This window comes from Pseudomonas sp. ML96 (assembly GCF_000761545.1).
GTDB lineage: Bacteria > Pseudomonadota > Gammaproteobacteria > Pseudomonadales > Pseudomonadaceae > Aquipseudomonas.
Genome location: NZ_JPMY01000001.1, coordinates 1 through 57,363, shown reverse-complemented (window position 1 = coordinate 57,363; position 57,363 = coordinate 1). Strand labels below are relative to the sequence as shown.

Sequence of the window (57,363 nt, the reverse complement as noted above, 5' to 3'; positions counted from 1 at the left end):
CCATGCCGGCGTAGCGCGCCCCACCCTCGCGGGCGACCGAGGGCAGCGCCTCGCTCAGCGGCACGTTGGCGTCGTACAAGCGCTTGAACTCCAGTAGTTCGGTGAGCAGCGTGCTCCACTTGCCCTTGGTGATACCCATGGAGAACAGCACTAGGAACGAATACAGGCCGGTCTTCTCCACCACCAGGCCGCGCTCCCAGAGGAACTTGCTGACCACAGCAGCCGGAATGCCTGCCTCGGCCAGCTTGCCGTCGGCGGTCAGGCCCGGCATCACCAGGGTGACCTTGATCGGGTCGAGCAGCACGTAGTCCTCGGCCACTTCGCCGAAACCATGCCAGTCGGCGTTGGGCGCCAGCAGCCAGTCGGCAGTGGTGACGCTGTCGGCGCCATCGGCCTGCTCTGGCTGCCAGATGCTGAACCACCAGTCGTCCGCCGCCAGGTTCTGCCGCAGGTTGGCCAGGGCGCGACGGAAGCTCAGCGCCTCGTCGAAGGTTTCCTGGATCAGCGAGCGCCCGGCCGGGCCCTCCATCATCGCCGAGGCCACGTCCAGCGAGGCGATGATGCCGTACTGCGGCGAGGTGGAGATGTGCATCATGAAGGCTTCGTTGAAGCGGTCACGGTCCAGTTGGCGTGCACCGCCGTCCTGTACGTGGATCATCGAGGCCTGGCTGAAGGCCGCCAGCAGCTTGTGGGTGGAATGGGTGGTGAACACCAGCGGCGAATGCTCATCGCACTGGGTGCCCATGCCGTAGCGCCCGGCGTAGAACTCATGGAACGCCGCATAGGCGTACCAGGCCTCGTCGAAGTGCAGCACTTCCACCGAATCGCCCAGGGCCTGCTTGACCATCTCGGCGTTGTAGCAGAGGCCGTCGTAGGTGGAGTTGGTCACCACCGCCAGCTTGACCTTGGGTGCGCGATCGCGGGCCAGCGGACTGGCATCGATCTTGGCCTGGATCGATTCCCGGCTGAACTCGGAGAGCGGAATCGGCCCGATGATGCCCAGTTCGTTGCGTTCCGGGCACAGGTACAGCGGGATGGCGCCGGTCATGATGATCGAATGGAGGATCGACTTGTGGCAGTTGCGGTCCACCAGCACCAGGTCGTCGCGGCCGACCATGGAGTGCCAGACGATCTTGTTCGCCGTCGAGGTGCCGTTGATCACGAAGAAGGTGTGGTCGGCGCCGAAGTTGCGCGCGGCACGGGCCTCGGCCTCGGCCAGCGGGCCGGTGTGATCGAGCAGCGAGCCCAGTTCGGGCACCGATACCGAGAGGTCGGAACGCAGGGTGTTCTCGCCGAAGAACTGGTGGAAAGCCTGTCCCACCGGGCTCTTGCGATAGGCCACACCACCACCGTGGCCAGGCGTGTGCCAGGAATAGTTGGACTGCGCGGTGTGCTGCACCAGCGCCTTGAAGAACGGCGGCAGCAGGCCGTCGAGGTAGTTGTGCGCGGCGCGCGCTACCTGACGGGCGAGGAAGGACACGGTGTCTTCGTACAGATAGAGGATGCCGCGCAGGTGGTTGAGGTCGGCCATGGCCTCGGCCGGCGCGTTCTCGATGGTGACCTGCTCGCCGAGGGCGAAGATCGGCAGTTGCGGTGCGCGGACGCGGGCGATGCGGATCAGCTCGACCATGTCCTGCAGCAGACGCTGGTTCTCCCCCGCCCCCTCGGCCGCCACCAGGATGCAGGCCAGACCGTGGTGGGTGGAGGCAACGATGCGGCCCTCGGCGGAGCTGGCGGTGGGGAGGATGGTGAAACCGTCCTTGCTCAGCTCTGCGGCAATGGCGCGGACGCGCTCGCCAGCGACGGTATCGGCCTTGATGTCGCGGTGAACGATGAGAATGGGGAAGTTCAGGTCTTTATACATTGTGCCTTCCTGAGGGTAGGCGCTCTGCGGCGCCTGATTCCCTCAGGGTAGAAGTTCACCGATGGCGGCGGAACCCCCAGTGCGGAAGGCTGTAAGAAAAGGTCGCATTGGCCATACGACCACTTCCACTCAGCTTGCTGGCTCTTCCGCCGGCGCGTCCATCTTGGCCCACAGCGACGGGCCGCCGGCGGACTTTTCGATGATCGCCAGGCGTGCAGCATGCTCGGCCAACTCGGCGTCGCTGGCACGCAGCACGCGAGTCAGGTTGCGGCCCGGATCGAGACGACGGATCGGGCTGGGCAGCACGCGACCGGAGCCGTCGCCACCTTCACCGGCCAGCGACAGGTGGGTCTGGCCACCGGTCATGGTCAGGTAGACGTCGGCGAGGATCTCGGCGTCAAGCAGTGCGCCGTGCAGGTCACGACCGGAGTTGTCGACGCCATAGCGTTTGCACAGGGCGTCGAGGTTGTTGCGCTGGCCCGGGTGGCGCTCACGCGCCATCAACAGGGTGTCGAGGATCGAGCAGTAGTCGCTGACGTCGCTACGCTCGGTCTGCCCAAGCAGGGCGAACTCGTTGTTGATGAAGCCAACGTCGAACGCCGCGTTGTGGATGATCAGCTGTGCGCCGGTGATGAACTCGAAGAACTCGTCGGCCACGTCCTTGAAGCGCTGCTTGTCGGCAACGAATTCGTTGGTGATACCGTGAACCGCGATGGCGCCCTCGTCGATCTCGCGATCGGGGTTGAGGTAGACGTGGAAGTGGCGGCCGGTCAGGCGGCGGCCCTCCAGCTCGACGCAGCCGATCTCGATGATGCGGTGACCATCGGTCACCGGCATGCCGGTTGTTTCGGTATCCAGTACAACACTACGCATGCTTCTTCGCCCTCACTTCTTCTACACCGCGGTTGGCCAACTGATCGGCCTTTTCGTTGCCGGGGTGGCCGGTATGCCCGCGCACCCATTGCCACTCGACCTTGTGGCGGTTGACCTGCTCGTCCAGCGCCTGCCACAGGTCGGCATTCTTCACCGGCTCCTTGGTCGAGGTCTTCCAGCCGCGCTTCTTCCAGTTCGGCATCCATTCCTGGATACCCTTCATCACGTATTGCGAGTCGGTCACCAGACGCACCGAGCAGGGCCGGGTCAGAGCGATCAGCGCGCAGATCGCCGCCATCAGCTCCATGCGGTTGTTGGTGGTGTTGGGCTCGCCGCCCCACAACTCCTTCTCCGCGCCCTTGTAGATCATCAGCGCCCCCCAGCCACCCGGGCCGGGATTGCCCTTGCAGGCGCCATCGGTATAGATCTCGACTACTTCTTCGCTCATTGAGTGCTCTGATTCTCGGATTCGCGCCGACTGACCTTGGCCACCGGCATCGGCAGCAGCTTGCCCATGCTGGCGCGCTGTGGCGGGCGCAACGGTCGCAGACCGACCACCAGCTTGCGCGCCACCAGCAGGTAGAAACCTCCGCCGGGCGCCTGCAAACGGTCGCCCCAGCGCTCCAACCCAGCCAGGCGCGCCTGCCAGGCCGGCGCAGAAAGCGGCGGACGATAGCACCCGAAGCGACGTTTCTCCAGCGCGAAGCCGAGCAGGCTGAGCCAGTCCGCCAGGCGGCTGGGCGAGATGCAGCGGGCCTGGCGGAAGCCGTCGCGCGCGAAGTAATGGCGCAGGCCCCAGGTGCTCCAGGGGTTGATCCCGGTGACCAGCAGGTAGCCGCCGGGGCGCACACTGCGCGCCGCTTCGCGCAGCAAACCATGCGGCGACAGGCAGAAATCCAGACCATGCTGCAGCACCACCACATCGGCCGCGTGCTCGCCCAACGGCCAAGCTTGCTCCTCGCAGGCAATGTGCACACCGGCCAGCGGCGCACCGAGGCGCACGTTGCTGCGAATCTGCGGCGCCTTGGGCGGCTCGCTCTCGGCCGGGCCGTAGTGCACCAGATAACCACCGAAGTAGCGCGCCAGCTCCTCGTCCAGGGCCCGGCGCTGTTCGGCCAGGAGCAACTCGCCGAGCGGCGAGGCCAGCCACTCGCGGGCGGCGCAGGTCAGCTGCAGCCATTCGGCATCGGCCTGGGCGAAGGGTTGTTCGCTCATCGGGACCTCCATGACACAAGCTCGGTGATGCCGATTAAGATGCGCCATTGTCTTCCGCTTGGCGACCCCGAACATGTTCCATATCGATGCACTCCCCGCCTTCAGCGACAACTACATCTGGCTGCTGCAGGATGCCGACACCCGCCGCTGCGCCGTGGTCGACCCCGGTGACGCCCAACCGGTGCTGGACTGGCTGGCCGCGCACCCTGACTGGCAACTCAGCGACATCCTCATCACCCACCATCATCCCGACCATGTCGGCGGTGTGGCCAAACTGAAGGATGTGACCGGCGCGCGGGTCAGCGGGCCTGCGCAGGAAAAGATTCCCGCGCGTGACCTGGCTCTGGATGACGGCGAGCGCATCGACGTGCTTGGCCGCAGCTTCCTTATATATGCGGTGCCCGGCCACACCCTCGGCCACATCGCCTACTACCAGGCCGAGGAAGGCTGGCTGTTCTGTGGCGACACGCTGTTCGCCGCCGGCTGCGGCCGCCTGTTCGAGGGCACGCCGCAGCAGATGAACCAGTCCCTGCAACGCCTGGCGGCGCTGCCAGACGCCACCGCCGTGTACTGCACCCACGAATACACGCTGAGCAACCTGCACTTCGCTCGCGCTGTGGAGCCCGGGAACCAGGCCATCGCCGCACGTTTCGCCGAAGTCAGCGCCTGGCGTGCCAGCGGCCGTATCAGCCTGCCGTCGAACATCGCGCTGGAGAAGGCGACCAACCCCTTCCTGCGCTGCGACGAAACATCCATTAAAGAAAAAATCGACGAGCGGGACGGTGCCCGGCAACGCACCAAGGACGAGGTCTTCACCTACCTGCGTAGCTGGAAAGACCAGTTCAAGGTGGCCTGACAACGGACCGGCGGACTGGTGAAAACTTGACCACCCCAGGGGCCATTTCTAGAATCCCCGGAATTTTTGCGCCGGCAGATACTAGAAACCAATGTTCTTATTACCTTTCGGAACCCTTGATTCAGACGCGTTGGCACGGAGAGCAAGGGCTCTGGCGGTGGTGTTGTGCATTGGCCTGAGCGGCTGCCAGAGCATGCACTCGGGTGACAGTGTCGATAGCGATCCCACCGCCAACCTGCCCCAGGAGCCGCAGTGGCTCAGCCAAGCCGCCGAGCCGGAAGTGCCCAAGGACATCTGGGAACGCATGCGCGACGGCTTCAAGCTGCAGGACGAGATCGGCGTCAACCCGCGCATCGAGAACCAGCGCCTGTGGTTCGTCAGCAACCCCTCGTTCCTGGAAAGCGCCAGCGACCGCGGCAGCCTGTACATCCACTACGTGGTCGAGCGTCTGGAAGAGCGCAACATGCCGATGGAACTGGCCCTGCTGCCGGTGATCGAGAGCGCCTACAACCCCTACGCCTACTCGCGCAGCCATGCGGTCGGCCTGTGGCAGTTCATCCCCTCCACGGGGCGCCACTTCAACCTGCGCCAGACCAACTGGTACGACGGCCGCCGCGACATCACCGCCTCGACCAACGCCGCGCTGAGCTACCTGACTCGCCTGCACGACATGTTCAACGGCGACTGGCTGCTGGCGATGGCCGCCTACAACGCCGGTGAAGGCACGGTCAGCCGCGCCATTGAGCGCAACCAGAAGCTCGGCCTACCCACCGACTACTGGAACCTGCCGCTGCCGCAGGAAACCCAGAACTACGTGCCCAAGCTGCTGGCCCTGTCGCAGATCGTGCAGTCGCCGGAAGCCTACGGCGTGCGCCTCAACCCGATCGCCAACGAGCCCTACTTCGAGCAGGTGGCCAGCAAGCCGGGCCTGGACCTGGCGCGCCTGGCGGCCATGGTCGACATGGAAGAGGACGAGCTGGAAAGCCTCAACCCGGCGTTCAAGAAAGGCATCACCATGGACGGCCCGCAGCACCTGCTGGTGCCCATCGCCAAGGCCGAGCAGTTCAATGCCAGCCTGGCGATGATGAAGCCGCAGGCCCTGGCCCAGTGGCAGGACTACCGGGTGCGCTCGGGCGACAGCCTGCACAGCATTGCCAGCCGCCACGATGTGTCGGTCAACGCCCTGAAGGACGCCAACAAGCTGCGCAGCAACAACCTGCGCGTCGGCCAGGTACTGAGCATTCCCGCCCAGGGCGGGCGCAAGCCGATCGACACGCCTGCGCAGCAGGTGGCCAAGGCGCCGGCGAGCCACCCGCAGCGTTACAAGGTGAAGAGCGGCGACAACCTCTGGCAGATCGCCAATGCCCACGGCGTATCGCTGCAGGACCTGCAGCGCTGGAACGGTCTCAACGCGCGCAGCAAGCTGAGCCTCGGCCAGGTCCTGGAACTGCGTGGCGGCAGCGGCGGCACCGGCAACTCGATGGCAGCGAGCAAGCCGCGCGATGACCGGCAGAGCATCACCTACTACCGGGTCAAGAGTGGCGACTCGATGTACCTGATTGCCCAGCGCTTCAAGGTCGATGTCAAGAATCTGCAGAGCTGGAACCCACGCAGCGATAGCCGTGCGCTGAAGCCGGGACAGACCCTGACGCTGTATCTCGACTGATGCCAGAAATGAAAAGGCCGCCTCCGGGCGGCCTTTTCGTTAGCGCTTGCCGAGCGCCTCCAGACAACGCCCGGTCAGTTGGGTAAAGCGCTGGAAGGCGACGAACTGCTCGTGCTTGAGCGCCCTTCCGGACAGCCTGCTGTCGGCATAGAGCACGCCGATCTCGCGCGTGCCGGCCAGCAGGGGAGCGATGAAGAACATGCCCTGGCCGAGCAGCTGGCGCATCGGCAGGGTCACCAGTTCGGCCAGGTTGTAGCTGGCCGGCACTCCCATCCACAGCGCCTCGCGGTTGCGCAGCGCATAACTGAAGATGTGCGGCTGCTCGGCCTGCTTAGCCGGCAACTGGAAGTCCGTCAGCCACTTCTCGGTACCCTCGCCCACTGCACGCTTGGCGCGGAAACTGGTCTGTCCGTCGGCCAGCACAGCGAGCATCACCCGTTCCAGCCCTGCACCCTGATGCAGGCCCTTGAGCAGGGTTTCCAGCACCAGACTCACGTCGCCCTTCTGGTTGACCATCATGCCCAGGTCCTGCAGCGCCTGTTGCAGTACCAGCAGGTTCGGTTGTAGCAGGCGCGCCTTGCGCTCCTGCTGCTGCAGCTTGATCTGCTCGGGGTCGGTGTTGGGGATCAGCTTGCACAGCTGACCGGCACCAAAGGTGGCGGCCACCTCGACGGCCTCTTCCGCGCTCTCCAGCACCTGCTTGAGCGCTTCTTCGGCGCTGATGCCGGTGAAGTCGGCCAGCTGCTGCACCAACTTCTCCATCTCCGGCGAGTCCCAACCGTCCAGCGCTGCCTCGCTGATCTTCACGCCCAGGCTGACGGCACGTACCGCCGGATCGTGCTGGTTGCCGCTGCCATGGGCGAAGCTGGCCAGCTCGCCGAGGTTCCAGCTCTTCACCAGGCCCTGCGTGAGCTGGCGGAAGCTGGTGCCGAGTACCTGGCGCACCGCCTCATCGACGTCCACGCCCGACTGTTCCAGGGCGTCGGCCAGTTCGTCGGCCTGCTCGCCGCCACAGGCCCAGAAGGCCAGCTCGCCCACCGTGTGCAGCAAGGCGGCGATGAACACCTCTTCCTGATTCTTGGTCAGCACGTAGCCGGCGATGTTGCGCGCCTGCACGGCGGCGTGGAAGGAGCGCGCCAGGAGCATCTGCAGCTGCTCGCGCGGCACCTTGGTCAGCAGGCTGTCGATCAGACTGACCGACATGCCGATCAGGCGCACATTGTCGAAACCGATCAGCACGATCGCCCGCGAGATGGTGCGGATGCTTTCCTGGGAGGGGTTGTAGTAGACGCTGTTACCGACCCGCAGCACCTTGGAGGTCAACGACGCATCGCGCAGCAGCAGGTCGGCCAGTTGCTGTACCGAGGCCTTGTCCGCCTGCGACAGGCGATGCAGGTCCTGCACCACGGTGGCGAGGGCAGGCAATTCGGCCTGATTCAAGCGCTCTATCCATGCCTGTAACCCGATACTGCGTTCAGCCAAGGCGGCGACCTCATTGCAATTTGTTTCAGTGTAATCAAATTGATGGCACTCGCTGCCCAAAAGGCACTCTTTTTCCTGCCTATACAAGCTGTTACTGTACGGATCAAACAGCGGCCGGCCTGCAGGCAGACCTGCGCAGCGCGAATGGGTGGCCAAAAGCCACTAACGGCGACGAAACAGGCGCCCGCGCACTCATTCCTGCCTTCACAAATGCCCTCAGAAGCCCCATGGACCGGACCCCGCACCCGATGCGCTCCCTGATCTCACTGATCCTCGGCCTGGCCATGAGTTTCCCCGCCTTCGCGACCCTCAGCGAAAGCCATGGTTATGCCCAGTTCGGCGCGCTCAAGTATCCAGCCAGCTTCACCCACTTCGACTGGGTCAACCCCGACGCGCCCAAGGGCGGCACCCTGCGGGTGATGGCCTACGGCACCTTCGACACGCTCAACCCCTACAGTTTCAAGGGCAGCAGCCCCGCCGCCGCGCCCAATTTCCTGCAATACGGGGTCAGCGAGTTCAACGAGCCACTGATGGTCGGCACCGGCGCCTACGACCCCTCTGGCGACGAGCCCGCCTCCAGCTACGGCCTGATCGCCAAGAGCGTTGAGTACAGCGAGGACCGCAGCTGGGTGGTGTTCAACCTGCGCGAAGAAGCCCGCTTCCACGATGGCAAGCCGATCACCGCCTATGACGTGGCCTTCTCCTACCGCACCCTGATCAAGGATGGCCATCCGCAGTACCGCACCAACCTGCAGGAGGTCAAAAGGGTCGACATCCTCAATCGCCACCGCATCCGTTTCGTGTTCAAGCGTGCCGGCAACCCCCTGCTGATCCTGCGCCTCGGCGAGCTGCCGGTGCTGGCCCAGCACTACTGGAAGAATCGCGACTTCCGCGCCACCAGCTTCGACGTGCCGCTGGGCAGCGGCCCCTACCGCATCACCCAGGTCGAGCCGGGCCGGCGCCTGGTGTTCGAGCGGGTCAAGGACTGGTGGGGCGAGAAGCTGGCGGTCAACCGCGGCAAGTACAACTTCGACCGCGTCGAGGTGGAGTTCTACCGCGACAGCAGTGTCGCCTTCGAGGCGTTCAAGGCTGGCGAATTCGACTTCTACATCGAGCATCAGGCGAAGAACTGGGCCAACGCCTATCGCTTCCCGGCCATCGCCCGTGGCGATGTGATTCGCGCAGAGATCCCGCACCAGATTCCGACCCAGACCCAGGCGCTGTTCATGAACACCCGCCGCGACACCTTCGCCCAGCGCAAGGTACGCGAGGCCCTGGGCCTGATGTTCGACTTCGAGTGGACCAACCGCGCCCTGTTCAACAGCGCCTACAAGCGCAGCAACAGCTACTACCCCAACAGCGAGTTCAGCGCCGCCGGCATCCCGGAAGGCAATGAATGGCTGCTGCTGTCGCCCTATCGCAAGCAACTGCCGGCCAAGCTGTTCACCGAGCCCTTCACCCTGCCCGCCACCGACGGTCGCGGCATCCCGCGCGAGACATTGCGCAAGGCGCTCGGCCTGCTCGCCGAGGCCGGCTGGAAACCTTCCGGGCAGAGCCTGGTCAACGCCAAGGGCGAAGCACTGCGTTTCGAGATTCTGCTGGTCAATCCCAACCTGGAACGCATTCTCCAGCCCTACACCGAGAATCTCGCCAGCATCGGTATCCGCGCCAACCTGCGCACGGTGGACCGCGCCCAGTACAAGCAACGCCTCGACCAGTTCGACTACGACATGATCCTCATGACCCTGCCGCAGAGCCTCAGCCCCGGACTGGAACAGTGGTTGTATTTCCACTCCAGCCAGGCCGGCGTGAAGGGCAGCAAGAACTACTCAGGCGTGCGCCACCCGGTGGTCGACGAATTGCTCGACAAGCTGCTGGCCGCACAGACCCGCGAGGAGCAGGTCTCGGCCGGCAAGGCCCTGGACCGGGTGCTGCTCTGGCAGCACTACAGCATCCCCAACTGGTACATCAATCACCATCGTCTGGCGTACCGCAATCGGTTCGCCTTCGTCACCACCCCGCCCTATACCCTGGGGCTGCGGGCCTGGTGGCTGAAGCCCACGGAGACCGTTCGATGAGCCCTTCCCTGCGTACCCTCGGCGCCGCCCTGTTGATGCTGAGCGGCCTGGCCCAGGCCGAACCCAAGCATGCCGTCACCCTGTACGGCGAGGCGCCCAAGTACCCGGCCAACTTCCAGCACTTCGACTACGTCAATCCGGATGCACCCAAGGGCGGCCTGCTGCGCCAGCGCGACATCGGCGGCTTCGACAGCCTTAACCCCTTCATCCCCAAGGGCAACCCGGTGGGTGTCGGCCTGATCTACGACAGCCTGACCTACCACGCGCCCGACGAGCCGTTCACCGAATACGGCCTGCTCGCCGAGAAGATCGACAAGGCACCCGACAACAGTTACGTACGTTTCATCCTCAACCCCAAGGCGCGCTTCCACGACGGCACCCCGGTCACCGCGGACGACGTGATCTTCACCTTCAACATCCTGCTGGAAAAAGGCGATCCCATGTACCAGCACTACTACGCCGACGTGGCGCAGGTAGTGGCCGAGGACAAGCTGCGGGTGCGCTTCGACTTCAAGCACAAGGACAACCGTGAGCTGCCGCTGATCCTCGGGCAGATCCAGGTGCTGCCCAAGCACTGGTGGGCTACTCGCGACTTCGGCAGGGGCGGCCTGGAGCCTCCGCTGGGCAGCGGCCCCTACAAGATCGGCAAGGTATCGCCGGGCAGCAGCGTAGAGTTCGAGCGGGTCAAGGACTGGTGGGGCAAGGACCTGCCGGTCGCCCGCGGCATGTACAACTTCGACCGCATCCGCGTCGACTACTACCGCGATACCCAGGTCGCCCTGGAGGCCTTCAAGGCCGGCCAGTTCGACGTCAATCTCGAGTACTCGGCCAAGGACTGGAATACCGGCTACGACAGCCCGGCTCTGCGAGCCGGCAAGTTCGCCATGCAGGCCATTCCCAACCACAATCCGGCCGGCATGCAGGGCTATGTGTTCAACCTGCGCCGCCCGATGTTCCAGGATCGCCGCGTACGCGAGGCCATCTCCGAACTGTTCGACTTCGAGTGGGCCAGCAAGCAGCTGTTCTATGGCGCCTACAAGCGCACCCACAGCTACTTCGAAAACTCCGAGATGGCTGCCACCGGCCTGCCCTCCGAGGCCGAGTTGAAGCTGCTCGAGCCGCTGCGCGACAAGCTACCGCCGGAAGTCTTCACCCAGGAGTTCAAGCCGCCAGTCAGCGACGGCAGCGGCATCATCCGCGAACAGAGCCGCAAGGCCTTCCAGCTGCTGACCGAGGCCGGCTACCGCATCCAGGACGACAAGATGATCGGCCCGGACGGCAAGCAGCTAGCCTTCGAGTTCCTCAACTTCCAGCCCAACCTGGAGCGGGTGATCCTGCCGTTCAAACGCAACCTGGCCGAGCTGGGCATCGACCTGCAGATCCGCCGCGTCGACACCTCGCAGTACATCAACCGCCTGCGTTCGCGCGACTTCGACATGACCTCGGCGATCTGGCCGCAGTCCACCTCGCCGGGTAACGAGCAGCGCGAATTCTGGCACTCCGCCAGCGCCGACAACCCGGGCAGCCGCAACCTGATGGGCCTGCGCGATCCGGCCATCGACCAACTGGTGGACGGGCTGATCCGCTCCGACTCGCGCAAATCGCTGATCACCCACGCCCGCGCCCTGGACCGCGCCCTGCTCTGGGGCCACTACGTGGTGCCGAACTATTACGTGGACACCTGGCGTGTGGCCTACTGGAAGCGCTTCGGCCGCCCCGAAGTCACGCCGCTGTATGACTACGGCCTGATGACCTGGTGGGAGGAAACCCCGCTGAATCCGCCGAAGGCCAAGCCCGCCACCGCAACCGAACCCAAGCAGGAAGCCCAGTAATGCTGGCCTATATCGTCCGCCGCCTGCTGCTGATCATCCCTACCCTGCTGGGCATCCTGCTGATCAACTTCATCATCGTCCAGGCCGCACCGGGCGGCCCGGTGGAGCAGATGATCGCCAAGCTGGAAGGCTTCGATGCCGCTGCCGGCGGCGCCACCGGGCGGATCTCCGGCGGTGGTGGTGAGGTGGCTACAGCCGGCTCCAACTACCGCGGATCACAGGGTCTGGACCCCAAACTGGTCGAAGAAATCGAGAAGATGTACGGCTTCGACAAGTCCGCCCCGGAGCGTTTCTGGCTGATGCTCAGCAGCTACGCGCAACTGGACTTCGGTGAGAGCTTCTTCCGTGACGCCAGCGTGGTCGACCTGATTCTGGAGAAGATGCCGGTCTCCATATCGCTCGGGTTATGGAGCACCCTGATCACCTACCTGATCTCGATCCCCTTGGGCATCGCCAAGGCCACACGCCACGGCAGCGCCTTCGACGTCTGGACTAGCTCGGCGATCATCGTCGGCTACGCCATCCCTGCATTCCTCTTCGCCATTCTGCTGATCGTGCTGTTCGCCGGCGGCAGCTACTGGGACTGGTTCCCCTTGCGCGGGCTGACCTCAGGCAACTTCGACGAGCTCAGCCTGGGCGGCAAGATTCTCGACTACTTCTGGCACCTGGCCCTGCCGGTGACGGCGCTGGTGATCGGCAACTTCGCCACCCTCACCCTGCTAACCAAGAACAGCTTCCTCGACGAGATCGGCAAGCAATACGTGGTCACCGCCCGCGCCAAGGGCCTGACCGACAACCGCGTGCTCTACGGCCATGTGTTCCGCAACGCCATGCTCATCGTGGTCGCCGGCTTCCCATCTGCCGTGCTGGGCATCTTCTTCGCCGGCTCGATGCTGATCGAGGTGATCTTCTCCCTCGACGGCCTCGGCCTGCTGGGCTTCGAGTCGATCGTCAACCGCGACTACCCGGTGGTGTTCGGCACCCTGTTCATCTTTTCTCTGTTCGGCCTGCTGGCCAAGCTGGTGAGCGACCTGATGTACACCCTGATCGATCCGCGCATCGACTTCGACAGCCGGGAGAACTGAGAATGACGCTCTCCCCGCTCAACCAGCGCCGCTTCGCCCTGTTCAAGGCCCACCGCCGTGGCTGGTGGTCGCTGTGGCTGTTCCTCATCCTGTTCGTCCTCAGCCTGGGTGCCGAACTGATCGCCAACGACAAGCCGCTGGCCGTGCACTACGACGGCGAATGGTACTTCCCGGTGCTCAAGCGCTACCCGGAGACCACCTTCGGTGGCGAATTCCCGCTGCAGGCCAACTACAAGAGCCCTTACATCCAGGAGCTGATCGCAGAGAAGGATGGCTGGATGGTCTGGCCGCCCATTCCCTTCGACTACGCCAGCATCAACTACGAACTGCAGGTACCCGCCCCCGCTCCGCCCTCGGCGCAGAACTGGCTGGGCACCGACGACCAGGGCCGCGATGTGCTGGCGCGGGTGATCTACGGCTTCCGCGTATCGGTGTTGTTCGCTCTGGCGCTGACCATCGCCAGCTCGATCATCGGCGTGTTCGCAGGCGCCCTGCAGGGCTACTATGGCGGCTGGGTCGACCTGGCTGGCCAGCGCTTCCTCGAGGTCTGGTCGGGACTGCCGGTGCTCTATCTGCTGATCATCCTGGCCAGCTTCGTGCAGCCCAACTTCTGGTGGCTGCTGGGCATCATGCTGCTGTTCTCCTGGATGAGCCTGGTCGACGTGGTGCGCGCCGAGTTCCTCCGCGGCCGCAACCTGGAGTACGTGCGTGCGGCCCGCGCGCTGGGCATGGGCAACGGCGGCATCATGTTCCACCACATCCTGCCCAACGCCATGGTCTCGACCATGACCTTCATGCCCTTCATCCTCACCGGGGCAATCGGCACCCTGACCTCGCTGGACTTCCTCGGCTTCGGCCTGCCCGCCGGCGAGCCCTCGCTGGGTGAGCTGGTGGCCCAGGGCAAGGCCAACCTGCAGGCGCCCTGGCTGGGTATCAGCGCCTTCGCCGTGCTGGCTCTGATGCTCAGCCTGCTGGTGTTCATCGGCGAAGCCGCCCGTGATGCCTTCGACCCGAGGAAATGAGATGACCGAGCAGAACAACCTCATCGAAGTGCGCGACCTGGCCGTCGAGTTCGTCGTCGGCAACAAGGCCCAGCGCGTGATCGAAGGCGTCAGCTTCGATATCCGCAAGGGCGAGACCCTGGCCCTGGTCGGCGAGAGCGGCTCGGGTAAGTCGGTCACCGCCCACTCCATCCTGCGCCTGCTGCCCTACCCGCTGGCCCGCCACCCGGCCGGCAGCATCCAGTACGGCGGCCAGGACCTGCTCAAGCTAGCCCCGGACAAGCTGCGCGGCATTCGTGGCAACCGCATCGCCATGGTGTTCCAGGAGCCGATGACCTCGCTCAACCCGCTGCACAGCATCGGCAAGCAGATCGGCGAGGTACTGGCCTGGCACAAGGGCCTGACCGGCAACGCCGCCCAGGCACGGATCATCGAACTGCTGGAGCTGGTCGGCATTCCCGAGCCGGCCAAGCGCCTCAAGGCCTATCCGCACGAGCTGTCCGGCGGCCAGCGTCAGCGCGTGATGATCGCCATGGCCCTGGCCAACGAGCCGGAACTGCTGATCGCCGACGAGCCGACCACCGCGCTGGACGTCACCGTGCAGTTGAAAATCCTCGATCTGCTCAAGGAATTACAGGCCCGCCTGGGCATGGCCCTGCTGCTGATCACCCACGATCTCAACCTGGTGCGACGAATCGCCCATCGCGTATGTGTCATGCAGCGCGGTTGCATCGTCGAACAGGCGTCGTGTGATGAATTGTTCCGCGCTCCGCAGCATCCGTATACCCGGGAACTGCTTGGCGCCGAGCCCAGCGGCATGCCTGCGGACAACCCCGCCGGCGCGCCGCTACTGGAAGTGGACGACCTGCGCGTGTGGTTCCCGATCAAGAAGGGAGTGTTGCGGCGCACGGTCGATCACGTGAAGGCGGTGGACGGAATCGGTTTCAGCCTGCCCCAGGGCCAGACCCTGGGCATCGTGGGTGAAAGCGGCTCCGGCAAGTCCACCCTCGGCATGGCGATTCTGCGGCTGCTGAGCAGCCAGGGCGCCATCCGCTTCCAGGGCCAGGCGCTGGATGGGCTGTCGCAACAGGCCGTAAGGCCGCTGCGGCGGCAGATGCAGGTGGTCTTCCAAGACCCCTTCGGCAGTCTCAGCCCACGCATGTGCGTGAGCCAGATCGTCGGCGAGGGCCTGCGTATCCACGGGATCGGCAGCGAAGAGGAGCAGGAGCAAGCCGTCATCGACGCACTCAAGGAGGTAGGCCTGGATCCGGAAACCCGGCACCGCTATCCCCATGAGTTTTCCGGCGGGCAACGGCAGCGGATTGCCATTGCCCGGGCACTGGTGCTGAAACCGGCGCTGATACTGCTGGACGAGCCCACTTCGGCGCTCGACCGCACGGTACAGCGCCAGGTGGTGGAACTCCTGCGCTCGTTGCAGGCCAAGTACAACCTGACGTACCTGTTCATCAGCCATGACCTGGCGGTGGTCAGGGCCCTGAGCCACCAGCTGATGGTGGTAAAACAGGGCAAGGTGGTTGAACAGGGGCCGGCCGAGCAGGTATTCGCCACGCCTCAGCACCCTTATACCCAGCAGTTGCTGGAAGCCGCATTCATGGCTCCGGCGACCGCCGATTAACTGAAAGAGGAATGACGCACATGGGTTTTCTCGCCGGTAAGCGCGTACTGATCGTTGGCGTGGCCAGCAAACTGTCGATCGCCTCGGGCATCGCCGCCGCCATGCACCGCGAGGGCGCCGAGCTCGCCTTCACCTACCAGAACGACAAGCTCAAGGGCCGCGTCGAAGAATTCGCCGCTGGCTGGGGCTCCAACCCCGAGCTGTGCTTCCCTTGCGACGTGGCCAATGACGAGGAGATCGCCAAGGTCTTCGAGGAGCTGAGCAAGAAGTGGGACGGCCTGGACTGCATCGTTCACTCCGTCGGCTTCGCCCCTGGCGACCAGCTGGATGGCGACTTCACCGCCGTCACCACCCGCGAAGGCTTCAAGATCGCCCACGACATCAGCGCTTACAGCCTGGTGGCCCTGGCCAAGGCCGGTCGCGAGCTGATGCAGAACCGCAACGGCAGCATCCTCACCCTCTCCTACCTGGGTGCCGAGCGCACCATGCCCAACTACAACGTGATGGGTATGGCCAAGGCCAGCCTGGAGGCCGGCGTACGCTACCTGGCCGGCAGCCTCGGCCCGGAAGGCACCCGCGTCAACGCCATCTCCGCTGGCCCGATCCGCACCCTGGCCGCTTCCGGCATCAAGAGCTTCCGCAAGATGCTCGCCGCCAACGAGAAGCAGACCCCGCTGCGCCGCAACGTGACCATCGAAGAAGTCGGCAATGCCGGCGCCTTCCTCTGCTCCGACCTGGCTTCGGGCATCAGCGGCGAGATCCTCTACGTCGACGGCGGCTTCAACACCACCGCCATGGGCGCCATCGAGGACTGATCCTCGCCGCCCAGCAAAAAAGCCCGGCTAGATGCCGGGCTTTTTTATGCACTCAACTTTATCTGGCCCAAATAAAAAGGCCGCTGATCACTCAGCGGCCTTTAGCATTCAGAGCCGACGCGGCGCTTAGAAGCGCTCGATATCGGCCTCTTCCTGCAGATGCTTGCGATAGGCAGCGAAGTCCTGCTGACCGGCGCGCGAGGCCAGGAAGCGGCGATAGCTGGTCTTCTCTTCTTCGCTCAACTCGGCCTTGGCCTGGCCGACGCCATCCAGACGCAGCACCACGTAGTCTCCGTTGTTCAGCGTGACGCCGGCGAAGGTCGGCTTACCATCTTCACCCGGCTTGCTCATACGGAACAGCGCCTGCAGCACCACCGGCTCGATACCGTCCTGACTGCGACCAGCGGCCTGTACCACTTTCCAGTCCTTGGTCTCGCCCTCACCCTTGCGCAGGGAGGCGATCAGCGCCTCGCCGTCAGCCTTGGCGACTTCGCCGGCCTTCTTCTGCGCCAGGGTATTGCGGATGCTGGCGGTCACTTCTTCCAGAGGCAGCAGTGCCGGCTTCTTGTGCTCTTTAACGCGCAGCACCAGGGTGGTGTCCGGGTCCAGTTCGATGGCACCGCTGTTGGCGCCATCTTCCAGGACTTCGGAGCTGAAGGCGGCCTGCACCACCTGACGATTGGCGGCAACGCCCTCACCGCCTTCACGACCGAAGGCACCACTGGTCTGCACCTTCAGGCCCAACTCCTGAGCCGGCTGGGACAGGTCGGAAGCCTCGAAGCTGGCTTCTTCCAGCTGCTTGGCAGCCTCGACGAAGCGCTGTTCTACCTGTTGCGCCTTGACGTCGCGCTCCAGCTTGTCTTTCAGGCTGGCAAAGCTCGGCACTTCTGCCGCCTGCACATCCAGCAGCTTGATCAGGTGCCAGCCGAAGGCGGTGCGCACCGGTGCGGAAACCTCGTCCTTCTTCAGCGCATACAGCGCGGCTTCGAACTCGGGGTCGTATACGCCCGGGCCGGCGAAGCCCAGATCACCACCACTGCTGGCGGAACCCGGGTCCTGAGAAACTTCCTTGGCCAGCTTGGCGAAGTCCTCACCCTGCTTCAGGCGGGCAGCCACTTCCTCGAGCTTGGCCTTGGCCTGCGCGTCGCTGAGCTTGTCGTTCACCTCCAGCAGGATGTGCGCGCCACGGCGCTGCTCGGACAGATTGGCGACTTCCTTCTGGTACAGCGCCTGCAGCTCGTCATCGCTGGCCTTGGCCTGGGCGAAGAAACTGTCCTTGGTCAGTTCGACATACTCGATCACGACCTGCTCAGGGCTCATGAACTGGTCCTGGTGACCATCGTAGTAAGCCTTGATCTCGTCATCCTTCAGCTCGACCGCCTTGGCGTCCGCCGCCACGGTGTGGCTGGCGAAGTCGCGGGTCTGCCGATCCAGCTGAACGAAGGTCTGCAGCTCGGCGTCGGTGACGAAGTTGCTACCGGCCAGGGTGGCCTGCAGCTGGCTGACCAGCACGTCCTGGCGCAGACGCTCGCGGAACTGCATGCGGGTCATGCCCTGCTGCTGCAGGATCTGGTCGAAGCGTGCGGAGTTGAACTTGCCATCGATCTGGAAGGCCGGAGTCTGCAGGATCAGTTGATCCAGCGAGGCATCGGAGAAGTCCATGCCCGACTCTTTGGCGCCTTGCAGCAGCAGGGTGCGCTCGACCAGGCTGTCGAGAGCGGCATTGCGCAGCAGCTTGTCGTCCAGCAGGGAGGCATCGAAGTCCTTGCCGAACTGCTGGATCAGCTGACGGCGCTGCATATCAACCGCAGCGTTGAGGCTGTCCAGGCTGATGTCTTCGCCATTGACCTCGGCGGCGTTACGGCTATTGCTGGTGGACTGGATAATGGCATCGAAACCGGTAAGGGCCATCAGCACGACGATCACGCCAATGATTGCCTTGGCGATCCAGCCTTGGGAGTTGTCCCTGATGTTCTGCAGCATGCTTCCCCCGAAACGCCAGCACTGAAGCAGCCATGCAGCGTGGGTATGAAATCCGGATAAAAGAAAGGCGCATCCGAGGATGCGCCTTCTCATAACTGTTGGAGCGCTTTCGCTGCTCCGTGCCGGATCGGGTCACCCCAGCCCGGCGAGGGCCAAGCCCGAGAGACGCTTAGTTGACGGCGTCTTTCAGAGCCTTGCCAGCTTTGAAGCCTGGGATCTTGGCAGCAGCGATCTTGATCGGCTTGCCAGTCTGCGGGTTGCGGCCGGTACGAGCAGCACGCTCTTTAACAGCGAAAGTACCGAAGCCAACCAGCACCACGGAATCACCAGCCTTCAGAGCGCCAGTGACGGATTCAATCACTGCGTCCAGCGCGCGGCCAGCAACAGCTTTCGGGATATCAGCGGATGCGGCGATGGCATCAATCAGTTCCGACTTGTTCACTCTTAAGTCCCCTTATTTCTGTTGAGTTGTTTCTTAGTTGTTTGGTGTAAGCAAAGCGGGTGCTGAAAGGGCCTGCCGACACATAGGAGCCGCTTTATAACAAGGGCTCGAAAATAGTGTCAAGGAAGCCCTCCGGCTAATGCGTGCTGATTCGCTCCTTGGAATCAGACTCGCGCGAGTCATCCTTTGCAACCATCTCGGGAGCCGCATCGGGCAAGGGCTCCGGGGCGTATTGCAGCGCAATTTGCAGGACCTCGTCAATCCATTTAACCGGCTTAATGGTCAGGTCCTGCTTAATATTTTCCGGAATTTCCTTGAGATCACGGACATTCTCTTCCGGGATGATCACGGTCTTGATTCCACCGCGGTGAGCGGCCAGGAGTTTTTCTTTCAGGCCACCGATGGCCAGCACCTGACCACGCAGGGTGATCTCGCCGGTCATGGCTACATCGGCACGCACCGGGATCTGCGTCAGCGCCGAGACCAGAGCGGTGCACAAGCCGATACCGGCGCTCGGACCGTCCTTCGGCGTAGCACCTTCGGGCATATGGATGTGCACGTCGCGCTTCTCGTGGAAGTCCTGCGGGATACCCAGGCTCTTCGAGCGGCTACGCACCACGGTCAGCGCGGCGGTCATGGACTCGGCCATCACATCACCGAGCGAACCGGTCTTGATCAGCTGCCCCTTGCCCGGCACCACGGCGGTCTCGATGGTCAGCAACTCGCCACCGACCTGCGTCCACGCCAGGCCGGTAACCTGACCGATCTGATCCTGCTGCTCGGCCAGACCATGACGATAGCGGCGCACGCCCAGGTAGTGCTCAAGCGAATCCGAAGTGACCTGCACCTTGATGCGCTTCTCCTTGGCATGCTCCTTCACCGCCTTGCGGCAGACCTTGGAAATCTGCCGCTCCAGGCTACGCACGCCGGCCTCACGGGTGTAGTAACGAATTATGTCGCGGATCGCCGCTTCTTCGAATTCCAGCTCGCCCTTCTTCAGACCGTTGGCCTGCACCTGCTTGGGCGTGAGGTACTTGATGGCGATGTTGACCTTCTCGTCCTCGGTGTAGCCCGGTAGACGGATGACTTCCATACGGTCCAGCAGCGGGCCGGGAATATTCATCGAGTTGGCGGTGCAGATGAACATCACGTCCGAGAGGTCGTAATCGACCTCCAGGTAGTGGTCGTTGAAGTTGTGGTTCTGTTCCGGGTCCAGCACCTCGAGTAGCGCCGAGGCAGGGTCGCCACGCATGTCGCTGCCCATCTTGTCGATCTCGTCGAGCAGGAACAGCGGGTTGCGCACGCCGACTTTGGTCAGCTTCTGGATCAGGCGACCCGGCATGGAACCGATATAGGTACGACGGTGACCACGGATCTCAGCCTCGTCACGCACGCCGCCCAGGGCCATGCGCACGAATTTGCGGTTGGTGGCACGAGCGATGGACTCGGCCAGGGAGGTCTTGCCCACGCCGGGCGGACCGACCAGGCAAAGTACCGGTCCCTTGAGTTTCTTCACCCGCTTCTGCACGGCGAGGTACTCGAGAATGCGCTCCTTGACCTCTTCCAGGCCGAAGTGATCGGCCTCGAGGATGTCCTCGGCCTTGGCCAGATCCAGGCGCACCTTGCTCTCGGCCTTCCACGGCACATTGGTCAGCCAATCGATGTAGGAGCGCACCACGGTGGCCTCGGCAGACATCGGCGACATCTGCTTGAGCTTGTTCAGCTCGGCATTGGCCTTGGCGTGAGCCTCCTTGGTCAGGCCGGCGTTCTCGATGCGCTTCTTCAGCTCGTCGATCTCGTTGTGGCCTTCGTCGATGTCGCCCAGTTCCTTCTGAATAGCCTTCATCTGCTCATTCAGGTAGTACTCGCGCTGGCTTTTCTCCATCTGCTTCTTGACCCGGCCACGAATGCGCTTCTCGACCTGCAGCAGGTCGATTTCCGCATCCAGCAGCGCCAGTACGTGCTCGACACGTTCGGCCAGGCTGGTGATCTCGAGGATTTCCTGCTTCTGCTCGATCTTCAACACCATATGCGCGGCCATGGTGTCGACCAGGCGTGCCGGCTCATCAATGCTGTTTAGCGAGGACAACACCTCGGCCGGCACCTTCTTGCCCAGCTGCACATACTGCTCGAACTGACTGAGCAGGCTGCGAGTAAAGACCTCGGACTCGCGCTCGGCAACTTCACTCTCGTCGAGCAGCTGCACCTCGGCACGGCAATGGCCGTCAACCTCGATGAACTTCTGCACCGCGCCGCGCTGCTCGCCTTCCACCAGCACCTTCACGGTGCCATCGGGTAGCTTGAGTAGCTGCAGTACGGTGGCCACGGTGCCCATGCGGTACAACGCGTCTTCGCCCGGATCATCGTCTGCCGGGTTGCGCTGCGCCAGCAGGAGAATCTGCTTGTCGCCGCCCATTGCGGCCTCCAGGGCCTCGATGGACTTCTCGCGACCGACGAACAGCGGGATGACCATGTGTGGATAGACCACGACATCACGCAGCGGCAAGAGAGGCAATTCGATGGTTGTCTTCATGATTTCAGCTCTACGGCGGCCATTAGGCCGTAATCGGACGGGGGTACCCTTGACCCTAAGATGGGGCCACCCCTAGGAAAAAACAAGCGAGAAAGGCGGAAAAGCAAAGGGCCCCGCAGGGCCCTTTGTTTCAGCGTTAGACGTCAGGCGTCTGGTGCAGCCTTGGCTGGCGGCTCGCTGTTTTCGTAGATCAGCAGCGGCTTGGAAGAGCCCTCGATCACGCTTTCGTCGATCACCACCTTGCTGACATCGCTCTGCGAGGGGATCTCGTACATGGTGTCGAGCAGCACGCCTTCGAGGATAGAACGCAGGCCACGAGCACCGGTCTTGCGCTCCAGAGCGCGATGAGCCACGGCCTTCAGCGCGTCGGCACGGAACTCCAAGTCAACGCCTTCCATCTCGAACAGCTTGGCGTATTGCTTGGTCAGGGCGTTCTTCGGCTCGGTGAGGATCTGCATCAGTGCAGCCTCGTCCAACTCGTCGAGCGTGGCGATGACCGGCAGACGACCGACGAATTCCGGAATAAGACCGAACTTCACCAGATCATCCGGCTCGACCTCACGCAGCGCCTCGCCAACCTTCTTGCCCAGGTCCGGGCTGCGCACTTCGGCGTTGAAGCCGATACCGCCCTTGGTGGAACGGGCCTGAATGACCTTCTCCAGACCGGCGAATGCGCCACCGCAGATGAACAGGATGTTGCGGGTATCGACCTGCAGGAACTCCTGCTGCGGGTGCTTGCGGCCACCCTGCGGCGGAACCGAGGCGACAGTGCCCTCGATCAGCTTCAGCAGAGCTTGCTGCACGCCTTCGCCCGAGACGTCGCGGGTGATGGACGGGTTGTCCGACTTGCGCGAGATCTTGTCGATCTCGTCGATGTAGACGATGCCCATCTGGGCCTTCTCTACGTCGTAGTCGCACTTCTGCAGCAGCTTCTGAATGATGTTCTCGACGTCCTCACCCACGTAACCGGCTTCGGTCAGGGTGGTGGCATCGGCGATAGTGAACGGTACATTCAGCAGGCGAGCCAGGGTCTCGGCCAGCAGAGTCTTGCCCGAACCGGTAGGACCGATCAGCAGGATGTTGCTCTTACCCAGTTCGACATCATCTTTCTTGTCGCGCTGATTCAGACGCTTGTAGTGGTTGTATACGGCGACGGAGAGCACCTTCTTGGCACGCTCTTGACCGATCACATACTGATCCAGAATGCCGCTGATTTCTTTGGGCGCAGGCAACTTGTGCGCGCTGCTCTCGGCCTGGGCTTCCTGCACCTCCTCGCGGATGATGTCATTGCACAGGTCGACGCACTCGTCGCAGATAAAGACCGAGGGACCGGCGATCAGCTTGCGCACTTCGTGCTGGCTTTTGCCGCAGAAGGAGCAATAAAGAAGCTTGCCGTTATCCTCGCCGTTGCGGGTGTCAGTCATTAGATCGATCCAATACGGTAGGCATGAAACACAAGATGAAGGCAATTGCGGGCATTTTCAACCCTGCGGGACGGCCGGATTGCCCCGGCCGTTACGCAGCAGCGCGGATCAGACTGCCAGCTGACGCTTACTCAGAACCTGATCGATGAGGCCATATTTGACCGCCTCGTCGCCGCTCATGAAGTTGTCGCGATCGGTGTCCTTGGCGATCACGTCGATCGGCTGCTTGCAATGGTCAGCCAGGATCTTGTTCAGGCGCTCGCGGATCGTGAGGATTTCACGGGCATGGATCTCAATATCCGAAGCCTGGCCCTGGAAGCCACCCAGCGGTTGGTGAATCATCATGCGCGAATGCGGCAGGCAGTAACGCTTGCCAGCAGCGCCGCCAGCCAACAGCAGCGCACCCATGCTGCAGGCCTGGCCGATGCAGATGGTGGACACGTCAGGCTTGATGAACTGCATGGTGTCGTAGATCGACATGCCGGCAGTCACCGAACCGCCCGGCGAGTTGATGTACAGGTGGATGTCCTTGTCCGGGTTCTCGGCTTCGAGGAACAACAACTGAGCCACGACCAGGTTGGCCATGTAGTCCTCAACCTGGCCGACCAGGAAGATCACGCGCTCCTTCAACAGGCGCGAGTAGATGTCGTAGGCGCGCTCGCCACGGGCGGACTGCTCGATCACCATCGGCACGAGGCCACCGGCGGCTTGGATGTCAGGCATGGTGTTCATGAAAGAGTTGTGCGACATGTCTAGCGATCTCTCCCTAATAGTCATGTCTCTAAAGACGCATAAGCCAGCACGAAGGCTGGCTTATGGTTGTGCTCGAACGAGGCGAGGGATCAGGCTGCTTGCGGGGCTTCCGCCGGCTTGACCGCTTCTTCGTAGGAGACCGCTTTATCGGTCACTTTGGCCTTCTGCAGAACAGTATCTACAACTTGTTCTTCCAGTACAACCGAACGCACTTCGTTCAGTTGCTGGTCGTTCTTGTAGTACCAGGCCACAACCTGCTGCGGCTCTTGATAAGCAGAAGCCATTTCCTCGATCAGCTCGCGAACGCGGGCTTCGTCAGCCTTCAGCTCGCTCTGCTTGACCACTTCAGCAACGATCAGACCCAGCACTACGCGGCGCTTAGCTTGTTCTTCGAACAGCTCAGCCGGCAGCTGGTCAGGCTTGATGTTGCCGCCGAACTGCTGAACGGCCTGTACGCGCAGACGGTTCACTTCGTTACCGATCAGGGCCTTCGGCACTTCGACCGGGTTGGCGGCCAGCAGGCCTTCCATTACTTGGTTCTTGACCTTGGACTTGATGGCCTGACGCAGCTCGCGCTCCATGTTCTTGCGAACTTCGGTGCGGAAGCCTTCCAGACCGCCTTCCTTAATACCGAACAGGGCGAAGAAATCGTCGTTCAGCTCCGGCAGTTGCGGCGCGGAAACGCTGTTGACGGTCACGGTGAACTCGGCGGTCTTACCGGCCAGGTCCAGGTTCTGGTAATCAGCCGGGAAAGTCGGGTTGATCACTCGCTCTTCGCCAGCCTTGACGCCAACCAGAGCATCTTCGAAGCCCGGGATCATGCGGCCGGAGCCCAGTACCAGCGGGGTGCCTTTGGCGGTGCCGCCAGCGAAGGCTTCGCCGTCGATCTTGCCGACGAAGTCGATGTTCAGCTGGTCGCCGTTTTCGGCGGCACGCTCTACGGCCTCGAAGCGGGTGTTCTGCTTACGCAGGATGTCCAGCATGTTGTCGACGTCGGCGTCGTTCACGTCAGCCTGCAGGCGCTCGATGGCAATGCCATCGAAACCAGCCAGCTGGATTTCCGGGAACACTTCGAAAGTAGCGACGTACTCGAGGTCCTTGCCTTTCTCGAAGGCTTTAGGCTCGACGGACGGAGCGCCAGCCGGGTTCAGTTTCTGCTCGACGATGGCCTCGTAGAAGGTGGCCTGGATCAGGTCGCCCAGGGCTTCCTGACGGGCAGTGTCTTCGTAACGCTGACGAATGACGTTCATCGGCACCTTGCCGGGACGGAAGCCCGGTACCTTGGCGCGGCGGGCAGTCTGCTGCAGGCGCTTGGTCACTTCGGTCTCGATGCGCTCGGCCGGCACGCCGATGGTCATGCGGCGCTCGAGAGCGGAGGTGCTTTCAACAGAAACTTGCATGGATATTCCTCGTTGCACAGACATAAGCCGGGCGTTCCGGCCCCAGAATCAAAGGCGAGCATTCTAGTGGCTCGAATAGCAGAAGTCACCTGCACAAAACGAGCAAGAAACGGCGGGATATATAAGGAGGGATTACAAAGAAAGATGGTGCGGACGGAGAGACTCGAACTCTCACACCTTGCGGCGCCAGAACCTAAATCTGGTGTGTCTACCAATTTCACCACGTCCGCGTGGTAACGCTTGAAACGAAAACGCCAGGCTTTGGGCCTGGCGTTTTCTCGAATATGGGGTGGACGATGGGAATCGAACCCACGACACCAGGAGCCACAATCCTGTGCTCTACCAACTGAGCTACGCCCACCATATTGCATTGCTTGTGCCTGATCCGCCAATGGCGCACCCGGCAGGACTCGAACCTGCGACCATCCGCTTAGAAGGCGGATGCTCTATCCAGCTGAGCTACGGGCGCTTAATCATCTGCAGAACAGACTCTAAAGCTACAGCTCCAACCGCTACCGGTCGTTGCCATCTTACCCAGCGGCTGGCTGTGCTCGACAAGCGGGGCGAATCTTATAGAGGGGATTCGCAAGCGTCAACACGAAAATGAAAAAAATCCTGTTGGATAAAGGAGTTACAGGAAAGCGCTGCGCTTGCGCCTTTGCCCCACCGGCCACCCATGCGAGAATGCGCGATCTTTTTTCCACCCTTCCTCATGGTTAAGCACGCGTCATGACCGCAAAACTGATCGACGGTAAATCCATCGCCGCCAACCTCCGCCAGGATATCGCCAAACGTGTCGCCGAGCGCCGCCAGCAGGGCCTGCGTGCTCCCGGCCTGGCCGTGATCCTGGTCGGCAGCGACCCGGCGTCCCAGGTATACGTCTCGCACAAGCGCAAGGACTGCGAGGAAGTCGGCTTCGTTTCCGTCGCCCATGACCTGCCCGCTACTACTACCCAGGGCGAGCTGCTGGGACTGATCGACCAGCTCAACCGCGACAACGCCATCGACGGCATCCTGGTGCAACTGCCCCTGCCCGCCCACCTGGACGCCTCGCAGCTGCTCGAACGCATCAGCCCGGACAAGGACGTCGACGGTTTCCACCCGTTCAACGTCGGCCGCCTGTCCCAGCGCATGCCGCTGCTGCGCTCCTGCACACCGAAAGGCATCATGACCCTGCTGGAAAGCACTGGGGTCGACCTGCACGGTCAGCACGCCGTGATCGTCGGCGCCTCCAATATCGTCGGCCGGCCGATGGCACTGGAGCTGCTGCTAGCCGGCTGCACCGTGACCGTGACCCACCGCTTCACCAAGGACCTGGCAGGCCACGTGGCACAGGCCGACATCGTGGTCGCGGCCGCGGGCAAGACTGGCCTGGTCAAGGGTGAATGGATCAAGCCGGGCGCCATCGTCATCGACGTGGGCATCAACCGTCAGGCCGACGGCCGACTGGTTGGCGACGTCGAGTACGACGCAGCCGCCGAGCGCGCCGGCTGGATTACCCCGGTACCGGGCGGCGTCGGCCCGATGACCCGCGCCTGCCTGCTGGAGAACACCCTCTACGCGGCCGAGCACCTGCACGCCTGAGCCTGCGCGGAAGCATGAAAAACGGCGCCCATAGGCGCCGTTTTTGTTTGTCGGCCTAGGCCGGCGCGCGCTGGCGCAACACGAATGCCTCCAGATCGGCCGCCGGCATGGGCCTGGCAAACCAGTAGCCCTGGCCCTGATCGCAGCCCAGCTCGATCAGTCGGCGGCAGGTGGCGTCATCCTCGATACCCTCGGCCACCGTGTGCAGCCCCAGGGCGCGTGCCATCTGCACGATGGCGGCGACTATCGCCTGATTCTGCGGATTGCCGGCCAGATCACGCACGAATGACTGGTCGATCTTCAGCTTGTCCACCTGAAAGCGCTGCAGGTAGGAAAGGCTGGAGTAGCCGGTGCCGAAGTCGTCGATGGCCAGGCGTACACCCAGGGCCTTGAGGCTCTCCAGATGCCGGCAGTCCTCGAGCAGCGTCGACTCGGTCAGCTCCAGCTCCAGGCACGAAGGGGGCAAGGCATAGCGGCGCAGCGCCTCGCGCACCAGCGCTTCCGGCTCGCCACGGCGGAACTGCACGGCCGACAGGTTCACCGCCACCGCAAAGCGCGGCAGACCTGCCGCCTGCCACAGGCTGGCCTGCCGGCACGCCTCGTCCAGCACCCAGGCGCCGAGCTCGACAATCAGCCCCGACTGCTCGGCCAGTGGAATGAAGCGATCCGGCCCGAGCAGGCCCTGCTCAGGATGGCGCCAGCGCAGCAGCGCCTCCACCGCGAGCAGACGCGCGCTCTGCAGATCGATCACCGGCTGGTAGTGCAGCTCGAATTCCCGGCACAGCAAAGCCCGGCGCAGATCCTGCTCCAGCTCCAGGCTGGCCCGCGCATCGGCGTTCATCCGCGCATCGAAGAAACGACAAACGCTGCGCCCGGCCGCCTTGGCCTGATACATGGCCGTCTCGGCATGCTTGAGCAGGGTCGCGAAATCGTCGCCGTCCTGAGGAAACACCGAGACACCCACCGACAACGAGGACACGATGCGCATGCCACGCAGCTCGAAGGGCTCGACCATGCGCTGCTGCAGCCTGGCAACCAGGTGGGAAACCGTCGCCAGCTCGGCGACATCGGTCAGCACCAGAAGGAATTCGTCGCCGCCCTGGCGGCTCAGCGTATCGACGTCGCGCAACGCGCCCCGCAGGCGCAGCGCCACTTCCTGCAGCAACTCGTCGCCCGCCGCATGACCCAGGGACTCGTTGATGGTCTTGAAGTTGTCCAGGTCGAGAAACACCAGCGCCACCTGCCGGCCGTCGCTTCGCGCCCAGGCCATGGCCTGTTCGGCGCGGTCACGGGCCAGCAGGCGATTGGGCAGGTTGGTCAGAGGATCGTGCTGAGCCAGATGACTGAGACTGGCCTGCGACTCGCGTACGCGGAGGATCTCGTGCTGCAGGCGCAGCAGAGTCCTGCGCAGATCACTGGCCAGCAACCACACCGCGGCGGCGCTGGTCAGCAGAATGCAGCTGATGTTGACCATACGCCCGATGCCCAGCGGCAACGGCTCGAATTGCTGCAGTCCACTGAGAGAGGCGTAGGTGAGGAAGGCCACCACGCCGAGGATGCTCAGCAGCAGGCCGACGAACAGGGCCCGCGAGGCGACCATCCCGGCCACGATCAATATCGCCGGGAAACACAGCACCGCGCCGCTGTAGAGCCCCTGGCTGAACCACAGTGAAGTGCTCACCAGAGCCGTCAGCACGCAGAGCACCAGCGCCACCGACAGCCCCACCCTGCCCCGCAGGTTCAGCTGCCGTCCGGCCAGCACCAGCAGCAATGCAGCCAGCACCAGGCCCGCGTTCAGCCAGTCAGCCGCCAGCACCGTCTGCGCACCGATGACCAGCAGCATTACGGCCAGCACATTGGCGATCTGCATCAGGCGTTGCGACTGCAGGCGCCGCTCCAGCGGATCGCCGTGGGCATCGAGCATCGAAGGGGTTTGCGCACGCGTCATAACCAACTGCCATCCATGAGCGACTGCTGCGGTAGGGCATGCACCCTAGCCAATAACCGGGTGATCGTACAAGTGGACCAATGGGCGCAGGCTGGCACAACGAAACAGCCGCGCGGGGGCGCGGCTGCTCTGCCTCGGGCGACTCAGGCCGGGAAGTCGGTGGACATGGCCAGTGCACGCCAGGCCTGCAGTTCAACCTCGACCTGCGCATGCTTCTGCTCGATGCGCGCCAGCGCATCGCTGCCCAGCGGCAAGCGCAGCGGCGGTTGCTCGGCGTTGGCCAGCGCCAGCAGGGCCTCGGCGAACTTGGCCGGGTCACCTGGTTGGGCATGGTTGGCCGCGTGGGCGAACTTGCGCATGGCGCCGACCGTCTCGTCGTAGTCGGCCAACTCCAGCGCGGTCTTCACCAGCGACTGCTCGTCGAGGAAGTCGGTGCGGAAGAAACCTGGCTCGACCACGGTGACGTGGATGCCGAGCGGCGCTACTTCCTGCTGCAGCGCCTCGCTGATGCCTTCCACGGCGAACTTGGTGGAGCCGTACACGCCCCAGCCCATGTAGGCCTGGTAGCCACCGAGCGATGAGATGTTGATGACATGCCCGGAGCGCTGGCGGCGCATGTGCGGCAGCACGGCGCGAGTGACGTTGAGCACGCCGAACACGTTGGTGGCGAACAGGCGCTCGGTCTCCGCCGCGCTGGTTTCCTCCACCGCGCCGAGCACACCGAAGCCGGCGTTGTTGACCAGCACGTCGATGCGGCCGAAGCGGGCGATGCCCGCGGCGACGGCCTCGTGGGCCTCCTCCTCGCGGGTCACGTCCAGGCGCACGACCAGCAGGTTGGGATGCTCGCCCAGGCGGGCGGTGACGTCGGCGGGCTTGCGGGCGGTGGCGATGACGGCATCGCCGGCGTTGAGGGCCTGTTCGGCGATCAGTGCGCCGAAACCACGGGAAGCTCCAGTAATCAGCCAGGTACGCATATCGAATTCCTCGGATGTCGTCCCGCACCACGCGGGCCGTTGACGACACTCTAGGGCTGGGGTACTGATGTGATAATCCCAATAAAATTGCATGACTTACTGAGCAATTCTCATCAATGAAAAACGTCTCGCCCACCGACCTGGCGATCTTCCTGGCCATCGCCCAGCACCTCAGCTTCGCCCGCGCCGCGGTCGATCTGGGCCTCACGCCCTCGGCGCTGAGCCATGCCCTGCGCGGCCTGGAGGAGCGCCTGGGCGTGCGCCTGTTCAACCGCACCACGCGCAGCGTGGCACTCACCGAAGCCGGCGAGCGCCTGCAGGCACGAGTACGGCCGGCCTTCCGCGATATCGCCGACGCCCTGGAAGACCTCAACAATTTCCGCGACAAACCCTCCGGCAGCCTGCGCATCAATGCCGGGCGCGCCGCTATCCAGTTGGTGCTACTGCCGCTGGTGGGGCGCTTCCTCGCCGCCTACCCCGACGTGCGCCTGGAACTGGTGGCCGACGACGGCCTGGTCGACGTCGTTTCCGCCGGCTTCGACGCCGGCGTGCGCTTCGGCGAGCGCCTGGAGGCGGACATGGTCTCGCTGCCCATCGGCCCGCGCATGCGCTCGGTGGTGGTCGGCGCCCCTGCGCTGTTCGAGCGCCATCCCGCCCCGCAGAAGCCCGAGGACCTGCACGGCCTGCCCTGCATCCGCCACCGTTTCCCCGGCGGCAACTTCTATCGCTGGGAGTTCGAGCGCGGCGGCATCGCCCTGGAGATAGAGGTCGACGGTCCGCTGACCCTGGACGACGTGGCGCTGATGGTCGAGCCGGCGCAGCAGGGCGTCGGCCTCGCCTATGTATTCGAGGAGATGGTCCGCGAGCAGATCGCCGACGGCCGCCTGGTGCAGGTGCTCGGCGACTGGTGCCCATACTACGCCGGCCTGCACCTCTACTACCCGAGCCGCCGCCACGTGCCCGCAGCGCTACGTGCCTTCATCGACTTCGCGCGCGGCGCACTTGCCAACGGCGGCAATCCCTGACAAAACGCCGCCAGCCAAACCATTCGCGAGCAGAACAATGAGCGACGAACTGAAAATCGAAGACCTGGAGATCGGCAGCGGCAAGGCCGCCGTCAAAGGTGCGCTGATCACCACCCAGTACCGCGGCTGGCTGGAGGACGGCAGCGAGTTCGACTCCTCCTATGCGCGCGGCAAGCCGTTCCAGTGCGTGATCGGCACGCGCCGGGTGATCCAGGGCTGGGACCAGGGCCTGATGGGCATGCAGGTCGGCGGCAAGCGCAAGCTATGGGTGCCGGCGCACTTGGGCTATGGCGAGCGCCAGGTCGGGGCGATTCCGCCGAATTCCAACCTGGTGTTCGAGATTGAGTTGCTGGAAGTGCTGACCCGCGACAACTGAGTTTTCCCTCCCAAACGACAACGCCCGTCGCGCAGGCGACAGGCGTTGTTGTATCGGCTGCGGCTACCTCAGGCGGAGAAGCCACCATCGATGGTCAGGTTGGCGCCGGTGATGTAGGCCGCTTCCGGGCCGGCCAGGTAGGCCACGAAGCTGGCGATCTCCTCCGCCTTGCCGTAGCGCGGCAGCGCCATGGTCTGCTTCAGCGCTTCGGCGAAGTCGCTGTTGTCCGGGTTCATGTCGGTATCCACCGGGCCCGGCTGCACGTTGTTGACGGTGATGCCGCGCGGCCCCAGGTCACGCGCCAGGCCCTTGGTGAAACCAGCCACCGCAGCCTTGCTCAGGGCGTAGACCGAGCCGCCACCAAAGGGCATGCGCTCGGCGTTGGTACTGCCGATGGTGATGATGCGCCCGCCCTCGCCCATCACACGGGCGGCTTCCTGGCTGGCGATCACCACGCTGCGCACGTTCACATCCAGGGTGCGGTCCAGGTCGTCGATGCTGAATTCCTCGATCGGCGCGATGGCCAGCACGCCGGCGTTGTTCACCAGGATGTCGAGGCGACCGAAGCTTTCTACGGTGTGGCGGATGGCGGCGCGGATGGCCTGCTCGTCGCGGCTGTCGGCCTGGATGGCGATGGCGCGACCACCGGCGGCTTCGATGGCCTGCACCACGTCGAGAGCGCCGGCGGCGGAGGACACGTAGGTCAGGGCGACGGCTGCGCCCTCCTTCGCCAGGCGCTGGGCGATGGCGGCGCCGATGCCGCGGGAACCACCTTGGATGAATGCGACTTTGCCTTCGAGGGTTTTGTTGGTGCTCATTTTTGAATCTCCTGAAACTGGGGTTGGTGTGTAAGACGGCCCCAGTATTCACCCGCCACTCACAACCGATAAGCTGGCAATCGCTATATTCAGTCGATACCAATGGTTTATGGAGAGCCTATGGAAACCCTCAGCAGCATCGAGTGCTTCGTCCGCGCGGCGGAGGCCAGCAGCTTCGCCGAGGCCGCACGGCGCCTGGGCCTGACACCCGCGGCGGTGGGCAAGAATGTGGCCCGTCTGGAGAGCAACCTCGGTGTGCGTCTGTTTCTGCGCAGCACCCGGCGCCTGACCCTGACCGAGGCCGGCGAGCGTTTTCTGGCGGAAGTGAGTGGCGGGCTGGCCAGCATCCAGGGCGCAGTGGCCAACCTGGCCAGCAGCCAGGGCCAGCCGGCGGGCACGCTCAAGGTGAGCATGGGCGTGGCCTTCGGCCGCGACTACATCATGCCGCACCTCTCCGATTTCCTGGCTCGCTATCCGGCGATAGTGCCCGACTGGCACTTCGATAACCGCGCCGTGGACCTGATCGGCGAAGGCTTCGACGCCGCCCTCGGCGGTGGCTTCGAGCTGCCGCCCGGGGCAATTGCCCGGCAACTGGCGCCAGCCCACCGGGTGCTGCTGGCCTCGCCGGAGTATCTCTCCCGCCACGCGCCCATCGAGCAGCCGGAAGACCTGACCCCGCACGCCGGCATCCTCCTGCGCTCGCCGCAGACAGGCCGCGTGCGCAGCTGGCCGCTACGTACCCGCGACGACCGCCAGGCCACCTTCGAAATGACCCGGCGGGTGACCATGAACGACCCTGAGGCGGCCTGCCACGCGGCCCTGCAGGGCCTGGGCGTGACCCTGGTCAGCACCGTGCACGCGTTGCCCTATCTGCAGAACGGCAGCCTGCAGCGGGTACTGCCGGACTGGTATGTGGACACCGGCAGCCTGAGCCTCTACTTCAGCGCGCAGAAGCTGCTGCCGGCCAAGACGCGGGTGTTCATCGACTTCATCGTCGAGCGCTTCCGCGAACACAAGTGGGCGGAACGCTTCGACGCCCGCCGCCGCGCCTAGCCAGCCGCCCTACTTCGCCTCGGCTACCGGCAGGCGCCGGCGCAGGCTCCAGCCCTGCTGCATGCCGGCCGCCGCCAGCAGGATGGCCGCCACACCCAGCCACTGCAGCGGGCTGAGGCGATGACCGAAAGCCAGCCAGTCGACGAAGATCGCCGCGATCGGATAGATGAACGACAACGCCCCGGTCAGCGCCGTCGGCAGCTTCTGGATGGCGCTGTACAGCAGCATGTACATCACCCCGGTATGCAGGATGCCCAGCGCCGCCAGGCTGGCCCAGGCTTCTGGTTGCTCGGGCAGCTGGTAACTGGCCAGCGGCGCCAGCATCAGGATGCCGGTGAGCAGCTGGACCAGCGCGATCAGGTGCGGCGGCGTGCCGGAGAGGCGTTTGACGATCAGCGCCGCCACTGCATAGAGCAGCGCCGCCCCCAGGGCCAGGGCGATACCCAGCAGGTAGTTCTCGCCCATGGTACCGGTGTCGCCATGGGCGCTGACAATGGCCAGCATGCCGAGGAAGGCCACGCCCAGCCACGCCAGCTTGGCCAGGCTGATACGCTCGCCGAGGAACAGCGCGGCCAGGCCCACCAGCATGAACGGCTGGACGTTGTACACCGCCGTGCTGATGGCGATCGACGCCTTGGAATAGGAGGCGAACAGCAGCAACCAGTTGCCGACTATGGCCACCCCGCTGACCAGCGCCAGAACCAGCACGCGACGATTCAGCAGCTCGCGACGCAGCAGGCCAAGCGCGGCACACACCAGCAGCAACATGGCGCCGCCGATCAGGCAGCGCCAGAACACTACGTCGACCACGGACTGGCCGGACACCAGGACGAACCAGCCGATGGTGCCGGAAATCAGCATCGCCGCGATCATTTCCAGCGAGCCGCGCTTGAGGGTCTTGTCCATGGTCGGAGTCTCCGGTTGGGGTGCGCTCATTATTCGGCTACCCAGCCCGGCCACTCCATGGCTAATCTAAGGTGAAATCACACAGCAGCCTTTATTGCGAAGGCTTTTCCCTGAAATAACCTAACGTGATCACCATGACCGACGATATCGACCAGCTTCTGCTCACCGCCCTGATGGAAGACTCGCGCCGCTCGCTCAAGGCCCTGGCGCAGATCAGCGGCCTGTCCTCGCCCAGCGTGGCCGAGCGCCTGCGCCGCCTGGAGGAGCGCGGCGTGATCAAGGGCTACACGGTGGAGGTGGACCCACGCCACTTCGGCTACCAGCTGCAGGCCATCGTCCGCGTGCGCCCGCTGCCCGGAAAGTTGCATGAGGTGGAGCGGCAGATCCAGTCGATTCCCGAATTCACCGAATGCGACAAGATCACCGGCGAGGACTGTTTCGTCGCCCGCCTAAACGTGCGCTCCATGGAGCAGCTGGACGAGCTGCTCGACCGCATCAACGCCTATGCCGAGACCAATACCGCCATCGTCAAGAAGACCTCGGTGCCGCGCCGGCTGCCGCCGATGAACTGAAGGATTTCCCCATGCGATTCAAAACCACCGCACTGGCCCTGCTGCTGATCGGCCAGACGGCCATGGCGGCGCAGGCCGACCTGCGCGTTGCCGTCGACGCCGCAGTGCAGCCGGCCATCGAGCAATACCAGATTCCCGGCCTGGCCGTGGCCATCGTGCACAAAGGTGAGCGGCACTTCTTCAACTACGGCGTCACCTCCCGCGATAGCGGCCAGGCGGTGGACGAGCACACGCTGTTCGAGCTGGGCTCGGTGAGCAAGCTGTTCAGCGCCACCCTAGGCGCCTATGCGCAGGCCGAGGGCAAGCTGCGCCTAAGCGACAAGGCCAGCCAACATCTGCCGGCGCTGCGCGGCAGCGCCTTCGACCGTATCAACCTGCTCGACCTGGCCACCTATACGCCCGGCGGCCTGCCGCTACAGTTCCCGGATGCCGTGCACAACGAACAGCAGATGCTCGACTACTACCGCGCCTGGCAGCCCGCCTACCCCGCCGGCAGCCAGCGCCTGTATTCCAACCCCAGCATCGGCCTGTTCGGCCATCTGGCTGCCGCCAGCCTGGGCGAGCCCTTCACTCAGGCACTGGAAGGCCGGTTGTTCCCGCAGCTGGGCATGATGGAGAGCCATGTGCAGGTGCCGCCGGCGCAGATGGCGCGCTACGCCTGGGGCTACCGCGACGAGCAGGCGATCCGCGTGCAGCCGGGCCCGCTGGATGCCGAGGCCTATGGGGTGAAGTCCACGGCCGCCGACATGCTGCGCTTCGTCGAGGCCAATCTCGATCCATCGCGGCTGCCGGCACCACTGCGCCAAGCCATCGCCACCACCCATCTGGGCTACTACCAGGTCGGCGACATGACCCAGGGCCTGGGCTGGGAGCGCTACGCCTACCCCATCAGCCTGCAGCGTTTGCAGGACGGCAACTCCACGCAAATGGCCCTGGACCCGCATGCGGTCGAGCGCTTCGCCACGCCACAAGCGGCCGAAGGCGACCTGCTGCTGAACAAAACTGGCTCGACCAATGGTTTCGGCGCCTACGTGGTGCTGTTGCCGGCCCGCGCCACCGGGCTGGTGATCCTGGCCAACCGCAACTACCCGAACGCGGAACGAGTACGCATCGCCCTGCAGATCCTCTCGACCCTGGAGCCCTGAGCACTGGCCCATTGCCAGGCTCCAGCCGGGGGAGGAAAGCCCGTATGATGGCCGGCCGCACCTGCTTTCCGAGTTGCCATGCTGTCCGCCGTCAAACGCTATAAGGCGCTGTTCTCCGCCGCCCTAGCGCGCTACTTCCCCCGCACCACCGAATACCTGCGCGCCGAGCGTGAAGCCGCAGCCCGGCTGCGCCAGCCACAACCGCGCGCCAAGCGCACCGCCAGCGGCAAGGCCAAGGCCGGCGGGCGCAAGAAGAAGGCCAGCGACGGCCCTGCCCCCGCCCCAACCGGCATCTATTCCAGCGCCCGCCTGAAGGTCAACGACAGCCAGGTCGCCGCCATGCGCGCCAGCGTCGCCGAGGCGGTGGCGGCCGGGCTGATCGGCGCACCATCCGACGAGCAGTGGGCGATGATCCTCTGCCGCTCCCCGCTGGCGCGCATCTTCGCCGGTGCCGGCTCGGGCAAGTCCACCACCCTGCTGCTACGCGTGGTGTTCATGCTCTGCCACCTGCAGATTCCCGCCGCCAGCCTCACGGTGATCTCCTTCACCAACGCCTCCTGCGCCGAACTGCGCGGCCAACTGCTGCGCCTGCTGGCCTTCTGGCAATTTCCCTTCGACGAGGCGCAGGCGCGCCAGTGCGTGCGCACCTTCCACTCGGCCATGGCGCAACAAGCCAAGGCGCTGCTGAGTGCACCGAGCTGGTTCGAGCAGCTCGGCAGCGGCGCCAGCGAGGAGCCGGACGCCCCCGCCGGCGGCCGCCTGCCGCCCGCGCAACAGCGCCTGCTACGCCAGGCCTACGACGATCTCTACGTCAGCGATGCCGCCTTCCGCCAGCAGGTGCATGAGCTGCTCGGCGTGGCCATGCCCGAGACCGTCGGCAAACCGCCGCAGGAGGGTTTGCGCCTGGCCGGCGAACTACGCGCCACGCCGCTATTCGAGGCTTTCTACCAGCAAGGCTGCTTCGCCGAGAGCCTCGGCCTGCGCCCGGACCGCATCGACACCACCACGCTGAACTGCGCGCCGCGCGAGCGCCTGTTCCTGCAAGCACTCGCCAGCTTCTGGACGCGTTTGCAGGCACTGCTGCAGGCACAAGGCGTCATTACCTTCGACGCGGCCTTCCGCCAGCTCGGCGAGCGCCTGGTCAACTCCGAGGAGCTGCCGGCAGAGACCATCGAGCCGCTGCGCCATCTGCTGATCGACGAGTTTCAGGACATCTCGCCACAGATCGTCCACTGGCTGCAGGCCGTGCACCGCGCGCTGGCCGGCCGCGGCAAGGCGGTCAGCCTGATGGCCATCGGTGACGACTGGCAGTCGATCTACGGCTGGCGGGGCAGCTCGCCGGAGCTGTTCCTCGACTTCGACCGTCACTTCCCGAGCCGCGGCAAAGCCAAGAGCCAGGTGCTGATGCTGACCAGCAACTTCCGCAGCATCGAGCCGATCCTGCGCGATGCCGAGGCGTTGCTGGAGGGCGTCGCCTGCAAGCAGGCCAAGCGCAGCCAGGCAATCAAGACCACGCAGCCGGGCGACCACGGCGTGCGCCGCATCGAAGGTTTCGACCTCAAGCGCCAGTTGCCCGAGCTACTGCAGGAAATCACCGCGCAGTGCGCGCATGTTGCCCAACGCGGCAGCCGTGAGCGCAACCCGGTGCTGCTGCTGGGGAGGCGCAACGACGCGCTGAAGCAAGTGCAGGCCCAGCTGGACCCGAGCCTGCCGGTACGCGCTTACAGCATCCACCGCGCCAAGGGTCTGCAGGGCGAGGTGGCGATCATCCTCGACGAGGGCGGCAGCCCCGAGTCGCATCCGCTGCGCAACGCGCTGTACGGCCACTGCGGCCTGTTCCGCAACAGCTACGACCAGGCCATGCGCGACGAGAGCCTGCGCCTGGCCTATGTGGCCGTCACCCGTGGCGTCAGCCGGGTGATCTGGTACGCGGGCAAACGCTGAAAAAGCACATCGTCCGGCTAGGCAGATGCCCGTCGCCCCGCTACCTTCGCTGAAGCCTTGGCGCTCGCTCAGGCCCCAGCCATGCAGTGAGGCAACCGCAGACGATGGACAGACTGCCGACCGAATCGAGCCCGCAAACCCAAGCCGCCAGCCCAGGCCTGCCGGGCCTGCTGCGGCATAAGCGCTGGCTGGTGGCCGCCAGCTACACGCTGGTGCTGTGCTTCAACCAGCTGCTGGTCACCAACCTGATTCCCCTGCTGTCGCATATCCAGCAGCTGTATGGTTTGTCGGAGCTGCAGGCCAGCGCCGGCGTGCTGATCTTCCCCATCTTCTGCGTGCTGCTGTCGCTGCCGGCGGGGCGCTTCATCGACCGTTTCGGCTTCCGCCATGGCACCCATCTCGGCATCGCCCTGATGGCCCTGGCCGTGCCCGTGCGCCTGGCCAGCGAGACCTTCGCCGGCCTGATGCTCGGCCAGTTGCTGATTGCCCTGGGCCAGCCGCTGATCATCACCGGCGCCGCCAAGATGGCCGCGGAATGGTTCCCCGAGGCAGAACGCGGCAAGGCCATCGGCCTGAGCACCGCCGGCATGTTCGCCGGCCTCGCCCTTGGCCTGGGCCTGCCACCGCTGCTGTTCGCCAGCTACGGCCTGCAGGCTACCCTGAGCGGCCTGGCCCTGGCGTCTCTAGTGCCCAGTGCACTGTTCATTCTCTGCAGCGGCGAGCGAGGCAAGCCCGCCAGCACCAGCCAGGCACAAAGCGCGCGCCCCGGCTGGCTCGACCTGCTCTATACCCCCGGCCTGGGGGCGCTGCTACTGGCGGCACTGCTGGGCTTCGGCCTGTTCAATGCGCTGACCCTGTGCCTGGAACCGATACTCGCCGGCAATGGCCTGGACGCCAGCGCCCTGGCCATCACGGGCATGCTGCTGATCGCTGGCGGCGTGTTCGGCTCGCTGCTGGTGGAGCCGCTGGCGCAACGACTGAAGAGCAGAAAGCGCGTGCTGCTAGGCTGCGGCGTCGGCGTGATCAGCACCATCTGGCTGCTGTTCCATGCCCAGAGCCAAGCCGCGGCTACGCTCTATGCGGCGCTGCTCGGCCTGTGCCAGCTGCCCTGCTATGCCCTGCTGCTGACGCTGGCTGAAGAGCTGGTCGGCACCGAGCAGGCGGCCAGCGCCAACGCCCTGTTGGTGGTGGTCGGCAATATCGGTTCGGCCCTGGCCATGACGGCCGTGGCGCTGATCCACAGCGCACAGGGCAGCTGGGGCCTGGTGATCGCCTTCCTGATCGGCATGGCGCTAGTGCAGATGCTGGTGGTGACCCGCTTCGACAACCGCTAGCCACCCTTCGCCAGCCATGAAAAAGGCCGCTCGAGAGCGGCCTTTTTCATGCAACGCAGCCGCTTACTCGGCCAGGCGCCAGGTGGTGCCGCCCTTGCCATCTTCCAGCACCACGCCCATGGCGGTGATCTGGTCGCGGATGCGGTCGGACTCCGCCCAGTTCTTGTCGGCACGAGCCTGCAGACGCGCGGCGATCAGCGCTTCGACTTCGGCAGCATCGACCTTGCCGGCGGCGCCAGCCTGGAGGAACGCATCCGGCTCCAGCTGCAGCACGCCGAGCACGCCGGCCAGTTGCTTGAGCTGGGCAGCCAGACCAGCGGCGCCCTGTTCGTCCGACTCACGCAGGCGGTTGACCTCGCGGATCATCTCGAACAGCACGGCGCAGGCTTCCGGCGAGTTGAAGTCGTCGTCCATTGCCGCACCGAAGCGCTCGACGAAGGCTTCGCCACCGGCCGGTGCCACTTCCGGCAGGCCCTTGAGGCCGTTGTAGAAGCGCTCCAGGGCGCCCTTGGCTTCCTTGAGGCTGTCTTCGGAGTAGTTGATCGGGCTGCGGTAGTGGCTGGACACCAGCAGGTAGCGCACCACTTCCGGGTGATACTTCTCCAGTACCTCGCGGATGGTGAAGAAGTTGCCCAGCGACTTGGACATCTTCTCGCCGTCCACGCGCACCGCGCCGGCATGCATCCAGGCCTTGGCGTAGAGTTTGCCGGTGGCCGCCTCGCTCTGCGCGATCTCGTTCTCGTGGTGCGGGAACACCAGGTCCGGGCCGCCGCCGTGGATGTCGAAGGTCTCGCCCAGGCAGCAGGTGGACATCACCGAGCACTCGATGTGCCAGCCCGGACGCCCGGCGCCCCAGGGCGACTCCCAGCTCGGCTCGCCTGGCTTGGCGCCTTTCCACAGGACGAAGTCCAGCGGGTCTTCCTTGATCTCGTCGACCTCGATGCGCGCGCCGATCTTCAGCTCGTCGATCTTGCGCCGCGACAGCTTGCCGTAGCCTTCGAACTTGGTGACGCGGTAGTACACGTCGCCATTGCCCGGAGCGTAGGCATAGCCCTTGTCGATCAGGGTCTGGATCATCGCGAACATGCCGGGGATATGCCCGGTGGCACGCGGCTCGATGTCCGGACGCAGCACGGACAGACGCGCCTCGTCCTCGTGCATGGCGGCGATCATGCGCTCGACCAGCGCCTCGAACGGCTCACCGTTCTCGTTGGCGCGCTTGATGATCTTGTCGTCGATGTCGGTGATGTTGCGCACGTAGGTCACGTCGTAGCCGCGCTGACGCAGCCAGCGGGTGACCACGTCGAAGGCGACCATCACGCGGGCGTGGCCGATGTGGCAGAAGTCGTACACGGTCATGCCGCACACGTACATGCGCACCTGGTTGCCCACCAGCGGCTGGAACGGCTCTTTGACCTTGCTCAGGGTGCTGTAGATGGAGAGTGCCATTTACTGACCCCAGGAATCGCGCAGGGTGACGGTGCGGTTGAACACCGGCTTGCCAGGCTGCGAGTCCTTCAGGTCGGCGACGAAGTAGCCTTCGCGCTCGAACTGGAAACGCTCTTCGGCTGCGGCGTTGGCCAGCGACGGCTCGGCGCGGCAGCCGGTGAGCACCAGCAGCGAATCCGGGTTGATGTTGTCGAGGAAGCTGCCGCCCTCTTCCGATTTCTCCGGGTTGGCGGAGCGGAACAGGCGGTCGTACAGGCGCACTTCGCACTCGACGCTCTCGGCGGCTGGCACCCAGTGGATCACGCCTTTGACCTTGCGGCCTTCCGGGTTCTTGCCCAGGGTGTTCTCGTCGTAGGAGCAGCGCAGCTCGACCACGTTGCCGGCAGCATCCTTGATCGCCTCGTCAGCGCGGATCACGTAGCTGCCGCGCAGGCGTACTTCGCCGCCCGGAATCAGTCGCTTGAAGCCATCCGGCGGGGTTTCTTCGAAGTCGCTGGCGTCGATGTAGATCTCGCGGCTGAACGGCAGCACGCGTACGCCCATGTCCTGCTTCGGATGGCGCGGCAGCTCGAGGTTCTCGACCTGGCCTTCCGGATAATTGGTGATTACCACTTTCAGCGGCTTGAGCACGCACATGGCACGCGCGGCGTTGGCGTCCAGGTCCTCGCGGATGGCGAATTCCAGCATGCCGATATCGACCACGCCGCCGGCGCGGTTGACGCCGATCATGTCGCAGAAGGTGCGGATCGAAGCCGGGGTGTAGCCGCGGCGGCGGTAGCCGGACAGGGTCGACATACGCGGGTCGTCCCAGCCAGCCACGTGCTGCTCATCGACCAGTTGCTTGAGCTTGCGCTTGCTGGTGATGGTGTAGTTCAGGTTGAGGCGGGCGAATTCGTACTGGCGCGGCTGCGCCGGTACCGACAGGTTGGCCAGGAACCACTCGTACAGCGGGCGATGGTCCTCGAACTCCAGGGTGCAGATGGAGTGAGTGATGCCCTCGATGGCGTCGGACTGACCGTGGGTGAAGTCGTAGCTCGGGTAGATGCACCACTTGTCGCCGGTCTGGTGGTGATGGGCGTGGCGGATACGGTAGAGGATCGGGTCGCGCAGGTTGATGTTCGGCGAGCTCATGTCGATCTTGGCGCGCAGCGAGCGGGCACCGTCCGGGAACTCGCCGGCCTTCATGCGGGCGAACAGGTCCAGGTTCTCTTCCACCGAACGCTCGCGGAACGGGCTGTTCTTGCCCGGCTCGGTCAGGTTGCCGCGGTATTCGCGCATTTCCTCGGCATTGAGGTCGCAGACGAAGGCCTTGCCGGCCTTGATCAGCTCGACGGCCCAGGCGTGCAGCTGGTCGAAGTAATCGGAGGCGTAGTGCTCGCTACCGGCCCACTGGAAGCCCAGCCACTGCACATCGGCCTTGATCGCGTCGATGTATTCCTGGTCTTCCTTGGCCGGGTTGGTGTCGTCGAAACGCAGGTTGCACTCACCACCGAATTCCTGGGCCAGGCCGAAGTTCAGGCAGATGCTCTTGGCGTGGCCGATGTGCAGGTAGCCGTTGGGCTCCGGCGGGAAGCGGGTGATGATCTTGGCGTGCTTGCCGCTGTCCAGGTCGGCTTGGACGACGGGGCGCAGGAAGTTGGCGGCTTTTTCGACGGTGGGCTTGCTCATGGTGTCCTTAGATGCGGTGCGGCCTCCGCGCGGGAGGTAGGCCGGTCGAGACAAAGCCCGTATGATACCCAACCCGTCAACCCCCTGACAGCCGCAAAGCGACCGGGAGTGGCCTTTTGGCGCGAACGCGCCGCCGCCCTGCCCGCCTTGCCCGAATTCGAGAGCGCATCTCCATGATCAAGCTGCACACCAACCATGGCGTCATCACCCTGGAACTGTTCGCCGACAAGGCCCCGGAAACCGCCGCCAACTTCGAGCAATACGTGCGTGACGGCCACTACAACGGCACTGTGTTCCACCGCGTGATCAGCAACTTCATGATCCAGGGCGGCGGTTTCGAGCCGGGCATGAAGCAGAAATCCACCCGCGCCCCGATCAAGAACGAGGCCAACAACGGCGTCTCCAACAAGGTCGGCACCGTCGCCATGGCCCGTACCATGGACCCGCACTCGGCCTCCGCGCAGTTCTTCATCAACGTCGCCGACAACACCTTCCTCGACCACAGCGCACCGACCATGCAGGGTTGGGGCTACGCCGTGTTCGGCCAGGTGACCGAGGGCATGGACGTGGTCGAGAAGATCAAGGGTGTAGCCACCACCATGAAGTCCGGCCACCAGGACGTACCGGTGGAAGACGTGATCATCGAGAAGGCCGAAATCGTCGAGTGATTCGATGATCCTGCTGATCTCCGATCTGCACCTGGAAGAGAAACGCCCGGACATCACCCGGGCGTTTCTGCATTTCCTGCAGACCCGCGCCCGCGGGGCCGAGGCGCTGTACATCCTCGGCGACTTCTTCGAGGCCTGGATCGGCGACGACGGCATGTCGCCCTTCCAGCACAGCATCGCCCGCGCCCTGCGCGAGTTGAGCAATGCCGGTACGCGCATCTTCCTGATGCACGGCAACCGCGATTTCCTCATCAGCCGCGCCTTCTGCCGCGAAGCCGGTTGCACCCTGCTGAAAGAGCCGAGCACCGTGCAGTTCAATGGCGAACCGGTGCTGCTGATGCACGGCGACAGCCTGTGTACCCTGGACGTCGGCTACATGAAGCTGCGCCGCCTGCTGCGCAACCCGCTCAGCCTGTTCATCCTGCGCAACCTGCCGTTGACCACCCGCCACAAGCTGGCGCGCAAGCTGCGCAGCGAGAGCCGCGCGCAGACCAGCATGAAGGCCCGCGAGATCATCGACGTGACTCCGGACGAAGTGCCGCGGATCATGGCCGAGCATGGTGTGCGCACGCTGATTCACGGTCACACTCACCGCCCCGCCGTGCACGAGCTGCAGGTGAACGGCCAGCCGGCCCGGCGCATCGTCCTCGGCGACTGGGACAAACAGGGCTGGGCCCTGCAGGTAGATGATCAGGGCCTGAATCAGGTGCCCTTCCCGCTCTAGCTCGCGGCTCGCCTGCTAAGCTGCCCTCAAAGCCATTGCTTGGGGGAAGCGATGACACGCCTGCTACTGGCCTGCCTGGCCCTGTTCCTGCCCATGCTCGCCAACGGCGAGCCACTCAAGCTGCCCGCCGCCGACCAGCTGCGCGAGGAGCTGAAGACGCTCAAGCCGGGGCAGTACCTGTGGTACCCGGAAGTCTCGCCGCAAGGCCCGATCACCCTGGTGGTCAGCCTCACCGAGCAACGCGCCTACATCTACCGCAACGGCATCGTCATCGGCGTCACCACGGTCAGCACCGGCCGCCCCGGCAAGGACACGCCCACCGGGGTGTTCACCATCCTGCAGAAGAGCGTCAGCCACCGTTCGACCCTCTACAACAGCGCGCCGATGCCCTACATGCAGCGCCTGACCTGGGATGGCGTCGCCCTGCATGCGGGTAGCCTGCCCGGCTATCCGAGCTCCCACGGCTGCGTGCACCTGCCGCTGGAGTTCGCCAAGAAGCTCTACGAGATCACCGGCTTCGGCAGCACCACGGTGGTCATCACCGACAGCCACAGCGCACCGAGCGAGGTGAACCACCCCGGCCTGCTGGCGCCGCTGGTGGCCGACGGCAAGCCAGCGGGCGAACCACAGGTCGCCGGCAGCACCTACCTGAACGACCCTGGCAGCGATCACGGTCCACTGTCGATCCTGATCAGCCGCGCCGACCTGCGCGTCTACGTGTTCCGTGGCGGCGAGCTGATCGGCTCGGCGCCGGTGCTGGCCAGCGGCACCCAGCTGCCGCACGGCATGGCGGTGTTCTCCCTGCTGCAGAAGCCGCCAGCCAGCGAGTTCGACCCGGCGCCGCCGCTGCGCTGGTCCGCCGTGGCCCTGAGCGACCCGCAGGCGGGCGGCACGCCGGCCGACCAGCTCGGCCATGTCAGCGTCGACAAGGACTTCCTGCGCCAGCTGCATGACGCGATGGACATCGGCACCACCCTGGTGATCACCGACCTCAGCGCCAGCCGCGAGACCCGCAGCGACGGACAAATGACGGTGATCAACACCGAACCCGAGGAAACTGCGCCGCCGGTCAAAAAATGATCGGCAGTTGGACAAATTTCGAGCAGAATGCGCCCGCATTCATAGCCCCACGCTCCGTGCAGGTATTCCTTCGATGCTGAATCGACTGGCTGCAGCCTTCGTCGTCCTGATCTTCTCCGGCCTGGCCCAAGCCGCCACGCTGCCCAATGTCGAAACGCTGCAGCGCCTGGCCCCGCAGGCCAACCCCGTCGCGCTGAAACTGGCGCTTACCGCCTACCAGTGCGCCGGCCAGGGCAAGGTCGAGCAGCTGCTGACCGTGATCGACTACTCGCGCCCTTCGCGGCAGAAGCGCCTGTGGGTCTTCGACCTGGCCGCGCGCAAGCTGCTGTTCGAAGAGTGGGTGACCCATGGCAAGAACAGCGGCGCCGACGTGCCGACCAGCTTCTCCAACCGCCCCAACAGCTACCAGTCGTCCCTCGGCCTGTTCCAGACCGGCCAGACCTACAGCGGCAAGCACGGTCGCTCCCTGCGCCTGCGCGGCCTGGAAGCGGGTTTCAACGACAACAGCGAAGCACGCGCCATCGTCATGCACTCGGCCGCCTATGCAGACCCGGGCGTGGTGCCTGGCCTCGGCCGCCTCGGTCGCAGCCAGGGCTGTCCCGCCGTGCGCCCGGCCATCGCCGGCCAGCTGATCGACGCCCTGCAGCGCGGCAGCTACCTGTTCGCCTACTACCCGCAGGCCGAGTGGCTGGAGAAATCCGCCTACCTCAACGCCGCCAGCTGCCCCCTGGTCGAACAGACCATCGCCCGTCAGGACTGAGCTTCCAGCTCGACCTGGCCCAGCCAGTAGTCGACGTCCACCTCGTCGATCTGCTCCGGGCGCAGGAAGCGCTCGCCATACTCGCGATACACCCCGCTGCTGAGGAACAGGCGGAACAGCTGCGCGTCGACATGCTGGTCGCGCGCCATGAAGGCGAGAATCTTGACCGACTCCGATAGCGTCTTCGGCGCCTTGTACGGGCGGTCAGCGGCGGTCAACGCCTCGAAGATGTCGGCAATCGCCATTACCCGCTCGGCCACGCTCATCTCGTCGCGCCCCAGGCGACGCGGGTAGCCGGTGCCGTCCATCTTCTCGTGGTGGCTGCCGGCGATGGTCGGCACGCGCTTGAGCTGGCGCGGGAACGGCAGGGTGCTGAGCATGATGATGGTCTGCACGATGTGCTCGTTGATCTTGAAACGCTCTTCCTCGTTCAGCGTGCCGCGGCGGATGGCCAGGTTGTACAGCTCGCCGTAGTTATAGGCGTTGGCCGGCAGGCGCATATCGAAGCCCCAGACGTTGCGCGGATCGCCCTTGGCCACCGGCGGCTTGCGCTCGCCCCAGGGCACCAGGTGCTCAGGGCGGTCGGCCAGCAGCGGCTCTTCCACCGGCAATTGCACGCGGGGCACCGCGGCAAAGCGCTCCGACTCATCGTGGGAAATGCCCAGGCGGTTATCGAAGTGGCGCAGCCAGCGGCGCTGGCCGATGTGGCGCAGGCGCTCGATGTCCTCGTCCTTCATGAACTCGCCACCGACATTGGCGCCGGCGACGAAGGCGAACTCCTCCTGCAGCTCGGCCTGGCGCCGCTCCAGCGTCAGCTGCAGCGCTTCCTGGTCGCCGCCACCGGCCAGGCCCTGCCAGTACTCGACCTCGGCATCGCGCCAGAGCACCTCGAAGCGCATGCGCACCTCGTGGATGCGGTTGTACAGGGTCTCCAGCTTGGTCGCCTTGTCGACCACGTATTCCGGGCTGGTGACCTTGCCGCAGTCGTGCAGCCAGGCGGCAATGCGGAACTCGTAGAGTTCGGCCTCGCTCATGGCGAAGCTCGCGTAGGGCCCGTCCTTGGCCTGCACCACCCGGTCGAGCAGCATCTGCGCCAGTTGCGGCACCCGCTCGCAATGCCCACCGGTATAGGGGCTCTTGGCGTCGATGGCATCGGCCAGCAGCTTGATGATGGCGTCCAGCAGGCGCTTCTGCGCCTCGATCAGTTGGCGCGTCTCGATGGCTACGGCGGCGGCGCCGGACAGCTCCTCGACGAAGCGGCGGAACGGCTGGCGCACCTCGTCGCGCTCGTGCTCCTCCTGCACCTGCAGCACCAGCATGCCGAGCAGCTCGTGGCTGCGGTCATACAACGGCACGGCCAGGCAATGGCCCTTTAGCTCCAGCTCGTTGGCGGCCGCCTGCGCCAGCTCCTCGCGGCTGCCCTCGCCCAGGCACAACGCCTCAGGATAACCCAGGCCGCCACATTCGGCGGACAGGCGCAGACTGCTGCTGCCGTCCTCATGCAGGTAGACCGCGCCGCCCAGCACGTTCGCCGCCGCGACCAGCTGCGCCAGCACCGCCTCCAGCATCTTGTCCAGGTGGGTTTCGCGGCTCAGGCTCAGGGTCATGGACTGGAAGTTGCGAATGGTGCCGGACATGCGCCGTAGCACGTGGCTGAGCTCCTCAACCTCCTTGACCCGCGAATCCACGCCGATCTGCCGCTGGAAGTCGAAGCCGGCCAGCGCCCGCACCTGCTCGGCCAGGGTGCGCAGCGGGCTGCCGATACGCTGGCCCAGCAGCCAGCCGACCAGCAGCAACACGGTAATCAGCGCCGCGGCCCACAGCAGTTGCTCGAACAGAACCTGGCGTGCGCTGGCCAGCAGTTCGTCGGCAGGTACCGAGATCAACACCTGGAGGTCCTGTTCGGTAAAAGTCGACAACGGCACGCGCATGCCGTACCAGGTCTTGCCGTCTATCTCATACGGTCGCGGCCTGCTGTCCGCAGGTGGATCAGCGAACATCCGCTCCAAGCTGGGCACGCCCAGCTCGGCAATACGTGACAGACGCAGCCCCTCGCCCTCGTGCACGATGACCCGTTCCAGATCCGGATAGGCCACCACGCTGCCCTCGCCATCGACCACGGCGATCTCGGTACCGGGCGTCATGCGCAGATCCTGGGTCTCGCTGGCCAGGTCGTTGACCGAGGCGTCCATGCCCAGCACCGCCGCGCCGTCGATACTGCGTTGAGCCAGGGTCAGACCCACCTCACGGGTGGTGAAGAACACATAGGGCCGGGTCAGTGTCGTGCTGGCACGTCCGGAAGCCTCGACGAACCAGGGCCGCTCGCGGGGATCGAAGCGGTAATCCGCCTTGACCTCGGCCTTGAGCAGAGCCAGTTCACGATCATAGAAGCGCCACTCGCCGAGCATGCTGCCGCCCTCGCCCTGGCTCACGCTCTGCACCAGGAACGCGGTTGACGCTGGCGCAGCGAAGCGCTGACGCAGCTCGGGATCACGCAGGCGGCGCACCAGCAGGAATTCGCCATTGGGATAGCCGACATAGGCGGCACTGAGCATCTTGTTGGCAGCCAGGCTCTCGACCAGCTGCGGCAGACTATCCAGGCGCTGTGGCAGGTTGTCGGCCTGGGCTACAGGGTCGTAGGCGAGCAAACGGATGCTGCTCTGTGCCGGGTCGATCAGACGCCGCGCACGCTCGTTGATAGTCTTGCCGAACTGCTGAGCTGCATCACCAGCGGCCGCCACCAGGGCCTGCTGGATACCGTGGTAACCCTGCCAGGCCAGGGCCCCGCCAAGTACCAGGGTACTCAGCATGATGGCCAGGGCGACCAGCAATTGCAGGGATATGCCGCGTACTGCTTTGCTCATGGTCGTGCGTCCCTTCGGGCCAGTTCATAGCGATAACCGCTGCTCATCAATTCTTCGGCCAGGTGTGCTGGCGCATGGCTGCGCAGGATGGCGGTGAGGCGGCCATCGAGGCGCATGCTCTCGATCAGGCGCAACCACTCGGCGGCCTGGGGAGCGCTGAAGCGGCTGCGCGCCAGCACCATGCCGGTCGGGATGGAGGGTCCCGGCACCACGTCTATTACCCGGTACTGCAACTGCTCCTCAGCCGGCAACGTGCCTATGAGGTTGAGATCATGTCCGATCAACGCCTGCACCTCACCACGTTGCAGGGCGGTGAAGCGCGCCATGTCGTCCGGATATTCCTGAACCCGGCCCGCAGCACGCAGCAGGCGCACCCCGCTGTCCAAGTAGGAACCGTGCCGGTAACCGGTAACAACCCCCAGGCGCGCCCCGGGCAAGCGTTGAAAATCGGCGAAGCTGGAGATGCCCGGTGCCAGTGCCACCGGCACTATCAGTTTGTTGCGCTGGTACATGTAAGGCAGGAAGAAAGCGAAACGCCGCCGCTCGACGGTTGGGATGCCGCTGGTAGCCATGTCCAGGCCACCATTCTGTAGGCGCAGCCAGATCTCGCTGCGCGGCAGCAGGCCGACCTCGAAGCGGCAGCCGCTGCGACGCTGCAGCTCGGCGACCATGTCCGGATCGATGCCCTGGCCATCGCGATAGAACACCCGGTTCTCGTACAACGCCAGGCGGATCGGCTGCTCGCAGCCATAGCGCCGCGCCGCCTCGTCGGCGAGGGCCGGGAGTGCCAGGGTTGCCAGCAGGCAGCCTGTAAACCAACCAACATGGCGAGTCAGCACACTGCCCATCCCAGGTACTCCATGTGCGGCGGTTTTCACAGTGTAATAGGCGTTGGCGAATGCGCCGTTCCGGCTGCCGATCGGTGCCTGCGAGGCGCGCCACATACCGGCACAGTGCCACTTGACGCTGCGCTGGCGGCTGCGCAGCATGCGGGACCTTTTCCGCAGTCAAGGACAGATCATGGACATCAGCAACGGACCTGCCAGCAAACTCTCCCTCATCAAATACGTCGGCATTCCGGTACTGGTCGCCGCCGTCGGCTTCGCCGGCTTCAACGGCATCTTCTTCTATAACGAAGCCGGCTTCGCCACCCACGTACGGACCATCTTCGGCGAGGAAAAAGTGGTCGACGACGTCGGCTATGCCACCAAGTGGTTCGGCCGCGCCACCCCCTGGAAGAAGGCCCTGAGCGTGCAGTCGGTGCTCACCGAGTCGCTCAACAAGATCGACAACGACAGCGACAACGACTCGCTCGGCGCCACCATCGAAGCCTTCCCCATCGTCTTCCTCGGCAACGTCGACGCCAAGGTCGAGTCCTCGGCACGCTTCCGCCTGCCCAGCGGCGACCAGTTCCTGACCATCGCCCAGGAATACCGCAACCCGGAAAACTTCATCGGCACCGCCCTGGTCCCGGCGATCAAGGAAACCCTGCAGGCCACCGCCTCGCTGATGAGCGCCGACGACTTCTACGCCGGTGCGCGCAGCGAGTTCGCCGCCGAGTTCGAAAACCAGCTCAACGACGGCCTGTACCTGATCAAGCGCAAGGAAGTGCGTGGCCCGCGCGGGCACGTGCCGAGCCAGACCGCGATCCTCCAGGCCGGCAGCGAACAGGGCACCTTCGGCGACAACAGCGCCAGCCAGTTCGTCACCGAGAAGGTCATGGACAGCAAGGGCATCCCGGTGCGCAAGCAGCAGCAGTTCCGTAAGTACGGTGTGGAAGTGGTCGAGGCGCGCATCACCAACGTCGACCCCAACCCGCAGTACAAGCAGCGCATGGTCAAGGTCCAGCAGGCCCTGGCCGAGCTGGCCGTGGCCCGACAGAACCGCCTGAAGGAAGAGGAAGAGAAGCTGCTGGTCACCGCCCGCGGTGAGAGGGAAGTGGAAGCCCGCCGCCAGGAAACCCTGCGCGACCAGATCGAGCGCACCACCCAGGCCGAGACCGAGAAGCAGCTGGCGCGAATCAACGCCGAGCGGGAAAAAGGCCGTGCCGAGATCGAGAAGCAGACCGCCGAACTGCTGCGCGACAAGGCCGCGATCACCGCCGATGCCACGAAGATCACCGCCGATGCCGAAGCCTATGCGCGTAAAGCGGTGATCGAGGCGGACGGCGCCCTGCAACCGAAACTCGACGCACTGGTGCAGATCAACAAGGTCTGGGCCGAGGCCGCCTCCCAGGCGCCGGTACCGGGCGTGATGATGGGCGGCTCGGGCAACGGTGCCAGCGCCAGCCGCCAGGACGAGATCGGCCAGTTGATGGGCATCCTCGCCACCAAGGCCGCCCGCGACCTGTCGCTGGACATGAAGGTCAAGGAATAAGCCTTCGCGTCCCAGCCAACGCCCCGCCCTGCGGGGCGTTTTCGTTTGTGCGACCCACCGCTTCGTTGATGCGGATCAAGCCGCTTAGGCGCCTACCCCGTAGGCTGGAGTCATGGCCGGGAACAGCCCGGATCGAGCGAAGGAGTTCGCCATGCATGACATCCTACTGGTGTGCTACTCGCGTACCGGCAACACCCGCCTGGTCGCCGACGAACTGGCCCGCCTCACCGGCTGGCCGCTGGCGCTGATCCAGGACGCCAAACCACGCGCCGGCGCCAGCGGCGACTGGCGCTGCATGCTCGACGCCTGGCTGCGCAGCCGCCCCGATTACCGCTACGAAGGCCCGCCGCTGGAGAACTTCGAGCACATCGTGCTGCTCACCCCGGTGTGGATGAAGGCCCTGGCGGCGCCACTGCGCGCCTTCCTCAGCGACCACGATCTGTCACGCCAGCGCATCTCGGTGGTCTGCACCCAGGGCGGCCGTGGCGGCTTCAACGCCGTGGAGGAGATCGCCACCCTCACCCGCCAGGTGCCCTCGCCGGTACAGATCCTGCTGCAGAGCGAAGTGCTCGGAGGCCTGTCGCCACAACGCCTGGAAGACTTCGTGGTGCAGGTACTGGCCTCCACCACCTACCAGCGCGACCGTCAGAGGCCCACCTGGCTCTCCCCTGTAGCCTCGTAAGCCAGCGCCCCGCCAACACGGGGCGTTTTCTTTTGCGCACGCCGCTACAAAACCGGCACGGCCATGCAAGAGCGCAGCGGCGCCCGGCGCGACACTCGATGCTCCTCTCTCCCCCTCTGGAGCATCACCATGGCCACCGCCTCCGCCGCCGCGGGCAAGACCCTGCTCAACCCACTCGATCACACCCTGATCATGGTCGACCACCAGTCGCAGATGTCCTTCGCCACCAAGTCGATCGACGCCGTCACCCTGCGCAACAACGCCGCCCTGGTGTCCAAGGCCGCCAAGGAATTCGGTGTCGCCACCATCCTCACCACTGTCGCCGAGAAGAGCTTCTCCGGGCCGATCTTCGACGAGATCAAGTCGGTGTTCCCCGAGTACAAGGTGATCGACCGCACCACCATGAATACCTGGGAAGACCCGCGCATCGCCGTGGAAGTGAACAAGTTCGGCAAGAACAAGATCGTCCTCGCCGGCCTGTGGACCTCGGTGTGCATCGTCGGCCCGGCCCTCTCCGCAATTGATCAGGGCTTCGACGTCTACGTCATTGCCGACGCCTGCGGCGACGTCTCCACCGAGGCCCACGAAATGGCCCTGCAGCGCATGATCCAACTCGGCGCGCGGCCCATGACGTCCCTGCAGTACCTGCTCGAACTGCAGCGCGACTGGGCCCGTGGCGAGACCTACGACCAGACCGTGAAGACCTCCATCGAGCATGGCGGCGCCTACGGCCTCGGCCTGATCTACGCCAAGACCATGTTCAACGCCTCCGAAGGCCACTGATAGCGGCGTGCCGGGCCCCGAGCGGCCCGGCTTCGCCCAGGGAGCATCGCCATGTCCATCGAAAAAGTCCTCTACCGCGCCTACGCCGAAGCCTACGGCGGCCGTGACGGCCGCGCCGTGTCCTCCGACGGCATCCTCGACGTCGCCCTGACCACGCCCAAGGAACTGGGCGGCGCCGGCGGCGAAGGCACCAACCCCGAGCAACTGTTCGCCGCCGGCTACTCCGCCTGCTTCCTCGGCGCCCTGAAGTTCGTCGGCATGCGCGACAAGCTCAGCGTGCCGGCCGACGCCTCCATCGAGGGCGTGGTCGGCATCGGCGTCGTGCCCACCGGCTTCGCCATCGAGGTCGAGCTGCGCATCAGCCTGCCGGGCCTGGCCCGCGAGGCCGCGCAGGAGTTGATCCAGCGCGCGCACATCGTCTGCCCCTATTCCAACGCCACGCGCAACAACATCGACGTCACCCTCACCCTGGTCGACTAACAACAAGGAGCATCGACATGAACCGTCTCACTCTGCTCGCCTCGCTGCTGGCCCTGGCCACCGGCAACGCCTTCGCCGCCGGCAGCCCCGGCGTGGAACACAACACCCAGGCTTTCCTCGAAGCTCTGGAAGCCGGCGGCGGCAAGCCGCTGGAAACCCTCAGCCCGCAAGACGCCCGCGCCGTGCTGGTTGGCGCCCAGGCCTCGGTCAAGGTCGACCTGTCCGGCGTGAGCGTGTCGGAGAAGACCATCCAGGCTGGCAGCCAGTCGATCGCCCTGACCATCGTCCGTCCCGAGGGCGTGAAGGGTGAGCTGCCGGTGTTCATGTTCTTCCACGGCGGTGGCTGGGTGCTCGGCGACTACCCGACCCATGCCCGTCTGATCCGCGACCTGGTGGTGAACTCCGGCGCCGTGGCCGTGTACGTCGGCTACACGCCGTCGCCGGAAGCCAAGTACCCGATCGCCATTGACCAGGCCTACGCCGCGACCAAATGGGTCGGCGAACACGGCAAGGAAATCAGCGTGGACAGCTCGCGCCTGGCCGTGGCCGGCAACAGCGTCGGCGGCAACATGGCTGCAGTGGTTGCACTCAAGGCAAAAGAGGCCGGCGTGCCGAAACTGCGCTTCCAGCTGCTACTGTGGCCGGTGACCGACGCCAACCTGGAGACCGCTTCCTACAACCAGTTCGCCCAGGGCCACTTCCTGACCAAGCCGCTGATGAAGTGGTTCTGGGACAGCTACACCACCGACCCGAAACAACGCGCCGAGCGCTTCGCCTCGCCGCTGCAGGCGTCCACCGAGCAGCTCAAGGGCTTGCCACCTACTCTGATCCAGACCGCCGAGTTCGACGTGTTGCGTGACGAGGGCGAGGCCTACGCGCGCAAACTGGACGCCGCTGGCGTCACCGTCACCGCGGTGCGCTACAACGGCATGATCCACGACTACGGCCTGCTCAACCCGCTGGCCCACGTTCCGGCCGTGCAGGCCGCCATGCGCCAGGCCGGCGTCGAACTCAAGCAACACCTCAAATAGGAAGCACGACATGGCAGCGGATAGCACCGACGAAGTGGTCACCCTGCTGATCCGCCACCGCGTGCGCCAGGGCCAGCTCGATCCTTACGAGAGCTGGCTGCGGCGCATCGTCCAGGCTGCCCAGGGTTACCCCGGGCACCTGGGTGTCGACGTGATGCGCGGCAAGGAAGGCGAGCAGGCGCTGTTCACCAGCGTGCTGCGCTTTGCCGGCGCCGAACGCCTGCAGCACTGGCTCGGTTCCGACGAGCGCAAGCGCCTGATCGAGGAGGTCGGCCCGCTGCTGGCCGCCGATGAAGACCTGACGCTACACCCGGCCCGCGAGTTCTGGTTCACCCCGGAACAGGCAGCGAACCCGCCGCCACGCTGGAAACAGGCCTGCGTCACCTTCGCCGTGATCCTGCCGCTCAGCCTGCTGGTACCGCTGCTCTGGCAGCCGCTGTTCACCGCCCTGCCCTGGCTCGGCGGCCACCTCGCCAGCAACACGCTGATCACCCTGACCATCGTCCTGCTGGTGGTCTATCTGTTCATGCCGCGAGTCACCCGCTGGCTCGCGCCCTGGCTCAATCGGCCCTGAACCCGGAGGCCCCATGCCCAACGACCCCGCCAACAACAGCCGACGCCGCTTCCTCGCCGCGTCCTCGGTCCTCGGCGCCGCCGGCGCGCTGTGGCCCGCCCTGCCGATATTCGGCGCCGACAAAGGAGGCTCCATGCACCCCGATCTGATTCTGCACAACGGCCGCATCCACACCGTGGACCGGGAGAAGCCCAACGCCAGCGCCGTGGCCATCCACCAGGGGCGCTTCGTCGCCGTCGGCAGCGATGCCGAGGTGATGACCCTGCGCGGCGCCGGCACCCGCGTGATCGACCTGCAGAAACGTACGGTGATCCCCGGCCTCAACGACTCGCACCTGCACCTGATCCGCGGCGGCCTCAACTACAACCTGGAGCTGCGCTGGGAAGGCGTGCCCTCGCTGGCCGACGCCCTGCGCATGCTCAAGGACCAGGCCGAGCGCACCCCAACCCCGCAGTGGGTACGGGTGGTCGGCGGCTGGAACGAATTCCAGTTCGCCGAGAAGCGCCTGCCGACCCTCGACGAGATCAACAAGGCCGCGCCGGACACCCCGGTGTTCCTCCTCCACCTGTACGACCGCGCCCTGCTCAACCGCGCCGCGCTGCGCGTGGTCGGTTACGACAAGAACACCCCCAATCCGCCGGGTGGCGAGATCGTCCGCGACGCCAACGGCGAGCCCACCGGCATGCTCATCGCCCGGCCCAACGCGATGATCCTCTACGCCACCCTGGCCAAGGGGCCGAAGCTGCCGCTGGAGTACCAGGTCAACTCCACCCGCCAGTTCATGCGCGAGCTCAACCGCCTGGGCGTGACCAGCGCCATCGACGCCGGCGGCGGCTACCAGAACTACCCGGACGACTACCAGGTGATCGAGCAGTTGGCCAAGGACAAACAGCTGACCGTGCGCATCGCCTACAACCTGTTCACCCAGAAGCCCAAGGAAGAGCTGGCCGACTTCCAGAACTGGAGCAAGATCGTCAAACCCGGCCAGGGCGACGATTTCCTGCGCCACAACGGCGCTGGCGAGATGCTGGTGTTCTCCGCCGCCGACTTCGAGGACTTCCTCGAACCGCGCCCGGACCTGCCCGGCACCATGGAAGCCGAGCTGGAGCCGGTGGTGCGCCACCTGGTGGAACAGCGCTGGCCGTTCCGCCTGCACGCCACCTACGACGAATCCATCTCGCGCATGCTCGACGTGTTCGAGAAGGTCAACCGCGACATCCCGTTCAACGGCCTGCCCTGGTTCTTCGACCATGCCGAGACCATCACGCCGAAGAACATCGAGCGCGTGCGCGCACTGGGCGGCGGCATCGCCATCCAGCACCGCATGGCCTTCCAGGGCGAGTACTTCGTCGACCGCTACGGCGCCAAGGCCGCCGAGGCCACCCCGCCGATCCAGCGCATGCTGGCCGAGGGCGTACCGGTGGGCGCCGGCACCGACGCCACCCGCGTGGCCAGCTACAACCCCTGGACCTCGCTGTACTGGATGGTCAGCGGCAAGACCGTCGGTGGCCTGGAGCTGTACCCGCAAGGCCTGCCGCGCGAGACCGCGCTGCAGCTGTTCACCCACGGCAGCGCCTGGTTCTCCAGCGAACAGGGCAAGAAGGGGCAGATCAAGGTTGGCCAGTTGGCAGACCTGACCGCCCTGTCGGCGGACTTCTTCAGCGTCGAGGAAGAAGCCATCAAGTGGATCGAGTCGGTACTGACCGTGGTCGGCGGCGAGGTGGTGTACTCGGCCGGCGAGTTCGACAAGCTCGGCCCGGCGCAATTGCCAGTGCTGCCCGACTGGTCGCCGGTGGCCAAGGTCCCCGGCCACTGGAAGCCGGCCGCACCGCTGGTGGCCGCCGTGCACCAGTGCGTCGGCAGCTGCGCCGTGCATGCCCACAGCCACGAACGGGCACGCCAGTCGTCGGTGCCGATCAGCGACTACCAGGGCTTCTGGGGCGCGTTCGGCTGTTCCTGCTTCGCCTTCTGATGCGCTGCCGCCCACGCGCTGGCCACTGAGCCGGCGCGTGGGCTCTATCTCGCGGGTCCCCGGCGTTGGGAAGAATTGCTATTCTGTTCTTCTTCCCCTCAACCAGCCGATGCGACCGCAGCATGAAGAACGTGGCGATCCTTCTCTTTCCCGATGTCCTGATGCTGGACGTGGCCGGGCCGATCGAAGTGTTCTCCATTGCCAATCGCTACCTTCCCGGCGACCGGCAATACCGCATCAGCACCATCAGCAGCACCGCCGACACCAACGTACGCGCCTCCAACGGCCTGCACATGCTCGCCGAGCACAAACTGGCCGACGCCCCGACCAGCTTCGACCTGCTGCTGATCCCCGGCGGCCCCGGCGCCTACAACGGTGAACATGCCGAGCTGCTGCCCTGGCTGCGCAGCGCCAGCACGGCCTCGCGCCGCTATGGCTCGATCTGTACCGGCGCCTTCCTACTCGGCGAGGCCGGCCTGCTCGACGGCCGCCAGGTGACCACCCACTGGAACTACACCGAACGCCTGGCCAAGCGCTTCCCCTCGGTGCGCGTCGGCACCGACCAGATCTACATCAAGGACGGCGAGCTGATCACCTCCGGCGGCATCACCGCCGGCATCGACATGGCCCTGGCCATCCTCGCCGAGGACCACGGCCGCCAGGTCGCGGTCAGCGTGGCCAAGGTGCTGCTGGTGGCCATGAAGCGCCAGGGCGGCCAGGCCCAGTTCAGCCCGATGCTGGCCGAGGTGGCGCGCGAGGAATCGCCGATCAGCCGGGTGCAGCAGCACATCCTCGAACACCTCGACGAGGAGCTCAGCGTCGAACAGCTGGCCGGCATCGCCGGCATGAGCTCGCGCCACTTCGCCCGGGTGTTCGCCCGCGACGTGGGCCTGACGCCCATGGAGTTCGTGCAGAGTGCGCGCATCGACCGCGCCCGCAACCTGCTGGAAAGCAGCGACCTGCCGCTGAAGACCGTGGCCTACCGCGCCGGCTTCCGCAGCGTGCGCTGCATGCGCGTGCAGTTCGGCGAGCGTCTCGGACTCACCCCCGCGCAGTACCGCCATCAGTTCGGCTGAAGCGGGGTCTGATGAGCCTGTCCGTTTCCGACCCCGCGTTGGCGGTTCCGGTACCCACCCTGCGCTACCCCCGCGCCCGCGACGACGCGATGATTTCTCCCATGCTGCGCCAGGCTCCGCCCCGCGCGGCACCCGCCTCGGCATCAGGGAGAACGCGCACATGGGCATCCGTCAGGCAACCGCGGTATTCACCGGCCCGCAACACCAGGTCGTCGCTATCGATCTGCGCCAGCCACAGGGCGAGCGCCTGTCGAGCTGGCAGGAACGCCAGGCCAAGCAGCTGCTCGATGCCAACCTCAACAGCGGCCTGAGCATCGGCGAGCTGGCTCGCGAATGCGGCCTATCGCGCTGCCACTTCTCCCGCGCCTTCCACGGCAGCACCGGCATGTCACCCCACCAGTGGCTGACCCAGCAACGCCTGCAGCGCGCCCAGCAATTGCTGCTGGGCACGCGTTCGATTGCCGACATTGCCCAGGACTGCGGCTTCGCCGACCAGGCGCACCTGTCCCGCGTGTTCACCCGCCAGACCGGCATGCCGCCGAGCCTGTGGCGGCTCGAG

General features: G+C 65.0%; 48 protein-coding genes and 3 tRNA genes (1 of these 51 only partly in view). 29 read left to right on the top strand and 22 right to left on the bottom strand.

The window, feature by feature from the left end:
* The 4 genes from IP89_RS00255 to IP89_RS00240 all read right to left on the bottom strand — a co-directional run.
* Window positions 1-1,864, bottom strand: the 5' portion of a protein-coding gene (locus IP89_RS00255) for an Orn/Lys/Arg decarboxylase N-terminal domain-containing protein (protein WP_043306879.1). 380 nt of this gene lie to the left of the window's left edge; only the first 1,864 of its 2,244 coding nucleotides appear in the window; the start codon lies at window positions 1,862-1,864; its stop codon lies off the left edge, out of view.
* 129 nt (window positions 1,865-1,993) lie between these two features.
* Entirely contained in the window at window positions 1,994-2,737 is a 744-nt protein-coding gene (gene dnaQ, locus IP89_RS00250; RefSeq protein ID WP_043306878.1) for a DNA polymerase III subunit epsilon, read from the bottom strand.
* Entirely contained in the window at window positions 2,730-3,185 is a 456-nt protein-coding gene (rnhA, locus tag IP89_RS00245) for a ribonuclease HI (protein WP_043306877.1), read from the bottom strand. The genes dnaQ and rnhA overlap by 8 nt, the downstream gene beginning before the upstream one ends.
* Entirely contained in the window at window positions 3,182-3,952 is a 771-nt protein-coding gene (locus IP89_RS00240) for a class I SAM-dependent methyltransferase (protein ID WP_043306876.1), read from the bottom strand. Before IP89_RS00240 ends, rnhA begins: the two co-directional genes overlap by 4 nt.
* Before the next feature lie 73 nt (window positions 3,953-4,025).
* On the opposite strand from IP89_RS00240, the gene gloB reads away from it, so the two are divergent.
* Complete coding sequence (gloB, locus tag IP89_RS00235) at window positions 4,026-4,808, top strand: hydroxyacylglutathione hydrolase (protein ID WP_043306875.1); 783 nt, start codon at window positions 4,026-4,028, stop codon at window positions 4,806-4,808.
* Between the two features lie 91 nt (window positions 4,809-4,899).
* Window positions 4,900-6,474 (top strand): LysM peptidoglycan-binding domain-containing protein, encoded by a 1,575-nt coding sequence (locus IP89_RS00230; protein WP_043306874.1) that lies wholly within the window; start codon window positions 4,900-4,902, stop codon window positions 6,472-6,474.
* 39 nt (window positions 6,475-6,513) lie between these two features.
* Here the strand turns inward: IP89_RS00230 and IP89_RS00225 are convergent, their stop codons facing one another.
* Complete coding sequence (locus IP89_RS00225; RefSeq protein ID WP_043306873.1) at window positions 6,514-7,956, bottom strand: HDOD domain-containing protein; 1,443 nt, start codon at window positions 7,954-7,956, stop codon at window positions 6,514-6,516.
* A 248-nt stretch (window positions 7,957-8,204) separates the two neighbouring features.
* On the opposite strand from IP89_RS00225, the gene IP89_RS00220 reads away from it, so the two are divergent.
* Genes IP89_RS00220 through fabI form a run of 6 tightly spaced genes read left to right on the top strand, consistent with a single transcriptional unit; the run spans window position 8,205 to window position 16,403 of the window.
* On the top strand, window positions 8,205-10,034 hold the full coding sequence (locus IP89_RS00220) for an extracellular solute-binding protein (protein WP_043306886.1): 1,830 nt from the start codon (window positions 8,205-8,207) through the stop codon (window positions 10,032-10,034).
* The gene (locus tag IP89_RS00215) at window positions 10,031-11,866 is read left to right on the top strand and encodes an extracellular solute-binding protein (RefSeq protein ID WP_043306872.1); all 1,836 of its coding nucleotides are present in this window, start codon (window positions 10,031-10,033) and stop codon (window positions 11,864-11,866) included. The genes IP89_RS00220 and IP89_RS00215 overlap by 4 nt, the downstream gene beginning before the upstream one ends.
* Window positions 11,866-12,951: a microcin C ABC transporter permease YejB gene (locus IP89_RS00210; protein WP_043306871.1), complete on the top strand. Its 1,086-nt coding sequence runs from the start codon at window positions 11,866-11,868 to the stop codon at window positions 12,949-12,951. Before IP89_RS00215 ends, IP89_RS00210 begins: the two co-directional genes overlap by 1 nt.
* A gap of 2 nt (window positions 12,952-12,953) precedes the next feature.
* A complete protein-coding gene (locus IP89_RS00205) occupies window positions 12,954-13,973 on the top strand; it encodes an ABC transporter permease (protein ID WP_043306870.1) in 1,020 nt (339 codons plus the stop codon).
* Between the two features lies 1 nt (window position 13,974).
* Window positions 13,975-15,588, top strand: coding sequence for an ABC transporter ATP-binding protein (locus IP89_RS00200; protein ID WP_043306869.1), 1,614 nt, complete (start codon window positions 13,975-13,977; stop codon window positions 15,586-15,588).
* 20 nt (window positions 15,589-15,608) lie between these two features.
* Window positions 15,609-16,403: an enoyl-ACP reductase FabI gene (gene fabI / locus IP89_RS00195; RefSeq protein WP_043306868.1), complete on the top strand. Its 795-nt coding sequence runs from the start codon at window positions 15,609-15,611 to the stop codon at window positions 16,401-16,403.
* 126 nt (window positions 16,404-16,529) lie between these two features.
* Here fabI and IP89_RS00190 read toward each other — a convergent pair whose 3' ends face one another.
* The 9 genes from IP89_RS00190 to IP89_RS00150 all read right to left on the bottom strand — a co-directional run bounded on the left by IP89_RS00190 (window position 16,530) and on the right by IP89_RS00150 (window position 25,407).
* Entirely contained in the window at window positions 16,530-18,386 is a 1,857-nt protein-coding gene (locus tag IP89_RS00190; protein ID WP_043306867.1) for a SurA N-terminal domain-containing protein, read from the bottom strand.
* 169 nt (window positions 18,387-18,555) lie between these two features.
* Window positions 18,556-18,828 (bottom strand): nucleoid-associated protein HU-beta, encoded by a 273-nt coding sequence (gene hupB, locus IP89_RS00185; RefSeq protein ID WP_003087931.1) that lies wholly within the window; start codon window positions 18,826-18,828, stop codon window positions 18,556-18,558.
* Between the two features lie 136 nt (window positions 18,829-18,964).
* Window positions 18,965-21,361, bottom strand: a complete 2,397-nt coding sequence (gene lon / locus IP89_RS00180; RefSeq protein ID WP_043306866.1) for an endopeptidase La — start codon at window positions 21,359-21,361, stop codon at window positions 18,965-18,967.
* Window positions 21,362-21,504: 143 nt separating this feature from the next.
* On the bottom strand, window positions 21,505-22,785 hold the full coding sequence (gene clpX / locus IP89_RS00175) for an ATP-dependent Clp protease ATP-binding subunit ClpX (protein WP_043306865.1): 1,281 nt from the start codon (window positions 22,783-22,785) through the stop codon (window positions 21,505-21,507).
* A 108-nt stretch (window positions 22,786-22,893) separates the two neighbouring features.
* Window positions 22,894-23,535, bottom strand: coding sequence for an ATP-dependent Clp endopeptidase proteolytic subunit ClpP (gene clpP / locus IP89_RS00170; RefSeq protein ID WP_043306864.1), 642 nt, complete (start codon window positions 23,533-23,535; stop codon window positions 22,894-22,896).
* Window positions 23,536-23,627: 92 nt separating this feature from the next.
* On the bottom strand, window positions 23,628-24,938 hold the full coding sequence (gene tig, locus IP89_RS00165; RefSeq protein ID WP_043306863.1) for a trigger factor: 1,311 nt from the start codon (window positions 24,936-24,938) through the stop codon (window positions 23,628-23,630).
* A gap of 145 nt (window positions 24,939-25,083) precedes the next feature.
* Window positions 25,084-25,168: transfer RNA gene (locus IP89_RS00160), tRNA-Leu, on the bottom strand.
* A gap of 55 nt (window positions 25,169-25,223) precedes the next feature.
* Window positions 25,224-25,299 (bottom strand) — tRNA-His (locus IP89_RS00155).
* Window positions 25,300-25,330: 31 nt separating this feature from the next.
* Window positions 25,331-25,407, bottom strand: a tRNA-Arg gene (locus IP89_RS00150).
* A gap of 260 nt (window positions 25,408-25,667) precedes the next feature.
* Here IP89_RS00150 and folD point away from each other — a divergent pair.
* A complete protein-coding gene (gene folD, locus IP89_RS00145) occupies window positions 25,668-26,522 on the top strand; it encodes a bifunctional methylenetetrahydrofolate dehydrogenase/methenyltetrahydrofolate cyclohydrolase FolD (RefSeq protein ID WP_043306862.1) in 855 nt (284 codons plus the stop codon).
* Window positions 26,523-26,577: 55 nt separating this feature from the next.
* On the opposite strand, the gene IP89_RS00140 is transcribed toward folD, so the two are convergent.
* Both IP89_RS00140 and IP89_RS00135 read right to left on the bottom strand, forming a co-directional pair.
* Window positions 26,578-28,470: a bifunctional diguanylate cyclase/phosphodiesterase gene (locus IP89_RS00140; protein WP_043306861.1), complete on the bottom strand. Its 1,893-nt coding sequence runs from the start codon at window positions 28,468-28,470 to the stop codon at window positions 26,578-26,580.
* A gap of 143 nt (window positions 28,471-28,613) precedes the next feature.
* Window positions 28,614-29,444 (bottom strand): oxidoreductase, encoded by an 831-nt coding sequence (locus IP89_RS00135; protein ID WP_043306860.1) that lies wholly within the window; start codon window positions 29,442-29,444, stop codon window positions 28,614-28,616.
* Window positions 29,445-29,560: 116 nt separating this feature from the next.
* Here IP89_RS00135 and IP89_RS00130 point away from each other — a divergent pair, with 116 nt between their 5' ends.
* Together IP89_RS00130 and IP89_RS00125 are read left to right on the top strand one after the other, a co-directional pair.
* On the top strand, window positions 29,561-30,469 hold the full coding sequence (locus IP89_RS00130; RefSeq protein WP_043306859.1) for a LysR family transcriptional regulator: 909 nt from the start codon (window positions 29,561-29,563) through the stop codon (window positions 30,467-30,469).
* A gap of 37 nt (window positions 30,470-30,506) precedes the next feature.
* Entirely contained in the window at window positions 30,507-30,845 is a 339-nt protein-coding gene (locus tag IP89_RS00125; RefSeq protein ID WP_043306858.1) for an FKBP-type peptidyl-prolyl cis-trans isomerase, read from the top strand.
* Window positions 30,846-30,913: 68 nt separating this feature from the next.
* On the opposite strand, the gene IP89_RS00120 is transcribed toward IP89_RS00125, so the two are convergent.
* Entirely contained in the window at window positions 30,914-31,663 is a 750-nt protein-coding gene (locus IP89_RS00120; protein WP_043306857.1) for a 3-oxoacyl-ACP reductase family protein, read from the bottom strand.
* A gap of 120 nt (window positions 31,664-31,783) precedes the next feature.
* On the opposite strand from IP89_RS00120, the gene IP89_RS00115 reads away from it, so the two are divergent.
* Window positions 31,784-32,716, top strand: coding sequence for a LysR family transcriptional regulator (locus IP89_RS00115; RefSeq protein WP_043306856.1), 933 nt, complete (start codon window positions 31,784-31,786; stop codon window positions 32,714-32,716).
* A gap of 9 nt (window positions 32,717-32,725) precedes the next feature.
* Here IP89_RS00115 and IP89_RS00110 read toward each other — a convergent pair whose 3' ends face one another.
* On the bottom strand, window positions 32,726-33,622 hold the full coding sequence (locus IP89_RS00110) for a DMT family transporter (RefSeq protein ID WP_043306855.1): 897 nt from the start codon (window positions 33,620-33,622) through the stop codon (window positions 32,726-32,728).
* Between the two features lie 134 nt (window positions 33,623-33,756).
* Here IP89_RS00110 and IP89_RS00105 point away from each other — a divergent pair, with 134 nt between their 5' ends.
* From IP89_RS00105 to IP89_RS00090, 4 genes are all read left to right on the top strand, one after another.
* A complete protein-coding gene (locus tag IP89_RS00105) occupies window positions 33,757-34,194 on the top strand; it encodes an Lrp/AsnC family transcriptional regulator (protein WP_043306885.1) in 438 nt (145 codons plus the stop codon).
* Between the two features lie 11 nt (window positions 34,195-34,205).
* Window positions 34,206-35,339: a class C beta-lactamase gene (gene ampC / locus IP89_RS00100; protein ID WP_043306854.1), complete on the top strand. Its 1,134-nt coding sequence runs from the start codon at window positions 34,206-34,208 to the stop codon at window positions 35,337-35,339.
* A 78-nt stretch (window positions 35,340-35,417) separates the two neighbouring features.
* Window positions 35,418-37,283 (top strand): DEAD/DEAH box helicase, encoded by a 1,866-nt coding sequence (locus IP89_RS00095; RefSeq protein WP_043306853.1) that lies wholly within the window; start codon window positions 35,418-35,420, stop codon window positions 37,281-37,283.
* Window positions 37,284-37,387: 104 nt separating this feature from the next.
* A complete protein-coding gene (locus IP89_RS00090) occupies window positions 37,388-38,617 on the top strand; it encodes a CynX/NimT family MFS transporter (protein ID WP_052080896.1) in 1,230 nt (409 codons plus the stop codon).
* 63 nt (window positions 38,618-38,680) lie between these two features.
* On the opposite strand, the gene cysS is transcribed toward IP89_RS00090, so the two are convergent.
* Both cysS and IP89_RS00080 read right to left on the bottom strand, forming a co-directional pair.
* A complete protein-coding gene (gene cysS / locus IP89_RS00085; protein ID WP_043306852.1) occupies window positions 38,681-40,066 on the bottom strand; it encodes a cysteine--tRNA ligase in 1,386 nt (461 codons plus the stop codon).
* The gene (locus IP89_RS00080) at window positions 40,067-41,734 is read right to left on the bottom strand and encodes a glutamine--tRNA ligase/YqeY domain fusion protein (protein WP_043306851.1); all 1,668 of its coding nucleotides are present in this window, start codon (window positions 41,732-41,734) and stop codon (window positions 40,067-40,069) included. It lies immediately after the preceding gene.
* A gap of 173 nt (window positions 41,735-41,907) precedes the next feature.
* Between IP89_RS00080 and IP89_RS00075 the strand changes: the two genes are divergently transcribed.
* The 4 genes from IP89_RS00075 (at window position 41,908) to IP89_RS00060 (ending at window position 44,966) form a co-directional block, all read left to right on the top strand.
* Entirely contained in the window at window positions 41,908-42,402 is a 495-nt protein-coding gene (locus tag IP89_RS00075; RefSeq protein WP_043306850.1) for a peptidylprolyl isomerase, read from the top strand.
* Window positions 42,403-42,406: 4 nt separating this feature from the next.
* Entirely contained in the window at window positions 42,407-43,126 is a 720-nt protein-coding gene (gene lpxH, locus IP89_RS00070; RefSeq protein WP_043306849.1) for a UDP-2,3-diacylglucosamine diphosphatase, read from the top strand.
* Window positions 43,127-43,177: 51 nt separating this feature from the next.
* Window positions 43,178-44,206 carry a L,D-transpeptidase gene (locus tag IP89_RS00065; RefSeq protein ID WP_052080895.1) on the top strand — a complete coding sequence of 343 codons (1,029 nt, stop codon included), beginning with the start codon at window positions 43,178-43,180 and terminating at the stop codon, window positions 44,204-44,206.
* A 73-nt stretch (window positions 44,207-44,279) separates the two neighbouring features.
* The gene (locus IP89_RS00060; protein WP_043306848.1) at window positions 44,280-44,966 is read left to right on the top strand and encodes a murein L,D-transpeptidase catalytic domain family protein; all 687 of its coding nucleotides are present in this window, start codon (window positions 44,280-44,282) and stop codon (window positions 44,964-44,966) included.
* On the opposite strand, the gene IP89_RS00055 is transcribed toward IP89_RS00060, so the two are convergent.
* Window positions 44,957-47,830 carry an HD domain-containing phosphohydrolase gene (locus tag IP89_RS00055; RefSeq protein ID WP_043306847.1) on the bottom strand — a complete coding sequence of 958 codons (2,874 nt, stop codon included), beginning with the start codon at window positions 47,828-47,830 and terminating at the stop codon, window positions 44,957-44,959. The two genes, IP89_RS00060 and IP89_RS00055, sit on opposite strands and share 10 nt — an antisense overlap.
* A complete protein-coding gene (locus tag IP89_RS00050) occupies window positions 47,827-48,678 on the bottom strand; it encodes an ABC transporter substrate-binding protein (protein ID WP_081963127.1) in 852 nt (283 codons plus the stop codon). Before IP89_RS00050 ends, IP89_RS00055 begins: the two co-directional genes overlap by 4 nt.
* A 172-nt stretch (window positions 48,679-48,850) precedes the next feature.
* Here IP89_RS00050 and IP89_RS00045 point away from each other — a divergent pair, with 172 nt between their 5' ends.
* From IP89_RS00045 to IP89_RS00005, 9 genes are all read left to right on the top strand, one after another.
* Complete coding sequence (locus IP89_RS00045; RefSeq protein ID WP_043306846.1) at window positions 48,851-50,206, top strand: SPFH domain-containing protein; 1,356 nt, start codon at window positions 48,851-48,853, stop codon at window positions 50,204-50,206.
* 151 nt (window positions 50,207-50,357) lie between these two features.
* A complete protein-coding gene (locus IP89_RS00040; protein ID WP_043306845.1) occupies window positions 50,358-50,888 on the top strand; it encodes a flavodoxin in 531 nt (176 codons plus the stop codon).
* 129 nt (window positions 50,889-51,017) lie between these two features.
* Window positions 51,018-51,671, top strand: coding sequence for a hydrolase (locus tag IP89_RS00035; RefSeq protein ID WP_043306844.1), 654 nt, complete (start codon window positions 51,018-51,020; stop codon window positions 51,669-51,671).
* A 51-nt stretch (window positions 51,672-51,722) separates the two neighbouring features.
* Complete coding sequence (locus IP89_RS00030; RefSeq protein ID WP_043306843.1) at window positions 51,723-52,151, top strand: organic hydroperoxide resistance protein; 429 nt, start codon at window positions 51,723-51,725, stop codon at window positions 52,149-52,151.
* A 17-nt stretch (window positions 52,152-52,168) separates the two neighbouring features.
* Window positions 52,169-53,182, top strand: a complete 1,014-nt coding sequence (locus IP89_RS00025) for an alpha/beta hydrolase (protein WP_156114953.1) — start codon at window positions 52,169-52,171, stop codon at window positions 53,180-53,182.
* A gap of 10 nt (window positions 53,183-53,192) precedes the next feature.
* A complete protein-coding gene (locus IP89_RS00020) occupies window positions 53,193-53,756 on the top strand; it encodes an antibiotic biosynthesis monooxygenase (protein WP_043306841.1) in 564 nt (187 codons plus the stop codon).
* Between the two features lie 13 nt (window positions 53,757-53,769).
* The gene (locus IP89_RS00015; RefSeq protein ID WP_043306840.1) at window positions 53,770-55,728 is read left to right on the top strand and encodes an amidohydrolase; all 1,959 of its coding nucleotides are present in this window, start codon (window positions 53,770-53,772) and stop codon (window positions 55,726-55,728) included.
* A 122-nt stretch (window positions 55,729-55,850) separates the two neighbouring features.
* On the top strand, window positions 55,851-56,804 hold the full coding sequence (locus IP89_RS00010; protein ID WP_043306839.1) for a GlxA family transcriptional regulator: 954 nt from the start codon (window positions 55,851-55,853) through the stop codon (window positions 56,802-56,804).
* Window positions 56,805-56,964: 160 nt separating this feature from the next.
* The coding region (locus IP89_RS00005) for an AraC family transcriptional regulator (protein ID WP_156114952.1) at window positions 56,965-57,363 on the top strand (399 nt) is incomplete at its 3' end.

What these genes read in the sequence shown, in the direction of transcription:
- dnaQ (WP_043306878.1), bottom strand. Translation starts at nt 2,737, where the DNA reads ATGCGTAGTGTTGTACTGGATACCGAAACAACCGGCATGCCGGTGACC.
- rnhA (WP_043306877.1), bottom strand. Translation starts at nt 3,185, where the DNA reads ATGAGCGAAGAAGTAGTCGAGATCTATACCGATGGCGCCTGCAAGGGC.
- IP89_RS00240 (WP_043306876.1), bottom strand. Translation starts at nt 3,952, where the DNA reads ATGAGCGAACAACCCTTCGCCCAGGCCGATGCCGAATGGCTGCAGCTG.
- gloB (WP_043306875.1), top strand. Translation starts at nt 4,026, where the DNA reads ATGTTCCATATCGATGCACTCCCCGCCTTCAGCGACAACTACATCTGG.
- IP89_RS00230 (WP_043306874.1), top strand. Translation starts at nt 4,900, where the DNA reads ATGTTCTTATTACCTTTCGGAACCCTTGATTCAGACGCGTTGGCACGG.
- IP89_RS00220 (WP_043306886.1), top strand. Translation starts at nt 8,205, where the DNA reads ATGCGCTCCCTGATCTCACTGATCCTCGGCCTGGCCATGAGTTTCCCC.
- IP89_RS00215 (WP_043306872.1), top strand. Translation starts at nt 10,031, where the DNA reads ATGAGCCCTTCCCTGCGTACCCTCGGCGCCGCCCTGTTGATGCTGAGC.
- IP89_RS00210 (WP_043306871.1), top strand. Translation starts at nt 11,866, where the DNA reads ATGCTGGCCTATATCGTCCGCCGCCTGCTGCTGATCATCCCTACCCTG.
- IP89_RS00205 (WP_043306870.1), top strand. Translation starts at nt 12,954, where the DNA reads ATGACGCTCTCCCCGCTCAACCAGCGCCGCTTCGCCCTGTTCAAGGCC.
- IP89_RS00200 (WP_043306869.1), top strand. Translation starts at nt 13,975, where the DNA reads ATGACCGAGCAGAACAACCTCATCGAAGTGCGCGACCTGGCCGTCGAG.
- fabI (WP_043306868.1), top strand. Translation starts at nt 15,609, where the DNA reads ATGGGTTTTCTCGCCGGTAAGCGCGTACTGATCGTTGGCGTGGCCAGC.
- IP89_RS00190 (WP_043306867.1), bottom strand. Translation starts at nt 18,386, where the DNA reads ATGCTGCAGAACATCAGGGACAACTCCCAAGGCTGGATCGCCAAGGCA.
- lon (WP_043306866.1), bottom strand. Translation starts at nt 21,361, where the DNA reads ATGAAGACAACCATCGAATTGCCTCTCTTGCCGCTGCGTGATGTCGTG.
- clpX (WP_043306865.1), bottom strand. Translation starts at nt 22,785, where the DNA reads ATGACTGACACCCGCAACGGCGAGGATAACGGCAAGCTTCTTTATTGC.
- clpP (WP_043306864.1), bottom strand. Translation starts at nt 23,535, where the DNA reads ATGTCGCACAACTCTTTCATGAACACCATGCCTGACATCCAAGCCGCC.
- tig (WP_043306863.1), bottom strand. Translation starts at nt 24,938, where the DNA reads ATGCAAGTTTCTGTTGAAAGCACCTCCGCTCTCGAGCGCCGCATGACC.
- folD (WP_043306862.1), top strand. Translation starts at nt 25,668, where the DNA reads ATGACCGCAAAACTGATCGACGGTAAATCCATCGCCGCCAACCTCCGC.
- IP89_RS00140 (WP_043306861.1), bottom strand. Translation starts at nt 28,470, where the DNA reads ATGACGCGTGCGCAAACCCCTTCGATGCTCGATGCCCACGGCGATCCG.
- IP89_RS00135 (WP_043306860.1), bottom strand. Translation starts at nt 29,444, where the DNA reads ATGCGTACCTGGCTGATTACTGGAGCTTCCCGTGGTTTCGGCGCACTG.
- IP89_RS00130 (WP_043306859.1), top strand. Translation starts at nt 29,561, where the DNA reads ATGAAAAACGTCTCGCCCACCGACCTGGCGATCTTCCTGGCCATCGCC.
- IP89_RS00125 (WP_043306858.1), top strand. Translation starts at nt 30,507, where the DNA reads ATGAGCGACGAACTGAAAATCGAAGACCTGGAGATCGGCAGCGGCAAG.
- IP89_RS00120 (WP_043306857.1), bottom strand. Translation starts at nt 31,663, where the DNA reads ATGAGCACCAACAAAACCCTCGAAGGCAAAGTCGCATTCATCCAAGGT.
- IP89_RS00115 (WP_043306856.1), top strand. Translation starts at nt 31,784, where the DNA reads ATGGAAACCCTCAGCAGCATCGAGTGCTTCGTCCGCGCGGCGGAGGCC.
- IP89_RS00110 (WP_043306855.1), bottom strand. Translation starts at nt 33,622, where the DNA reads ATGGACAAGACCCTCAAGCGCGGCTCGCTGGAAATGATCGCGGCGATG.
- IP89_RS00105 (WP_043306885.1), top strand. Translation starts at nt 33,757, where the DNA reads ATGACCGACGATATCGACCAGCTTCTGCTCACCGCCCTGATGGAAGAC.
- ampC (WP_043306854.1), top strand. Translation starts at nt 34,206, where the DNA reads ATGCGATTCAAAACCACCGCACTGGCCCTGCTGCTGATCGGCCAGACG.
- IP89_RS00095 (WP_043306853.1), top strand. Translation starts at nt 35,418, where the DNA reads ATGCTGTCCGCCGTCAAACGCTATAAGGCGCTGTTCTCCGCCGCCCTA.
- IP89_RS00090 (WP_052080896.1), top strand. Translation starts at nt 37,388, where the DNA reads ATGGACAGACTGCCGACCGAATCGAGCCCGCAAACCCAAGCCGCCAGC.
- cysS (WP_043306852.1), bottom strand. Translation starts at nt 40,066, where the DNA reads ATGGCACTCTCCATCTACAGCACCCTGAGCAAGGTCAAAGAGCCGTTC.
- IP89_RS00080 (WP_043306851.1), bottom strand. Translation starts at nt 41,734, where the DNA reads ATGAGCAAGCCCACCGTCGAAAAAGCCGCCAACTTCCTGCGCCCCGTC.
- IP89_RS00075 (WP_043306850.1), top strand. Translation starts at nt 41,908, where the DNA reads ATGATCAAGCTGCACACCAACCATGGCGTCATCACCCTGGAACTGTTC.
- lpxH (WP_043306849.1), top strand. Translation starts at nt 42,407, where the DNA reads ATGATCCTGCTGATCTCCGATCTGCACCTGGAAGAGAAACGCCCGGAC.
- IP89_RS00065 (WP_052080895.1), top strand. Translation starts at nt 43,178, where the DNA reads ATGACACGCCTGCTACTGGCCTGCCTGGCCCTGTTCCTGCCCATGCTC.
- IP89_RS00060 (WP_043306848.1), top strand. Translation starts at nt 44,280, where the DNA reads ATGCTGAATCGACTGGCTGCAGCCTTCGTCGTCCTGATCTTCTCCGGC.
- IP89_RS00055 (WP_043306847.1), bottom strand. Translation starts at nt 47,830, where the DNA reads ATGAGCAAAGCAGTACGCGGCATATCCCTGCAATTGCTGGTCGCCCTG.
- IP89_RS00050 (WP_081963127.1), bottom strand. Translation starts at nt 48,678, where the DNA reads ATGGGCAGTGTGCTGACTCGCCATGTTGGTTGGTTTACAGGCTGCCTG.
- IP89_RS00045 (WP_043306846.1), top strand. Translation starts at nt 48,851, where the DNA reads ATGGACATCAGCAACGGACCTGCCAGCAAACTCTCCCTCATCAAATAC.
- IP89_RS00040 (WP_043306845.1), top strand. Translation starts at nt 50,358, where the DNA reads ATGCATGACATCCTACTGGTGTGCTACTCGCGTACCGGCAACACCCGC.
- IP89_RS00035 (WP_043306844.1), top strand. Translation starts at nt 51,018, where the DNA reads ATGGCCACCGCCTCCGCCGCCGCGGGCAAGACCCTGCTCAACCCACTC.
- IP89_RS00030 (WP_043306843.1), top strand. Translation starts at nt 51,723, where the DNA reads ATGTCCATCGAAAAAGTCCTCTACCGCGCCTACGCCGAAGCCTACGGC.
- IP89_RS00025 (WP_156114953.1), top strand. Translation starts at nt 52,169, where the DNA reads ATGAACCGTCTCACTCTGCTCGCCTCGCTGCTGGCCCTGGCCACCGGC.
- IP89_RS00020 (WP_043306841.1), top strand. Translation starts at nt 53,193, where the DNA reads ATGGCAGCGGATAGCACCGACGAAGTGGTCACCCTGCTGATCCGCCAC.
- IP89_RS00015 (WP_043306840.1), top strand. Translation starts at nt 53,770, where the DNA reads ATGCCCAACGACCCCGCCAACAACAGCCGACGCCGCTTCCTCGCCGCG.
- IP89_RS00010 (WP_043306839.1), top strand. Translation starts at nt 55,851, where the DNA reads ATGAAGAACGTGGCGATCCTTCTCTTTCCCGATGTCCTGATGCTGGAC.